We start from the raw sequence: 57078 nt of genomic DNA on the forward strand, positions 1-57078 counted from the left end.
CCGCTTGCGGGAGGCGGCGACGAGCAGCGGGTGGCCGAGGTCGAGCAGGCGGTCGAGGTGGGCGAGGAGGACGAGGTCGTGCTCGGCGTCCTTGGAGAAGCCGAGGCCGGGATCGACGACGATGCGGTCGGGGGCGATGCCGCCGGCCAGTACGGCCTCCACGCGCGCGTGGAGTTCGTCGACGACCTCGGCGACGACGTCGTCGTACCCGCCCTTGACGTTTCCGCCCTGCAGGAAGCCGCGCCAGTGCATGACGACGAAGGGGGCGCCGGCGTCGGCGACGGCCGGGATCATCGCGGGGTCGGCGAGGCCGCCGCTGACGTCGTTGACGAGGGCGGCGCCGGCGGCGAGGGCCTGCTCGGCGACGGAGGCGCGCATGGTGTCGACGGAGACCGTGACGCCCTCGGAGGCCAGGCCGCGGACGACGGGGATGACGCGGCGCAGTTCCTCGTCCTCGTCGACCCGGGTGGCGCCGGGGCGGGTGGACTCGCCGCCGACGTCGACCAGGTCGGCGCCCTCCTCGACGAGGGCGAGGCCGTGCTTGACGGCGGACGTGGTGTCGAACCAGCGGCCGCCGTCGGAGAACGAGTCGGGGGTCACGTTGACGACTCCCATGACCGCGCACCGGTCCCACCCCGGAAGGCCCGCGACGCGCCCGCGTCCGCTCTGCTTGCTCATACGTTCAGCGTAGGCCCAAGCAGGGGTCGTGACGTGCCGCGGCCCGGGCGGAAGCCTTGGGACGGGGGCGGGATCGGCTTCCGCTCGGGCCTGCTTCGGTTTGGTGCGGTTACGGCGCGCGGAACTTTCGTTCCGCGACCTGCTCAGGCCGCGTGGACCCGCCGTTTCACGACCTCGTCAGGCCGCGCGCATCTCGTGTTCCGCCACCTGGTGGGCGCACGGGCGCGGGGCGGTCCGGCGGCGGCGCAGGAAGCGGGGGAGGGGCAGGGCCAGGTTCACGAAGCCTTCGGCCTGCATGGCGGCGAAGCCGAGGCGGGGCAGGTCGCCGGAGGCGCGGTAGACCACGAAGCGGGGCTCCCAGCGGGGCTGGAACTTGGCGTTGAACTTGTACAGCGACTCGATCTGGAACCAGCGCGAGAGGAAGACCAGCAGACCCCGCCAGGCGCGCAGTACCGGGCCCGCGCCGATCTTCTCGCCGCGGGCCAGGGCCGAGCGGAACATGGCGAAGTTGAGGGACACGCGCTCGATGTCGAACTTCGGGGCGGCCTGGAGGGCGGCCACGATGAGGAGTTCGTTCATGCCGGGGTCGGCGGAGCGGTCGCGGCGCATCAGGTCCAGCGAGACACCGTCGGTGCCCCAGGGCACGAAGTGGAGGATCGCCTTGAGGTCGCCGTACGGACCGGGCTCGTCGTCGGCCTTGTGGGCGGTGGCGATGAGGCAGTCGCCGTCGGACGGGTCGCCGACGCGCCCGAGGGCCATCGAGAAGCCGCGCTCGGTGTCGGTGCCGCGCCAGTCCTCGGCGGCCTGCCGGATGCGCTCCAGTTCGGTCTCGCCGAGGTCACGGACACGACGTACGCGGGTCTCGTAACCGGCGCGCTCGATGCGCTTGACCATCTGACGTACGTTGCGCATCGCGCGGCCGGCGAGCGAGAAATCCGGGACGTCCACCACCGCCTCGTCGCCCAGTTCGAGGGCGTCGAGCCCGGTCTCGCGGGTCCACACCTCGGCGCCGGTCTCGGAGCAGCCCATGACGGCCGGGGTCCAGGAGTGGGCCTTGGCCTCGTCCATGAAGCGCTCGATGGCGCCCGGCCAGGCCTCGACGTCGCCGATGGGGTCGCCGCTGGCGAGCATCACGCCGGAGACGACGCGGTAGGTCACCGCCGCCTTGCCGCTGGGCGAGAAGACGACGGCCTTGTCGCGGCGCAGCGCGAAGTGGCCGAGGGAGTCGCGGCGGCCGTGCTTGGCGAGCAGGGCGCGCAGGCGCTCCTCGTCGTCCTCGGTGAGGCGTGCGGCGGGGTGTTCGGGGCGGAAGGCCAGGTAGATCGTGGTGACCGCGGTGATCCAGCCGAGGGCGCCCAGGGAGAAGGCGACCGTCCAGGAGGTGTTGCCCTGGTAGGCGACCGGCCCCTCGAAGCCGAACAGTCCGTAGATGACGTGCGCGATGCGGTCGGCCAGGCTCGGGTCGCCGATCAGCGTCTCCGGGTGGGCGCTGACGATGAGCAGCCCGAGGGCGAGCGAACCGGCACCCATGAGGACGAAGTTGGCCAGCGCGCGCCACCTGCTGCGCGGGTCGGGCAGGGCCGAGAATTGATCACGGTGGCGCAGCAGCGCCGTGAGCAGCACGACCGAGATGAGCACGCCGATGAGGGAGTGGCGGTACATGAACTGCGCCACGGCCCCGGCCGGGAGCAGCACGACGGCGGCGCGCCAGGCCCGCCGCTTGCCGCGCTTGAGGCCGTGCGCGAGCAGCAGCAACAGCACGCCCGCGCTGAGCGACAGCGCGGCCGCGAACGGGCCGAACGAGCCGGGCAGCACCTCGGCGATGGCGTGCATACGGCTGTGCCGGAAGCGCGGGAAGACGCCCGCGGCGATGTCCAGCAGGCCGACCAGGGCGCAGGCCCGACCGACGAGCCCGGGAACGGCTTCGGGGCGCGGGCCGCGCAGCAGGTGCCGAACGCGGCTCTGACCCACCCGGCTCGAAGCCTGGTTCGATTGTTGAGGAACCTTGCCCGACATTTCCACATCTGTCCTGACAGACATCGCATCCCAATAGTTCTGCGAGAGACCTTGGATCCGGTGCCGATTCGGGCATCCGGCGACATTGCGCCCTCTAGGACGGTGTCTTGAGGGGAGAGGTTCACTCAGCTCCCCAAAACCGTTTCAAAGGCCAAGGAAAGTCCGGGGCAAGCCCTCGCGAAGGAGCGGGGGAGGCGAGGCGTGCGCAGGGGCCTGCGCTCGTGATTCGGGCGGAAAGTGCGGACAGGTAACCATCGATGAGTCTCACGAGCGACAAGGTGCTGGCGCTGGCGGTTCTCGCCGCCGTAGGGCTGTTCGTCGGCACGGTGTGGCTGTGGCCACGGCTGGCGCGGCGTCGCTGGCGGGCCGTCGCCGGCCGGGTCGGGCTGCTGCTCTCCACGCAGTTGGCGCTCTTCATGGCGGTCGGGCTCGCCGCCAACCAGGCCTTCGGGTTCTACGCCAGCTGGGCCGACCTGTTCGGGCAGGAGAAGGACCAGGGTGTCGTCGTGGACCACACGGCGGCGAGCGGGCCGCTGCGGGTCGTCGACACCCGGCGGGTGCCGGGGGCGGGGGGTCTGCGGCCGCAGGTGGGCGGTCAGATCCAGAAGGTCGACATCGTGGGCCGTACGACGCACATCGCGACGCCCGCGTTCGTCTATCTGCCGCCCGAGTACTTTCAGCCGGAATACCGCACGCGTACGTTCCCGGCGGCGGTCGTCCTCACCGGGTATCCCGGTACGGCGAAGGCGCTGGTGGACAAGCTGGACTATCCGCGGACGGCCGCGCGGCTCGCCGGTGAGGGCCGTATGCAGCCGATGATCCTGGTGATGATGCGGCCGACCGTGGCGCCGCCGCGGGACACCGAGTGCGTGGACATTCCGCGCGGGCCGCAGACCGAGTCGTTCTTCGCCAAGGACCTGCCCGAAGCCGTGAGCGGGCACTACCGGGTGGGCGGCGGAGCCCGCAGCTGGGGCATCATCGGTGACTCCACCGGCGGGTACTGCGCGTTGAAGCTCGCCATGCACCATCCCGGGGTGTACGCGGTGGGGGTCGGACTTTCCCCGTACTACAAGGCGCCGATCGACGCCACGACGGGCGATCTCTTCCAGGGCGACAAGGAACTGCGCAATCGCGCGAACCTGTGGTGGTACCTCAAGCACATGCCGGCGCCGGACACCTCACTGCTCGTCAGCAGCAGCAAAGTTGGAGAATCCAACTACAAGGACACGCTGAAGTTCATTGACCGTGTGAAGGCCACGAACCGGACGCGGATCTCCTCGATCATCCTCGAAAGCGGGGGACACAACTTCAACACCTGGCGGCGGGAGATTCCGGGGACGCTGGAGTGGGTGAGCGGGCGGTTGAGCGGCAGGTGACGGGGCCTGCGGCGGCGCCTGTGCGGGGCGGGTGACGAGCAAGGCGGGTCTCGCCCGTAGTGCTTTTTGATCTTGGTTCCTGGTTAATTCGAGGCGGGATCTGATTCGTGATGCCGTGTGAACGACTCGCGATGGCTGTCTTTTTACGGGGCGGGGCAACAAGATTCGCCTACGCGCGGTAAGTTTCTGGCCATGCCACGTGGACGTCACCGTCATTCCCCGCCCTTGCACCGGCTGCTGCCCCCGTCGGCGATCGCAGGCGTCTCCGTCGTCTGTGCTTTCGCCCCCTGGGTGTTCTCCGAGGCAATGGTGTTGCGCGGCCTCGCCGCGGCCGCCGCGGCGACGGCGGTCGTCGGCGGGGTCGTCATGCGCCGCTGGGACATACAGGCCGGCAAGAAGGTTGCCGACCTCACGCGCGCGCGTGCGAGCGACGAGTGGCGCTACGAGGAGCGGGTCGCCGAGCTGGAGACCGATCTTGAGGAGTCGCGCGAGCTGCGGGTGAAGCTGGAGCAGCGGCTGCGGGCCAAGCGGGCGGAGCTCGCGGGGCTGCGGAACGAGCATGCGGCGCTGTTGCGGCGGTACGCCACGGCGGAGACCGAGCGGGCGAGTGTGCTTGAGGAGCGGCGGGTTCTGGAGATAGAGGCGGCCGCGCCTGCGCGCGCGTTGCCGCCGGGGCCTGTTGACGGTGCGTCCGCGGGTGCCGCCGGCGCTGCCGCCGCGGCGGAGGGGGCTGTGGCTGCCCCTGCCGAGGCCGAGGGCGCGCAGGTCGAGGCTGCTGACGCCGAGGCTGCCGAGGAGACGGCGGCGGTTGCTGTTCCGGCGGTCTTCTCGCCCGAGGGGTCGCGACTGTTCCTGCGGGCCAAGGCGGCGTTGGCGCGGTTCGACGGGGACGAGGGCGTGGCGGAGAGCGAGTCGTCGGAGGGCGGCGAGTCCTCGGAGGGCGGCGAGCTCTCGACGGACGGTGAGTCCTCGGAGGGTGGCGAGCTCCCTGAGGGCGGCGAACTCTCGGAGGGCGGCGAGTCGCCGCAGGACGAGTCCCCCAAGGGCGAGTCTCCGAACGACGATCCGCCGAAGAACGATCCCCCGAAGGGCGACCGGCCTTCCGGCGACCGGCCTTCCGGCAAGGAGTCCGGCAAGGAAGCCATGACGGACGCCGTGACGCACGGGGCGGGCGCCGTAGACGTGGAGGCGGAGGCCGCCGGTGGGGCCGGGATGGAACCCGCGCTGGAGGACGAAGCGCAGGGGAAGCCCGAGGCGGCCGACGGGCACGAGCACGCGGCCGCCCACACCAAGGCAGACACGGTCGCCAAGGCGCAGCCCGCGGGGCACTTCATCGAGCCGACCGCTGTGGCTGTCGTGCCGGGGACGCCTGCGCGGCGTCCGGCGGTCGAGGGGGGCTTCGACTTCTTCGGTACGAAGGCGGGGGCGGCGGGGCCGTACGCGTTGGAGTCCGTCCAGAACGAGGACCTCGCCGACGTCGTCGGTCAGGAGGCCCTCGCCCTTCACAAGGCCGAGTCCGAGGCGGAGTTCAAGCCGGCGGACGAGGAGTCCCGTGGGATCGGCCAGGTCATCGACCTGACCGCGCACGACGAGACGGAACAGATCGATGTGCAGGGGCTGCGGAGCGCGGTTTCCTGACGGCGGTCGGGCGCGGGTGCCTGCCGCACCCCGCCTCAGGCCATCCAGCGATCCGGCCGGGCATCCCTGCGCCCCGTGCGTGACCGCTCCGCCTGTGCGTGCAGCAGTTCCTGCGCCTCCGCGGTGTCCCGCAGGCGGGCCGTCACCGTCTCGTTCGCTCCCGTGTCCACGTGTACGTCGGCCACGCCCCACAGCCGCTCCCAGGGGCCCTGAGTGAGCCGCACGCTCTGGACCTTCGCGTGGGGGACCAGCGCGAGGCTTCGGCCGAGCAGGCCGGTGTGGGCCGCGAAGACCGCGTCCGTGACCGTCAGGCCGTAGCCGCGCCACCAGAGCGGTACGCACCGGGCCGCGCGGCGTGGAGGGCGGGTCAGGGATGTGCGCGGTGGGACAGTCACTCCGGGCAGTACGCGCGCTATGACCGACTCGGCCACCTCGCGTGGGGCCACCGGGAGCAGGACGGAGTTGGAGGAGCCCGCGACCTTCAGCTCCACGCGTACCCAGCCGCGTCGGCGCCAGAGGAGTGGTTCGACGAGCCGGATGGTCTGGACCCGGCCGGGCGGCACCGTCTCGTGGGCGCGGTCGAGGAGGCCGTGGTCGATGCGGAGTCCGTCGGGGGACTCGGCCAGCGTCCAGTCGTACTCGGTGACGAAACGTCCCACGCTGCTCGCCCCTGCCGCGCCGAAGAGCGGGATCGCGGTCGCCAGGATCGTCCACGCGCTTTCCGTCACCAGCCAGAGGATGGCCGGTACGGCCACGGCGGCGGCCAGCGTTCCCCAGGTCGCGCCGGTGAGGGCAATGGAGGTGGCCAGGACGGTCGGGGGGACCCGGAGGAGTTCCTGGGACGGCGCCTCGCCCACCTCGTGGGCCGTCTCCGGGGCGAAACCGGCGGCTCGTGCGAGGAGTTCCGCGCGGAGTGTGCGTGCCTCCTCCGCGCCCAGGAAGGCCAGTTCGTCCTTCTTGTCGGTGCCTATGACGTCGAGTTTCAGCTTCGCCACGCCCGCCACGCGCGCGAGGAGCGGCTGGGTGACGTCGATGGCCTGGATGCGTTCCAGCCGGATGTGCGCGGTGCGCCGGAACAGCAGGCCGGTGCGGATGCGCAGTTCGGTGTCGGTCACCGCGAAGTGGGTGAACCACCAGGTGAGGAAGCCGTACAGGGCGGCGGCGGGGATCAGTGCGGCCAGCGCGAGGAGGAGGGTGGTCGTGGTGAGTCGGGTGAGCTGGCGTTGGGCCTGGTCCGGGTCGTGTGCCGCCCAACCGATCAGGACCGCCACCGGTGCCCATGCTCGCCTCAGCGGTGTCACGGGATGCAGGCGGCGTTCGGTCAGGGGGCGCTCCTCGCGTACTACGGCGCCGTCGACGCCGGGCGTCGTCACAGGCCCGCCGATCGTGCCTGGCCCAGCTCGGTGAGCCGGTCGCGCAGCCGTTCCGCCTCCGCCGGGTCCAGGCCGGGGATCGTGGCGTCGGTGGCTGCCGCCGCCGTGTGCAGCTGCACGCTGGCCAGGCCGAAGTGGCGCTCCACGGGCCCCGAGGTCACTTCGACCAGCTGCATGCGGCCGTACGGCACGACCGTCTCCTCGCGCCACAGCACACCCCGGCTGATCAGCAGGTCGTCGGCGCGCTCGGCGTAGCGCCAGGACCGCCAGTTGCGGCCCAGCATCACCCAGCCCCATGCCATCAGCGCGAGGGGCAGCACCGCGAAGGCCGCCCAGACCGGGCCGGCGAGCAGCCCCAGCAGCAGGCCCAGGCCGATCGCCAGCAGGCCCAGCCACACCACCAGCAGCAAGCGGCGCATGCGGAGCAGGCCCGGCGGCAGCCCGGTCCACCCCGGGTCGGCCCCTGCCTGCTCGTCCCCCGCCGTGTCCGTGTTCACTTGGCTCCCCGTCTCCATGAGGCCAGCGTACGTAGGAGAGACTGTGTCCATGACTCCCACGACGGAGACCATGGTCGGTATCGGCGGCGCCGCGGAGAGCACCGACATGGTGCTCAACATCGGGCCCCAGCACCCGTCCACGCACGGCGTGCTGCGCCTCAAGCTCGTACTGGACGGCGAGCGCATCATCAGCGCCGAGCCGGTGATCGGGTACATGCACCGCGGCGCGGAGAAGCTCTTCGAGGCCCGCGACTACCGCCAGATCATCATGCTCGCCAACCGCCACGACTGGCTGTCGGCCTTCTCCAACGAGCTGGGCGTCGTCCTCGCCGTCGAGCGCATGCTCGGCATGGAGGTGCCCGAGCGGGCCGTGTGGACGCGGACCCTGCTCGCCGAGCTGAACCGGGTGCTCAACCACCTGATGTTCCTGGGCTCGTACCCGCTGGAGCTGGGCGGGATCACGCCGATCTTCTACGCCTTCACGGAGCGCGAGGAGCTCCAGCATGTGATGGAGGAGGTCTCCGGTGGGCGTATGCACTACATGTTCAACCGGGTCGGAGGCCTGAAGGAGGACCTGCCGGCCGGGTGGACCACGCGCGCGCGTGCCGCCGTCGCCGACGTGCGCTCCCGCATGGACCGGTTCGACGACCTGGTCCTCGGCAACGAGATCTTCCGGGGGCGTACGCGGGGCGTCGGCACGCTCCCGCCGGGCACCGTGCACGCGTACGGCGTCAGCGGGCCGATCGCGCGCGCCTCGGGCGTGGACTTCGATCTGCGGCGCGACGAGCCCTATCTCGCTTACGGCGAGCTGGGCGACGTGCTGAAGGTCGTGACCCGGGACGAGGGCGACTGCCTCGCCCGGTTCGAGTGTCTGCTGGAGCAGACCCACAATGCGCTCGACCTCGCCGACGCCTGCCTCGACCGTCTCGCCGAGCTGTCGCCGGGGCCGATCAACCAGCGGCTTCCCAAGGTGCTGAAGGCCCCCGAGGGCCACACGTACGCGTGGACCGAGAATCCGCTCGGCATCAACGGCTACTACCTCGTCAGCAAGGGCGAGAAGACGCCGTACCGGCTGAAGCTGCGGTCGGCGTCCTACAACAACATCCAGGCGCTGGTCGAGCTGCTGCCGGGGACGCTGGTCGCGGACATGGTGGCGATTCTCGGGTCGATGTTCTTCGTGGTGGGGGACATCGACAAGTAGGTGGTTCGACAGGTGGGCGGCTCGACCAAGGAGACGGCGCGACAAGGAAGCGGCTCGTCACTCCGCCAGTACGTTCGGAATTCCAACCGGCTGCATCAGCCAGCCGAAGTCGCCCAGCCCGCCCGTCGCCGTCAGCTCGGCGGCCTCGCCTGCCGTCGCCAGGGCTCGTACGTACTCCGCCGGGCGGGTCGAGGCCAGCTCCAGCGGGGGGCGTGCGCCCGTGATGCCCAGAGCGTGCAGGGCCTCGCGCTGGGGCAGCAGATGCGCTCCCGGCAGCGCGCACGCGTCCAGCGCCACATGGGCCGTGATGTCGCACGAACCGTCCGGGACCGGTGACGTCTCGCGGCCCTCGCGGAAGCCGGTGAGGGTTCCGAAGGGCGGTCGCGTCGTCGCCGTGTGCGCGTAGTCCACGGCGACCGCCAGACCCCGGTCCAGCGTCGCGACGGCGGCGGCCCAGGCCTCGTCCCTCGGCAGGCCGATCTCGGCCCGCGTGCCTTCGACGGCCAGGGCGCCGGTTGGGGTGCCTTCCACGCCCCCCGCTGCCTCCGCGCGCCCCAGCGGCCACCAGCGCGCCAGCCACTCCGCCTGCGCCCCGGACAGCGGCTCCCCGAGACGTTCGGTGCCGTCCTGTCGTACGAGGACTTTGCGGGGTACGCCGGTGGAGTCCACCTCCGCGATGTCCACGGGGACGTTGTCCAACCACTCGTTGGCGAACAGCAGGCCCGTGATCCCCTTCGGGGGGTGGGGCAGCCACTCGATCCGGTGATCGAGGGTTTCCGGGCGGTCGGCGATCTCCACGGCGTACGCACGCGTGCGTGCCGCCACCTCCGTGGGGAGCGCGGCCAGTACGCGGGTGACCAGCTCGCCCCGCCCGGCCGCCATGTCGACGAAGCCGAGGGGAGCGGGCCGGCCCAGGGCCTCGTCGACCCGGCACAGCAGCCGGGCCACGGCACCTGCGAAGAGAGGCGACGCGTGGACGGACGTACGGAAGTGGCCGGCCGGGCCCTCGGCGCGACGGTAGAAGCCGTCCGGTCCGTAGAGGGCGCATTCCGCCGCCGCACGCCACCCGTGCCATTCGCCCGTCGCCTCTGCTGTCATCGGGCCAGGCTAAGCGCACAGGGGAAGGCAGCCTCCACCTTGCGGAGTACGTGCGCCGGGTGCGGATCGGTCCTCCGGTTGACCCCTGCACGCATCTCACTTCCCTACGCTGGGTTACGTGCAGCGCCTCTATGACTTCATCCGCAGGCACCCGACATGGGTCGACAGCTTCTGGGCCGTCTTCCTCCTCGGGATCTCCGCGGTCACCGTGGCCGTCCGGGGGGAGGGCGGACAGGACCCCTCGGGCACCGACTCCGAGGCGGCCGTCATCCCGGTCGTCCTGCTGTTGTGCCTGGTGATCGCGTTGCGCCGGCGGATGCCGGAGAAGATGCTGCTGCTGGCCGTCGGCGTGGGGCTGGTGCAGCTGACGCTGAACGTGGCGACCACACCCGCCAACTTCGCCTTCCTCGTGATCGTCTACACCGTCGCCGCGACCGGCGCCCGCTGGGCCTCCTGGCTCGCGCTGGGCGCCGGTCTGTGCGCGGCGCCACTGGCACAGCTGCGCTGGCCGGAGCGGGACGCCAGCGCCCTGGGCAACATCGCCCTGATGATCTTCCTGGCGGTGCCGTTCGCGCTCGCCTGGGTGCTCGGCGACTCGATCCGCACCCGTCGCGCCTACTACGAGCAGCTGGAGGAGCGCGCGACCCGGCTCGAAAAGGAGCGTGAGGCGCAGGCCAAGGTCGCGGTCGCCGCCGAACGCGCCCGGATCGCGCGCGAGCTCCACGACGTCGTCGCGCACAACGTCTCCGTGATGGTGGTGCAGGCCGACGGCGCCGCCTACGTCCTCGACGCCGCGCCCGACCAGGCCAAGAAGGCCCTGGAGACCATCTCCTCCACCGGCCGCCAGGCCCTCGCCGAGATGCGCCGCCTGCTGGGCGTCCTGCGCACCGGCGAGCACCAGGAGAGCGGCGAGTACGTCCCGCAGCCCGACGTCGAGCAGATCGACGACCTCATCCAGCAGTGCCGCACCTCCGGCCTGCCGGTCGACTTCAAGGTCGAGGGCACCCCGCGCCCGCTGCCCAGCGGCGTCGAGCTGACGGCGTACCGCATCGTGCAGGAGGCGCTCACCAACACCCGAAAGCACGGCGGGCCCAACGCGGGCGCGAGCGTGCGTCTGGTCTACTTCGACGACGGCCTCGGCCTGCTCGTCGAGGACGACGGCAAGGGCGCCCCGCACGAGCTGTACGAGGAGGGCGGGGCCGACGGCCGGGGGCACGGTCTGATCGGTATGCGCGAGCGGGTCGGCATGGTGGGCGGCACCCTGGACGCGGGGCCGCGTCCGGGCGGAGGATTCCGCATCAGTGCGCTGCTGCCGCTCAAGCCAGCACACTGATGCCTCGGCATGCCCCTTGTTGACACCTGTAACGGCCTTGTAGACGGATACGAAAGACACGGAAGAGGACCCCGATGACGATCCGCGTGATGCTCGTCGACGACCAGGTGCTGCTGCGCACCGGGTTCCGGATGGTGCTCGCGGCCCAGCCGGACATGGAGGTCGTCGCGGAGGCGGGCGACGGCGTCGAGGCCCTCCAGGTGCTGCGCTCGACCCCGGTCGACGTGGTGCTGATGGACGTGCGCATGCCGAAGCTGGACGGTGTGGAGACCACCCGCCGCATCTGCTCGGAGCCCGACGCGCCCAAGGTGCTGATCCTGACCACCTTCGACCTGGACGAGTACGCCTTCTCCGGGCTGAAGGCCGGTGCCTCCGGCTTCATGCTCAAGGACGTGCCGCCCGGCGAGCTCCTCACCGCCATCCGCTCGGTGCACAGCGGCGACGCGGTCGTCGCCCCGTCCACCACCCGGCGCCTGCTGGACCGGTTCGCGCCCATGCTGCCGTCCGGCGGGAAGGAGCCCCAGCACAAGGAGCTGGAGCGGCTCACCGACCGCGAGCGCGAGGTCATGGTGCTGGTCGCCCAGGGGCTGTCCAACGGGGAGATCGCGGCCCGGCTGGTGCTGTCCGAGGCGACCGTGAAGACCCACGTGGGCCGCATCCTGACCAAGCTGGGGCTGCGTGACCGGGTGCAGGTGGTCGTCCTGGCGTACGAGACGGGGCTGGTGCGGGCCGGCGGGCACGGCTGACGCCTCGCGGGGGCGTGATCCCGGCGTGACCGGTGCCCACTAGGGTCTGCGCATGCTCCTGTGGATCAACGGCCCCTTCGGGGGCGGCAAGACACAGACCGCACACGAGATCCGGCGTCGGCTGCGCGGCAGCGTCATCTGCGACCCCGAGCACGCCGGCTTCGGCCTGCGGCGCACGCTCCCGCCCGGACTGCGCGGCGACTTCCAGGACCTGGCCTCCTGGCGGCAGGGCGTCGTCGAGGTCCTCGACCTCGCCCTCACCAAGCACGACGGCGTGGTGATCGCCCCCATGACGGTCACCAACCCGGACTACTTCGCCGAGACGGTTGGCCGGCTGCGCGAACTCGGCCATGACGTACGGCACTTCACCCTTCTCGCCCAGCGCGAGACCGTGCTGAAGCGGCTGCGCGAGCGCGGCTTCGGGCGCCTCCTTCAGTACGTCGCCGGAAAGAACGCCGGTCTGCGCCGGGAGAGTTGGGCCGTACAGCAGCTCGACCACTGTCTGGAGCGGTTGCGCGAGCCGGAGTTCGCCGAGCATCTGTGGACCGACCACTCGACCGTGCCGAAGACGGCGGACCGGATCGCCGTCCTGGCCGGGCTGCGGCTGCGGCCGAACAACGAGGGCGCGCTGCGGACGCGGGTGCGGCAGGTGGGGGTCGGGATCAGGCACATCCGGTTCGACTGAACCGTCGTCCGGCCGGTCCCCACGGTGTGAACGGCCGTCTTCGAACGGCGGTCATCTCAGGAGCGCTTCGAGGAAGTCGCTGCCCAGCCGCGCCACCGCGGTGACGTCCAGCTGGTGCAGGACGTACCGGCCCCGGCGGCGGGTGGTGATCAGGCCCGCCTTCTTGAGGACGCTCAGGTGCCGGGATATCTCGGGCGCGGTCATGCCGTGGATCTGCACGAGTTCGCTGGTGGTGTAGGTGCTGCGGGCGAGGTTGCGGCAGAGCTGCATCCGCACCGGGTGGGACAGGGCGGTCATCCGCAGGGTCAGCTGGTCGACCGAGGGCGGCGCGGCGAGGCCGGGGGAGCCGACCGGGTAGTGCAGCACCGGCTGCCAGGCGTGGCGGTGCAGCACCATCAGATGCGGCCAGCCCAGGCTCGTCGGCACCAGCAGCAGGCTGCTCTCCTTGATGACGGTGTGGCCCTGGCGCAGCTTGTCGATGGTGATCCTTCCGGCGGCCTCGTCGACGCTCACCGCGGGGGACACCGCGGTCAGAGCCTCGGTCAGCCCCTTGTGCCGCAGAAGGTCGGTCTTGTGGCGGGCGTCCGCCGTCAGCTGGTGGCGCAGCCGGGACCAGGCGTCCGCGAAGAACGCCTCGTCGCAGTCCTCCAGGAACTGCCGCAGCCAGGCCCGGATGCGCGGCGGGTCCTCCAGCAGCCGCTGGCCGAACCGCAACTGCTGCGGCCCACGTGCGGCGGCCAGCTCCAGGGCACGCCGCTGCAGCTCCGCGTCGGCCAGTACGTCGGGCGCCGGCGTGGTGTACGGAAGCGCGCAGGTGAACTCCAGTGCGGCGTCCACGAACTGCTCGTCCGTGAGCTTGTCCAGCAGATCCAGATCCTCGGCGAGCGTGGCACCCGGGAGTGTGCAGCCGCCCGGGACGCCGGCGAAGGGCAGGAACAGGTCGGAGAACGTCGTCCGCCACAGGAAGTCGGCCTCGCACATCCGGTCCGCCAGATGCGAGTCCAGCCGGGCCGTCACGCTCGTCACCCAGCCCTGCAGGCCCGGATGGTGCCCCGGCTCCGACAGAGCGTGCAGCGCCATACCGAGCTCGGCCAAGGGGGAGGGCACGACGGCCAGCCTCTCCGGCTGCAGCCCCACGATGTCGATGCTCACGCTCATGCCCACATGGTGCACCCCGCCACTGACAACGCGGCCGCCGATTGACGGCGCCCGTCAAACGACGCGACACGACCGACGTACCGGAGCAACGCTGGATCACCGGGGCAGCCGCGGAGCCCGATCACTCAGCACGTCATGTCTCCTTACGTCCCCAGAAGGCGATCAGCACCATGAGCATCACGCAGTACCACCTCCTCGACACCTACCGCGCCCGGCAGCTCGGCGAGCCCGCGCCGCCCGCGCCCGGCGCCCACGACTGGCAGGTCGTGCGCGAGTGGCGCGACCAGCGGCAGTTCCGGGCCGTCGTCGCCGGGCGTCCGGCCCATGGGCGGCTACGGCAGGTCCTGAGCCGCTGGCTGCATCCGCACCCGCGCTCTACTTGCTGACCTGCTGCTTGCCGACCTCCTCGGTCAGCCGGTCCACGAACCCGGCGACGGCCTCCCGTACGTCGTCGGCGGTCCACTCCAGTCCGGCGGCCCGTACGGAGACCTCGGTGACGGCCACGCCCGGCCCCTTGGCGTCCCAGCCGTAGGCGAACAGGACGGTCCTCGTCTCCTCGGCCTGCCGGATCGCGGCCTCCGCGAGGACGTCGGCGTCGTACGGCAGCCAGACCTGGAACTCATGCGTGTGCGGCGGCTCGGGGTGGATCCGCGTCCACGGCACCCCGGCCGCCGCGAACCCCTCGCGCAGCGCGGCGGCGACCACGCGCGCGTGCGCCACGTACTCGGGCAGCCGGGGCAGCTCCCGCTCCAGGCCGGCGAGGGCCGACAGCACGGTGGGGAACTGCTGGAACAGCGCGCCGCCGTAGCGGTGCCGCCAGGCCTTCGCCTCGTCCACCAGCGTCTTCGGACCGGCGAGGGCGGCGCCGCCGAAGCCGTCGAGGGACTTGTAGAACGACACGTACACGCTGTCCGCCAGGCCCGCGATCTCCTCCAGCGGGCGGCCGAAGTGCACGGTGGACTCCCACAGGCGCGCGCCGTCGAAGTGCACCACCGCGTCACGCTCCCGCGCCGCCTCGACGACCTCCGTGAGCTCCTCCCAGGAGGGCAGTACGAAACCGGCGTCCCTGAGGGGCAGTTCCAGCATCAGCGCCCCGAACGGCTCGTCGAGGTCGCGCACCTCGGCGGCGGTCGGCAGCCGTGGCTCGCTCGTCACGCGGACCGGGCGCAGGCCGCTGACCTGGCTGAACGCATTGCGCTCATGCACTTCGGGGTGGGCCAGCGCATGCAGGGCGACCGTCGGGTTCCCGGTACGGCCCGCCCAGCAGCGCAGGGCCACCTGCTGGGCCATCGTGCCCGTGGGGAAGAACGCGGCGGCCTCCGTGCCGAGCAGCCCGGCGGTCCGGTCCTCCAGGGCCTCGACGATGCCGTCGCCGTAGAGGTCCGACGGCTCGTCCAGGTCGTGCAGCTCCAGCGCACGCGCCTCGTCCAGCAGCGCCAGGCGCTCGCGGAGGGTGCTGAGGAAACCGGGGCGCGCGAGTGCGCGCCGCGCGCCGTGATAGGCGGCATTGCGCCGTTCCCGGCGCCGCTTGCGCCGCTCGTCGTCCGACGACGGCTCGGTCGACAATTGCCGGCCGGGTGCTTGCGCGTCGGGTGTCTGCTCCGCCGTATCGCTCATGCCCCGGATCATCCCGCGCGTCCGCCCGCACGGGCACCCGCATTTCGTACACCCCGTATGCCCGGACCGCCCGGCAGCCGTGCCGGCCGGCATATGCGCGGCGGCGTGTGGATGCCCACAGCCTGTGGACAACCGAACGCCCCTCGAACCAATCGCGTTAACATGACGAGAAATCGTCCGGTACCCAGAGCGGACTGGAACGGGAAGGCCTCCGTCGCGTGAGTACAAGCCAACAGCCAGATCCCAAGGACCGCCCCGCGCGGCTCACTGTCGGTGTCGTCGGCGCCGGCCGCGTGGGCCCCGCGCTCGCCGCGTCCCTCCAGCTCGCCGGACACCGTCCGGTGGCCGTCTCCGGGGTCTCCGACGCCTCCCGGCGACGGGCCGAGCGGATGCTCCCCGACGTGCCGCTCGTGCCGCCCGCCGAAGTCCTCGCGCGCGCGGAGCTGGTGCTGCTGACCGTCCCGGACGACGCGCTGCCCGGCCTGGTCGAGGGCCTCGCCGAGACCGGCGCCGTGCAGCCGGGCCAGCTGCTGGTGCACACCTCCGGGCGGTACGGCGCGAAGGTCCTCGACCCCGCCCTGCGCGCGGGCGCGCTGCCGCTGGCCCTGCACCCGGCGATGACCTTCACCGGCACTCCCGTGGACGTCCAGCGCCTCGCCGGCTGCTCCTTCGGCGTCACCGCGCCCGAGCAGCTGCGGCTGGCCGCCGAGGCACTCGTCATCGAGATGGGCGGCGAGCCGGAATGGATCGCCGAGGAGCGGCGCCCGCTCTACCACGCGGCGCTCGCACTGGGCGCGAACCACCTGGTGACGCTGGTCGCCCAGTCCATGGAGCTGCTGCGTGAAGCGGGCGTCGCGGCCCCCGACCGGATGCTCGGCCCGCTGCTCGGCGCCGCTCTCGACAACGCCCTGCGCTCCGGCGACGCCGCCCTGACCGGCCCCGTCGCGCGCGGGGACGCGGGCACCGTCGCCGCACACGTCACCGAGCTGCGGCGGCACGCCCCGCAGACCGTCGCCGGCTATCTGGCGATGGCCCGCGCGACCGCCGACCGCGCGCTCGCGCACGGGCTGCTGAAGCCGGAGCTCGCCGAGGACCTCCTCGGGGTACTCGCCGACGGGACCGACGGGACCGACCGGACCAACGGCTCCGAGGGAGACGCCCGATGACCATCACCCTGCTGCGCACCGCCGACGAGCTGCACGCACGCACACGTGCCGGCCGCCGCGCCGTGGTGATGACCATGGGCGCCCTGCACGAGGGCCACGCCACCCTCGTCCGCACCGCGCGCGCGATCGCCGGACCGGACGGCGAGGTCGTCGTCACCGTCTTCGTGAACCCCCTCCAGTTCGGCAAGGGCGAGGATCTCGACCGCTACCCGCGCACCCTGGAGGCCGACCTCAAGATCGCCGAAAAGGCGGGCGCGGACGCCGTGTTCGCCCCCGCCGTCGACGAGGTCTACCCGGGCGGCGAGCCGCAGGTCCGCATCAGCGCCGGCCCCATGGGCGCGGGCCTGGAGGGTGCCTCCCGCCCCGGCCACTTCGACGGCATGCTCACCGTCGTCGCCAAGCTGCTGCACCTCACCCGCCCCGACGTCGCCCTGTACGGCCAGAAGGACGCCCAGCAGCTCGCCCTGATCCGCCGGATGGTGCGCGACCTGAACTTCGGCGTCGAGATCGTCGGCGTTCCCACCGTGCGCGAGGAGGACGGTCTCGCGCTCTCCAGCCGCAACCGCTACCTCTCGCCCAAGGAACGGCGCACCGCGCTCGCGCTCTCCCAGTCGCTGTTCGCCGGGCGCGACCGCCACGCGGCGCAGGAGGCGCTGCGCGCGCGGGCCCGCGAAGTGCCCGCCACGCGTGCGCGTGCCGAGGCGCTCAGCGCCATAGGGGAGTCCCGCGCGGCGGCCGACGCACACGCCGTCGCCAAGGCCGTCCCCGGCGCCGCGGCGGCCGTCCGGGCCGCGGCCCGCCTGGTCCTCGACGAGGCCGCCCGTCTCGACCCGCCGCTCGAACTGGACTACCTCGCCCTGGTCGACCCCTCGGACTTCACCGAGATCACCGATCACGAGGACGAATTCACCGGCGAGGCCGTCCTCGCCGTCGCCGCCCGGGTCGGGACGACCCGGCTGATCGACAACATCCCCCTCACCTTCGGAGCCGCCTCGTGACCAGCACAGGCATACGACTGCACGCGCCGGCGCCCGGTTGGTCCATCTCCGCGGACGTCGTGGTCGTCGGCTCCGGCGTCGCCGGCCTCACCGCGGCCCTGCGCTGCGAGGCCGCCGGGCTCAACACGGTCGTCGTCACCAAGGCCCGCCTGGACGACGGCTCCACCCGCTGGGCCCAGGGCGGCATCGCCGCGGCCCTCGGCGAGGGCGACACCCCCGAACAGCACCTGGACGACACCCTGGTGGCGGGCGCGGGCCTGTGCGACGAAGAAGCGGTCCGCATCCTCGTCACCGAGGGCCCCGACGCCGTACGCCGCCTCATCGCGACCGGCGCCCACTTCGACGAGTCCTCCGCAGGCGAGCTGGCCCTCACCCGCGAGGGCGGCCACCACCGCCGCCGTATCGCCCACGCAGGCGGCGACGCGACCGGCGCGGAGATCTCCCGCGCCCTCGTCGAGGCGGTACGCGCGCGTGGCGTGCGCGCGATCGAGAACGCACTCGTCCTGGACCTCCTCACGGACGCCGACGGCCGCACCGCGGGCGTCACCCTGCACGTCATGGGCGAGGGCCAGCACGACGGCGTGGGCGCGGTCCACGCGCCCGCGATCGTGCTCGCGACCGGCGGCATGGGCCAGGTCTACTCGGCGACGACCAACCCGTCCGTGTCGACGGGTGACGGCGTGGCCCTCGCCCTGCGCGCGGGCGCCGAGGTCAGCGATCTCGAATTCGTGCAGTTCCACCCCACGGTCCTGTTCCTCGGCCCGGACGCGGAGGGCCAGCAGCCCCTGGTCTCCGAGGCGGTACGCGGCGAGGGCGCCCACCTGGTCGACGCCGACGGCGTGCGCTTCATGCTGGGCCGGCACGAACTGGCCGAACTCGCCCCCCGGGACATCGTCGCCAAGGGCATCATGCGGCGTATGCAGGAGCAGGACGCCGAGCACATGTTCCTCGACGCCCGCCACTTCGGCGCCGACATGTGGGAGCACCGTTTCCCGACGATCCTCGCCGCCTGCCGTGCGAACGGCATCGACCCGGTCACCACCCCCATCCCGATCGCCCCGGCCGCCCACTACGCCTCCGGCGGCGTCCGCACCGACTCCCAGGGCCGTACGACCGTCCCCGGCCTGTACGCGTGCGGCGAGGTCGCCTGCACGGGCGTGCACGGCGCCAACCGCCTCGCCTCCAACTCGCTCCTCGAAGGCCTGGTCTACGCCGAGCGCATCGCCGAGGACATCGCGGCGTCCCGCGCGGCCAACGGCCTCCACGCGCGCGTGCCGCACCCGGTGCCGTATCCCGACACCCCCGAGCACCCCCTCCTCAAGCCCGAGTCCCGCTTCACGATCCAGCGGATCATGACGGAGGGGGCAGGCGTCCTTCGCTCGGCGAACTCCCTCGCCAAGGCCGCCGACCAGCTCCAGCAGCTGCACACCGACGCCCGCGACGCCCTCGCCGAGAACGGCAAGACCGCCGAACCCGGCGTCGACACCTGGGAGGCCACCAACCTCCTGTGCGTGGCCCGCGTCCTGGTGGCCGCCGCCCATCTCCGTGAGGAGACGCGGGGCTGCCACTGGCGCGAGGACGAGCCCGACCGCGACGACACGGCATGGCGCCGCCACATCGTCGTACGCCTGAACCCGGACCGCACACTGGCCGTGCACACCACAGACACCGCAGACTTCCCCCCGACCCGGCCCCAGGAGCAGTGACAGCAGTGACCACCCCCGACCTTCCCCTCGCCTCGAACGGCGGCTGCGGCGACGACTGCGCCTGCGGTGCCGGCGACGAGGCCGCAGAGTACGCAGAGTGCGGCCTCGACCCCGCACTCGCCGTGCTCCTCACCGAGGCGGGCCTGGACCCCGTCGAGGTCGAGGACATCGCCCACGTGGCCATCCAGGAGGACCTGGCCCACGGCGTCGACGTGACGACGGTCGCGACGATCCCCGAAGAGGCGACCGCCACCGCCGACTTCGTGGCGCGCGAGGCGGGCGTCGTGGCGGGCCTCAGGGTCGCCGAAGCGGTGGTCTCGATCGTCTGCGAGGACGAGTTCGAGGTGGAACGCCACGTGGAGGACGGCGACAAGGTGGAGGCGGGCCAGAAGCTCCTCTCCATCACCACCCGCACCCGAGACCTCCTGACGGCCGAGCGCAGCGCACTGAACGTCCTCTGCCGCCTGTCGGGCATCGCGACGGCCACACGCGCGTGGGCGGACGTACTGGAGGGCACCAGGGCGAGGGTCCGCGACACCCGCAAGACGACGCCGGGCCTGCGCGCGCTGGAGAAGTACGCGGTGCGCTGCGGAGGCGGAGTGAACCACCGCATGTCCCTGTCGGACGCGGCCCTGGTGAAGGACAACCACGTAGTGGCGGCGGGCGGCGTCGCGGAGGCCTTCAAGGCGGTCCGCGAGGCCTTCCCGGACCTCGCCATCGAGGTCGAGGTGGACACCCTCCACCAGCTCCGCGAGGTCGTGGACGCGGGCGCCGACCTGATCCTCCTGGACAACTTCACGCCGGGCGAGTGCGAGGAGGCGGTGGCGATCGTGCACGGCCGAGCAGCCCTCGAAGCATCCGGCCGTCTGACCCTCGCCAACGCCAGGGCGTACGCCGACACGGGCGTCGACTACCTGGCCGTAGGGGCCCTCACCCACTCCTCGCCGATCCTGGACATCGGCCTGGACCTGCGAGCGGCGGAGTAGGAACGGGCATGCTCCTCACGATCGACGTAGGCAACACCCACACCGTCCTCGGCCTCTTCGACGGCGAGGACATCGTCGAGCACTGGCGCATCTCGACGGACGCCCGCCGCACGGCCGACGAACTGGCGGTCCTCCTCCAGGGCCTGATGGGCATGCACCCGCTCCTCGGCGACGAACTGGGCGACGGCATCGACGGAATCGCCATCTGCGCGACCGTCCCCTCGGTCCTCCACGAACTCCGCGAGGTGACCCGCCGCTACTACGGCGACGTCCCTGCCGTCCTCGTCGAGCCGGGCGTGAAGACGGGCGTACCGATCCTCACCGACAACCCGAAGGAGGTGGGCGCCGACCGCATCATCAACGCGGTCGCGGCGGTCGACCTCTACGGCGGCCCGGCGATCGTCGTCGACTTCGGTACGGCGACGACGTTCGACGCGGTGAGCGCCCGCGGTGAGTACATCGGCGGCGTCATCGCCCCCGGCATCGAGATCTCCGTCGAGGCCCTCGGCGTCCGCGGCGCCCAGCTCCGCAAGATCGAGGTGGCCCGCCCGCGCAGCGTCATCGGCAAGAACACCGTAGAGGCCATGCAGTCCGGCATCATCTACGGCTTCGCAGGCCAGGTGGACGGCGTGGTGAACCGCATGGCCCGCGAACTGGCGGACGACCCCGAGGACGTCACGGTCATCGCAACGGGCGGCCTGGCTCCCATGGTCCTCGGCGAATCCTCGGTCATCGACGAACACGAACCGTGGCTGACCCTGATCGGCCTACGCCTGGTCTACGAACGCAACGTCTCCCGCATGTGACTCCGTCGGCCAAGCCGCTCCACCACACACCGCCGCATTTTGAACGCACAGGCGCAGCCGCAGGCCTCCCTGGGAGCCTGCGGCCCCCGGACCCCCGCTCCGGGCGTTGGCCCGGCCCGGGTCCGAACGTTGCCCCCGGCGGTGGCTGAACGGACGTGGGTGCGCACCCCGGCGCGACGGGGTGCCGCCGCGCCCACCCCCACCACCCGAGTGGCTCCCCGCGCCACACCCACCTCCCTATGCCGCGTTTGTCTGATTAGCGCGTATCGTCGCCGCATGCCCACGCCATACGGATCCCGCGGCGGCATGGCGTTCGGCGCGGAGGAGCTGCGTGTGCTCCGCCGCGCTCTCGCCCTCGCCCTCCACCCCGACCCCGCCTCGGCCGAAGACGTCGAGGACTGTCTCCGCCTCGCCGAGTCGCTCGACGAGGCGATCCGCGAGGGCGCCCGGCTGCGTGCGTTCTTGGTGGCCGACCTCGCCCGCTACCGCGCCGCCCTCCCCGGCACCGCAGCCGGCTACCTCACCCTCCTCGAAGAGGCCCTCACCGCCGGGTACCACCCCACCCCCGACGACCTCGCCGCCCTCCGAGCCCTCCGCAGCAGCCCCGCCGCCGCCACCCTCCTGGACCGCTGCCGGCCACTCGCCGACCAGGACACACGAGCCCGTCCCACCATCCCGGCGTCCCGCACCCACCTCACGGCCCTCCCCGGAGGCCTCGCCCTCCCCGCCCAGGGCGCCACCCAGGACGCCGCTCAGGACCCCGCCAGGCAGCCCCGGAAGAAGCCGGCAGAAAAGCCGGCCGCCCCCAAGCCCGGTCCCGGCCCGGCCCCCACCCCCGGCCCCGAGCCCACCCCCGCCGCCCCGAAGCCACCACGCCCCATCCCCACCCCCGGCGAGGTCTTCCCCCGCCGCAAACCGACCCCGCCCCCCTCGAACCCGCCCCAGCAACTGGCCGCAGGCTGACAACAGCCACACGCCGCAAGCTGCACGCCGCACCACAAAGACCATGCGCAGACGCACCCCGGGCAGCCCGGCTGCCCGGCGAGGTGCCCTCCGCCCCCAGGCCCAGCCCGGCTGCCCGGCGAGGTCCCCCTCCGCCCCCAGGCCCAGCCCCCAGCCCCACGTCTCCCGGCCCCCAGCACTCGACGCCCCGCCCCCCTTCGAAGCTCGTGAAGCCCCCCGCCCAGGCCGCCCCCGCCCCCTGGCTACCCTGGATGCATGGACTACGTCTCCGCACTCCTCCCGCCGGCCGTCATGGCCGTGTTCTTCATCGGCGTGATCAGGGTGATCGTGAAGACCCAGGGCGGAGCCAACAAGGCCAAGGAGGACGCCGCGGTCGACGCGGCCCTCGCGCGCACAGAGGGCACCCGCCAGGCCCCCGCGGCCCCGGACGCCTGAGCCGACCCGAGCCCGACCGGCCTGGTCCGAGCCGGTCCGAGCCGCTCCGATCCCCCCTCCCGAACCGCGGACGTTTTCCGAATCCCCGCGCCCTTTTTGCCCCGTTCGCCAAAGAAAGCGCACGTCCGGCACGCCAACACCTAGTTCTCCCACTATTGTGCTGAACTGTGCCTCGCCCATTGGGAGAACTCGAAGACGCGGTCATGACGCGGGTGTGGAAGTGGAACCGCCCGGTGACCGTTCGAGAAGTCCTGGAAGATCTCCAGCAGGAACGGTCCATCGCGTACACCACGGTGATGACCGTTTTGGACAATCTCCATCAGAAGGGCTGGGTACGCCGCGAGGCGGAAGGCCGCGCCTATCGATATGAGGCGGTCTCCACACGAGCCGCCTACGCGGCCGCCCTGATGAACGACGCCTGGTCGCAGAGCGACAACCCCGCCGCCGCACTCGTCGCCTTCTTCGGCATGATGAGCGAGGAACAACGCCTCGCCCTGCGGGACGCCGTACGCATGGTCCAGGGCCCGGAAACACCCGAACCCACAGAACCTCCCGATACACACCGCGTTACGGGCACGGATACGACCGGCACGGATACGACCGGCACCGATACCACCGGCACTCATAGAGCCGGAACCGATACGACCGGCGGTGATACCGCAGGCACCGATACCACCTCCCCCCAAACCCGCAAGCCCGATACCGGCCCAGATACCCACGCGGATACCGCCGCCGAGAACCCCGGCTCCGCACAGGAGCGCCGCGGGCGATAGCGTCCGCTCATGTCAGCAGAGAGCCACTCGGTCGAGAGCTCCTCGGTGGGGAGCCCAGAAGTCACCGCAAAAGCCATCACCGTCCGACGGGCCCGCACCAGCGATGTCCCAGTGGTACGTCGTCTCCTGGACGAGTACGTCCAGCGTCGCATCCTGCTCGACAAAGCCACGGTGACCCTTTACGAGGACATCCAGGAGTTCTGGGTCGCGGAACGCGACGACAACGGCGAGGTCGTCGGCTGCGGCGCCCTGCACGTGATGTGGGAAGACCTGGCGGAAGTCCGCACTCTTGCCGTGAAGCCCGGTCTGAAGGGCGCCGGCGTCGGTCATCAGTTGCTGGAGAAGTTGCTGCACACCGCGCGCTGGCTCGGTGTTCGCCGGGTTTTCTGTCTGACCTTCGAAGTGGACTTCTTCGGCAAGCACGGCTTCGTCGAGATCGGTGAGACGCCGGTTGACACCGATGTCTACGCGGAGCTCCTGCGTTCCTATGACGAGGGCGTGGCGGAGTTCCTCGGTCTCGAACGAGTGAAACCGAACACCTTGGGCAACAGGCGGATGCTTCTGCATCTGTGATCGCCGGCAGCCTTCCTCGGACTTGCGCAAGCTTCCGGAAGACATATTCCGCCCGGACCGGCCGTGCCCAGGTGCCCTATGTCCGAAACGCGCATGTTTCCGGACGGGGGCCGGGGCGGTGGGTCTCTCCCGGGGGTTTGTGTTTTTCCCGCAAAAGCGGTTTGCTTTCCGACGTACTGCAGTACTGCATATAACAGGGGACGGCGAAACGGCGGACGCCGCAGACCCCCGGCCCTCAAGTTATCGATGAAAGGAAATCCGGTGGCACAGAAGGTTCAGGTCCTTCTTGTCGACGACCTCGACGGCGGCGAGGCCGACGAGACCGTGACGTTCGCGCTGGACGGCAAGACGTACGAGATCGATCTCACGACTGCCAATGCGGACAAGCTCCGTGGTCTTCTTGAGCCTTACGTGAAGGGCGGTCGTCGTACCGGAGGCCGCGCTTCGGGTGGTCGCGGAAAGGCGCGCGCCGCTTCCGGTGGCAGCCAGGACACCGCGCAGATCCGCGCATGGGCCAAGGAGAACGGCTACGAGGTCAACGACCGCGGCCGCGTTCCCGCGTCCATTCGTGAGGCATACGAGAAGGCCAACGCCTGATTCCAGGCCGAAGCCTGCTCTACGGACAGGCCGAGGGCTGCACGCCCGCGCGTCGCAGCCGCAGGCGGTGGCAGTGCGTGGCCACCGTGTCCAGCACCCGTACGAGATCGGGGGCGCCCCCACCGCCCCCCAGGGCCGACAGTGTCGGCAGCGAGGCCTCGACCTCGCCCCCAGTCCCGGGGGGCCGCAGCCACACGGCGGCCCCCTGCACTGCAGCCGACCGGCCCAGGGCAAGCGGCCGCATCATGCCGCACCCCGGCAGACCAGGACGTCGTACGGCCCCTCCAGGCCCCGGATCGACGGGCTGCCGTACGGGCGTGACCGGCCCCCACTCGGGTGGCAGGGGCGCCTCCATGAGGTCGCCCTCGCCGAGCGCCGTCAGGTCCAGGGGCAGTGAGCCCCACTCCAGCCAGTCCAGTGCTCCCGGCACCTCCTGCGCGCTGCCCGCGGCGATGAGCAGCCGCATCCGGTCGCCGCGGACGGCCACCGGGGAGTCCGGCGTCAGATGGCGCAGTGCCGCGCGGCCCGCCCCGGCCGGGACGTCCAGGACGTCGAAGCGCGGGCCCACGCAAAGCCACAGCGGGAATCCGGGGGCCCCGGGCACCACCGGCCAGCCCAGTTCGTTCTCGTACCACCGACGGACCTGATCGCTCGGATCGAGCGGCCGACGGGGGAGGGGGATCGTGGCAGGGTCCGTGGTGATCACGGGGCGGGTGCCGACCATGCCAAGTGCAACCGCCGAAAGAGCATGCGGGTTACGCTGGGTGCACTAGTGGATGCGCAGAGTGTCGAAAAGGGGGCGTGCGGGGGGTGTGGGCAGGCGCAAGGTTGTTCGCCCGTAGCGGAGGGAACCGGGGGGCGCGGCATGGAGTGTCAGTCCCAGCGGGTAAGACATCCCTAGTGGGAGGGGGCGACACGCAGGACAGTGAGTCTCACGTTCGCCATCGGCGTACTGATGGTGAGGGTAACCACCTGGCCTGCGGGAACATCGTCTCGCACCATCGGGTTGGAGCAGATGTCGGCGTTCGGGGTCAGGAGGCCATCGACGGTGTCGGCAGTTGGAATGAGCGGTCCCCGCTTGCGGGACTAAGCTGCGGAAGGACAGGGAGGGGAAGTTCCCCCCACTGCCTGACCGCTCTGAGGAGCGATTAACGATGTTCGAGAGGTTCACCGACCGCGCGCGGCGGGTTGTCGTCCTGGCTCAGGAAGAAGCCCGGATGCTCAACCACAACTACATCGGCACCGAGCACATCCTCCTGGGCCTGATCCACGAGGGTGAGGGTGTCGCCGCCAAGGCCCTTGAGAGCCTCGGGATTTCGCTCGAGGCGGTCCGCCAGCAGGTGGAGGAGATCATCGGCCAGGGCCAGCAGGCCCCGTCCGGGCACATCCCCTTCACCCCCCGTGCCAAGAAGGTCCTGGAGCTGTCGCTCCGCGAGGCCCTTCAGCTGGGTCACAACTACATCGGCACGGAGCACATCCTGCTCGGCCTGATCCGTGAGGGCGAGGGCGTCGCCGCCCAGGTCCTGGTCAAGCTGGGCGCAGATCTCAACCGGGTGCGGCAGCAGGTCATCCAGCTGCTCTCCGGCTACCAGGGCAAGGAGACCGCCACCGCCGGCGGGCCTGCCGAGGGCACTCCCTCGACGTCCCTGGTCCTCGACCAGTTCGGCCGGAACCTCACCCAGGCCGCTCGTGAGTCCAAGCTCGACCCGGTCATCGGGCGCGAGAAGGAGATCGAGCGGGTCATGCAGGTGCTGTCCCGCCGTACCAAGAACAACCCGGTCCTGATCGGTGAGCCCGGCGTCGGCAAGACCGCCGTCGTCGAGGGCCTCGCCCAGGCCATCGTCAAGGGCGAGGTGCCCGAGACCCTCAAGGACAAGCACCTCTACACCCTGGACCTCGGCGCGCTGGTCGCCGGCTCCCGCTACCGCGGTGACTTCGAGGAGCGCCTGAAGAAGGTGCTCAAGGAGATCCGCACCCGCGGCGACATCATCCTGTTCATCGACGAGCTCCACACGCTGGTCGGTGCGGGTGCCGCCGAGGGCGCCATCGACGCGGCCTCCATCCTGAAGCCGATGCTGGCCCGCGGTGAGCTGCAGACCATCGGTGCGACGACGCTGGACGAGTACCGCAAGCACCTGGAGAAGGACGCGGCCCTGGAGCGCCGCTTCCAGCCCATCCAGGTCGCCGAGCCGTCCCTGCCGCACACGATCGAGATCCTCAAGGGTCTGCGTGACCGGTACGAGGCCCACCACCGGGTCTCCATCACCGACGAGGCGCTGGTCCAGGCAGCCACCCTGGCCGACCGGTACATCTCGGACCGCTTCCTGCCGGACAAGGCGATCGACCTGATCGACGAGGCCGGTTCCCGGATGCGCATCCGCCGGATGACCGCTCCGCCGGACCTCCGCGAGTTCGACGAGAAGATCGCGGGCGTCCGCCGCGACAAGGAGTCCGCGATCGACTCGCAGGACTTCGAGAAGGCCGCCTCCCTGCGCGACAAGGAGAAGCAGCTCCTGGCCGCCAAGGCCAAGCGGGAGAAGGAGTGGAAGGCCGGCGACATGGACGTCGTCGCCGAGGTCGACGGCGAGCTGATCGCCGAGGTCCTCGCGACCGCCACCGGCATCCCGGTCTTCAAGCTGACCGAGGAGGAGTCCTCGCGTCTGCTGCGCATGGAGGACGAGCTCCACAAGCGGGTCATCGGCCAGGTCGACGCCGTCAAGGCGCTGTCGAAGGCGATCCGCCGTACGCGTGCCGGTCTGAAGGACCCGAAGCGCCCCGGTGGCTCGTTCATCTTCGCCGGCCCGTCCGGTGTCGGTAAGACCGAGCTGTCCAAGGCGCTCGCCGAGTTCCTCTTCGGTGACGAGGACGCGCTGATCTCCCTCGACATGTCGGAGTTCAGCGAGAAGCACACGGTCTCGCGTCTCTTCGGTTCGCCCCCCGGCTACGTGGGCTACGAAGAGGGCGGCCAGCTGACCGAGAAGGTCCGCCGCAAGCCGTTCTCCGTCGTCCTCTTCGACGAGGTCGAGAAGGCTCACCCGGACATCTTCAACTCGCTGCTGCAGATCCTGGAGGACGGTCGGCTGACCGACTCCCAGGGCCGGGTCGTGGACTTCAAGAACACGGTCATCATCATGACGACCAACCTCGGCACCCGGGACATCTCCAAGGGCTTCAACCTGGGCTTCGCGGCCTCGGGTGACACGAAGACCAACTACGAGCGCATGAAGAACAAGGTCCAGGACGAGCTCAAGCAGCACTTCCGGCCCGAGTTCCTCAACCGCGTCGACGACGTGGTCGTCTTCCCGCAGCTGACCCAGGACGACATCCTCGCGATCGTCGACCTGATGATCGGCAAGGTGGACGAGCGCCTGAAGGACCGGGACATGGGCATCGAGCTCTCCCAGTCCGCCAAGGAGCTGCTGTCCAAGAAGGGTTACGACCCGGTGCTGGGCGCGCGGCCGCTGCGCCGCACGATCCAGCGCGAGATCGAGGACAGCCTGTCGGAGAAGATCCTCTTCGGCGAGCTGCGCCCCGGTCACATCGTGGTCGTGGACACGGAGGGCGAGGGCGACACCAAGACCTTCACCTTCCGCGGCGAGGAGAAGGCGGCCCTGCCGGACGTCCCGCCGATCGAGCAGGCGGCGGGCCCGTCGAGCGGCCCGAACCTCAGCAAGGAGGCGTAAGCCTCACCAGCTGAAAGGGGCCGGTGCTTTCGAGCACCGGCCCCTTTGGCATGCCGCCGTACGGCGGCGAGGAATTACGACAACTGCCCGTTGTAGTCAGGCAGCTTGTACGTCTTCTCGGCATGGCCGCCCGACAGGTCGGTGGCGCTGTTGCCGACGTTCGCGATGATCGTGAAGCCCTTCTTCTCGATGTCCACGCGCTGGGCCGTCTTGTAGTCCGCGACGTCCTTGAAGAGGTCGCCGAAGCTGCGCACATAGAGGCCGGAGACCTGGTAGCCGACGTGCTTGAGGTTGTAGTCGGTCACCGGGGCGATGATGCCCGGGCGGGCGGTCACGAAGAACAGGGAGACGCCGTGCTCCTGGGCGTACTTGGCGACGTCCAGGACCGGCTTGTTGGCCGGCTGCGGGTAGCTGAAGCCGAAGTCCGTCTCCAGGGTGGTGTTGTCGATGTCGAAGACGATCGCCTGCTTCTCACCCGGCCTGGTGTTCGCGATGCGCTGCTTCAGCTCGGGGAGCGCCTGGTTCATCACCGCCTGGCAGTCCTTCTGCCAGGTCGCGTAGTCGACATCCGCCGAGGATGCCGTGACTGCCGCAGTGGTGGCGGTGGAGGTGCTCGTCGCGGTCGCCGCTGCTTCGGCGGGGACCGCGAGGGCCACGAGGGCGGCCGCGGAGGCGGTGCTGACCGCGATGCGGTGCGCCCAGGGGCGAAGCGTCATGTGGGGGGTCCTCTCACGTCACGTGCGCTGGGTTGTCGCATGCATGTTCGTGTGCGTGGGTGGCTGGTGGGGAACCAGCTGGTTACCGGACGGTAGCTCACGTTTGACGGCGGCCCCAGAGTCGCGACGGGATCGGTTACGGAAAGGCGAAAGGGGGCGTAGTGCCCGTCACATTCCGGGGTCTTCCGATTGCGCTGGGCGGTGACATGCCGCACAGGCGATTTGTCCGTTACTAGCGGGAATAGTGGAAACGGCGCTGCGGGTAAAACGGGCGTAACGGGATAGAAGTGGCGGCGAGTTTTGGTGTTCGCGCTGGTTTGTCCCTAATGAGGGCTCTGTCAAGATGCAGGGATTTTTGCGGCGGAGTACTAGCTTCCGTCGTAGAAAAGGGGTTTTGGGGTTTGGGGGGACGAGGGTTACCAAGGGATGGCCATCCGGCGAGCGCCTGTGCGTCGGGTGGTTCTCTCTGTCGTCGTCCCGATGAGGTTTCGCATGTCCCCGCGCCTTTCCTTCCGTTCGACCCGTACGTCCACCTTCCGCACCCGTGCCGCTGTGCTGGCCGCCGGCCTGGGGGCCTCGGTCGTATTGGGCGCCGGGGGCGCGGTCGCCGCTGAGATGACCTCCGCCACCGGTGTCTCCACCGCCGTTCAGGCGCAGAGTGCCGCGGTGAAGAAGGCCGCCGTCAAGAAGGCCGCCGCCTCCTGGGTCAGCCCGGTGAAGAAGTACACGAAGAGCGCCAGCTTCGCGCAGGCCGGTGCCAGGTGGCAGTCCACCCATAGCGGGCAGGACTTCGCCGTGCCGAGCGGCACCCAGGTCATGGCCGCGCACGGCGGCACCGTCGTCAAGGCCGGCGGCAACGGCGCCGGTGACGGTCCGGCGTACGGCAACGCCATAGTCGTCAAGCACGGCAACGGGACCTTCACGCAGTACGCCCACCTGTCGCGCATCGACGTGAAGGTCGGCCAGGTCGTCAAGACCGGTCAGCACATAGCCCGGTCCGGCAACACCGGTAACTCCAGCGGGCCGCACCTGCACTTCGAGATCCGTACGACCGCCAGCTACGGCTCCGCTGTCGACCCTGTGGCCTTCCTGCGGGCCAAGGGTCTGAAGATCTGAGTCACCGAGCCGCTCTCAGGCGCCCTGGTGCGCCTGGGTGACCAGATCTGTGGCGACCTCAAGGACAGCCTTGCGCTTGTCCTCGGGGTCGCCTTCGAGGTCCTGCAGCAGGAACATCCCGGCGTGCAGTGTGAACAGGGCACTGATGCAGCGGACCTGGCCGACCAGGTCGGAGTCCGGGTCGATGATGATGTCCCGCATGCCGACCATGCGGTTCTTGAACATCTCGCCGATGCTCAGTTCGCGGACCGTCGCCTGGTTCTCCTGCATGAAGCGGAACAGCGGTGCCGCCTCGGTCAGGGCCTGGCTGTAGCGGCGTACGATCTCCTGCTTCGTGTCGAGTGAGTGCGGCTGTCGCTTGCCCCACTCGATCAGCTCCTCGATCGGCTTCGTCAGATCCTCGAAGAGGCTGACGATGATCTCTTCCTTGGTCTTGAAGTGGTAGTACAGGGCCGCCTTCGTGACGTCCAGGCGCTCGGCGATCTCGCGCAGGGAGGTCTTCTCGTAGCCCTGCTCGGCGAAGAGTTCGAGCGCTACGTCCTGGATGCGCTGGCGGGTGTCCCCGCGGCGCCGCTGCTTGGTGCCGTCCATGGTGCCACCCATCCTCGTACGCCTCGGCTTTCCGGAAAACTTACTTGACGCCCGGCTAGTTACGCATCTACCTTCCCTGAGTGTAGACAACTAGCCGGGCGGCAAGTAAGTAGCGGCGGGAAGCCGGGGGAGTGGGAGTCATGGCGGACACACAGGCAGCTGGTTCGGGAGCGGAGGAGCCTGCTGGGCCACAGCCCAGAAGCGTGCGGGTCGTGCTGCTCGCGCTGATGATCACGATGATGCTGGCCATGCTCGACAACATGATCGTGGGCACCGCGATGCCGACGATCGTGGGTGATCTGGGCGGGCTGGAGCATCTGTCCTGGGTCGTGACGGCGTACACGCTGGCGACCGCCGCCTCCACCCCGCTGTGGGGCAAGCTCGGCGACATGTACGGGCGCAAGGGCGTCTTCATGTCGTCGATCGTGCTGTTCCTGATCGGCTCCGCGCTGAGCGGCATGGCCCAGGACATGGGACAGCTGATCGCGTTCCGGGCCGTGCAGGGACTGGGCGCCGGCGGTCTGATGGTCGGTGTCATGGCGATCATCGGTGATCTGATTCCGCCGCGGGAGCGGGGCAAGTACCAGGGCATGATGGCCGGCGTGATGGCGCTCGCGATGATCGGCGGGCCGCTGGTCGGCGGCACCATCACCGACAACTGGGGCTGGCGCTGGTCCTTCTACATCAACCTGCCGCTCGGTGTCGTCGCGCTCGCCGCGATCAGTGCCGTCCTGCACCTGCCGAAGAAGCGGACGCAGGCGCGGATCGACTATCTGGGGGCTGCGCTGCTGACCGTGGGGATCACCGCGATCGTGCTGGTGACCACGTGGGGCGGCACGGAGTACGCCTGGACGTCCGCGATGATCATGGAGCTCATCGGGATCGGTGTCGCGGCCCTGGTGGGGTTCGTGTTCTGGCAGACCAAGGCTGCCGAGCCGGTGGTCCCGCTGCACATCTTCCGCAGCCGGAACTTCACGCTGATGTCCCTGATCGGGTTCATCACCGGGTTCGTGATGTTCGGCGCGACGCTGTTCCTGCCGCTGTACCAGCAGTCCGTGCAGAAGGCGTCAGCGACCAACTCCGGGCTGCTGCTCCTGCCGATGCTCGGGGCGATGCTCGTGACGTCCATGGCGGCGGGACGGGTGACCACGAACACCGGGCGCTACAAGGCCTTCCCGATCGTCGGCGGTGTGCTGATGGTCGTCGGGCTGTATCTGATGTCGCTGATGGACACCGGGACCAGCAGGTTCACGTCCGGTGTCTACATGGCCGTCGTCGGGCTCGGGATGGGCTGTCTGATGCAGATCACCATGCTGGTTGCGCAGAACAGCGTCGAGATGAAGGACATGGGCGTCGCGTCCTCGTCCACCACGCTGTTCCGGACGCTCGGGTCGTCGTTCGGCGTCGCGATCATGGGTGCCTTGTTCAACAGCCGGGTCCAGGACGTCATGGCCGAGCGCGGCGGGGCGCTGGGGGCCAAGGTGACCGAGCAGTCGGCGCAGCTGGACGCGGCGAGTCTGGAGAAGTTGCCGGAGGCCGTGGCGGGGGCGTATCGGCACGCGGTGTCCGCGGGGACGCACGGGGCGTTTCTCCTGGGGGCCGGGGTCGCCGTGCTGGCGCTGGTGGCGGCCCTGTTCGTGAAGGAGGTGCCGCTCAAGGGGGCGGGGCCCAAGGAGGACGGTGCCGGGGACGGGACCGACGCGGCGGTGAAGACGGCGGTTGTGGAGGCCGTCTGAGGTCGTGCGGTGGGCGGAGGCCCCCGGGTTGCTCTGGGCGACCCGGGGGCCTCCGCGTTTCCGTCGGGCTGTCAGTGGGGCGTGTCACCATCGGCTGCATGGACAGGACGCGCCAGTTGCGGCTGGCCAAGGACGTCATGGATCGGGAGTGGGCCGATCCGGGGCTTGATCTGGGGGCCGTTGCCGGGCGGGCCGGGTACTCGCGGTATCACTTCGTGCGGGTGTTCAAGGCGGCGTACGGCGAGACGCCGGGGCAGTACCTGACGCATCGGCGGATCGAGCGGGCCGAGGAGTATCTGCGGGGCGCCGATCTGACCGTCACCGAGATCTGCCATCTGGTCGGGTTCAGCAGCCTCGGCACCTTCTCGGCGAAGTTCAAGGCGCGGACCGGGCTGACGCCGAGCGAGTACCGGGAGAAGCATGTCGGGCGCGGGGCCGCGCTGATACCGGGGTGCTACGCGATGTTGTGGGCAGGGGGCTTTCGACGGCGGGACGAGCAGGAGAGCAACTCTGGAGAAGCCCCCTGACCCGCCCCCTGCCTAACGTGACGGCAAGGAAGCAGCCGCAGCCGTAGCCGCGAGCCGCAGAGCAGGAAAGCAGGAGAGCAGAGGCATGATCAAGGGCCTGGGCATCACCACCGTATGGACGTTCGACCAGCAGCGCACCAAGGCGTTCTTCACGGAGAAGATCGGCTTCGAGGTGCGGAACGACCTCTCCATGGGCGACATGCGGTGGGTCACCGTGGGCGCCAAGGACCAGCCGGATGTCGAGCTGGCGCTGATGAGCCTGGACGGGCCGGGGCTCGACCCGGAGTCCTCCGAGGCACTGAAGAAGCTCGTCGGGAAGGGAGTCATCGGGGCCGGGGCGTTCCGGACCGACGACTGCCGGAGGGACTACGAGACCTTCAAGGCGCGCGGAGTGGAGTTCGTCCAGGAGCCGCAGGAGCGGCCGTACGGCATCGAGGCGATCTTCCGTGACGACAACGGCAACTGGTACTCGCTGACCGAGCGGAGCGAGGAGCTCGACTTCTCCAAGTCCTTCGGGTGAGTCCCGGACGCCGGTGGCGGTGAGCCGACCGCCCGCCGCTACGGCAGCAACCGCCCGCCGCTACGGCAGCATCGGATAGCTGCCCGTGTTGGTCGGCGCGTGTTCCGGGAGCCAGAGGACGGCCACCGCGCCCTCCGCAGGGACATGGTCCGGGGCGCCCGCCGGGCGGATGTTGCGGAAGGTCAGACGGGCGCCCAGCACCCGGGCCTGACCTGCGGCGATCGTCAGGCCGAGACCGTGGCCGTGGCCCGCGCGGTCACTGCTGCCGGTGCGGAAGCGGCTGGGGCCCTCGGCGAGCAGGTCCTCGGGGAAACCGGGGCCGTGATCGCGGACCCGGATGACCCGGCCCTCGACGGTGACCTCGATCGGCGTTCTGCCGTGCTTCGCGGCGTTGGTCAGCAGGTTGAACAGCACCCGCTCCAGCCGCCGCGGGTCGGTCATGACCTCCGACTCGTGGACGACCCGCACCTCGATGGCGGGGTCCTTCGCCGCGACCCGCCGGCTGACGAACTCGCCCAGCATGATGTCCTGCAACTCGGCCCGCTCCGAGGCGCTGTCCAGCCGGGCCACCTCCAGGACGTCCTCCACCAGCGTGCGCATCGCCTTCGCCCGGTCCAGTACCAGCTCGGTGAGCCGGCCGGGCGGCAGCAGTTCGGCCGCCGTCAGCAGACCGGTCACCGGCGTACGCAGCTCGTGCGCGATGTCCGCCGTGACCCGGCGCTCCGCCTCCAGCCGCTGCTGCAGCGCGTCCGCCATGGCGTCCACCGCGCTCGCGAGGTCGTCGGTCTCGTCCCGTACGACACCCCCGATGGCGTCCCGCACGCGCACATCAGGCTCGCCGCTCGCGACCTGGTTCGCCGCGGCCGCCGCCTTGCGCAGCCGGCGCGACAGCTGCCCTCCGATGAGCACGCCGAGCGCGCTGCCGCCGAGGACGACCGAGATGGAGCCGATGATCATGGCCTGGTCGAGGCGGTTGAGGATGTGCTCGCTGCGGTCGGTCCAGCCGGTGCGCAGCGACAGCACCTGCCCGTTGTTGAGCGGTACGGCCGCCCAGATGTCGGGCGCTCCGCTCGGCGTGTCCGTCACATACGTCCCCCGCCGGCCCTCCTCGACCTTGTCCCGCAGCGCCGGCGGCAGCTCCGGGTCGTTGATCGTGGCGTTGGGGAAGTTCAGCCGCTTGGACTGCTCGAAGCTGCGCTGGGCGATCTGGACGCGCTCGTCCGCGAGGTCGCGGGCGCTGTCCAGCATCGAGACCCGGGCCTGGTTGTGCACGACCAGGCTCAGCACGATCGCCACGAGCGCGCCGACCAGTGCGATCGCCGCGCTCAGCTTCCACCGCAGGCCCGTGCGTATGGCGATACGGCTGTTTCTGTGACGGCTCACCCGCGCTCCTGCACGACCATCCGCACGCTCTCCCGTGCGAGCGCCCATCCGGACACCGACCCCGGGGCCCGCGATCTCCGCCGGGTCCGTGAGTTCGACACTGCCTGCGCCGGACGTCGCCGGGCGTCTGAACATCCCCCGCATGCCCGCCCCGCTCAGGCCTTCAACTTGTAGCCGAAGCCACGGACCGTCTCGATACGGTCCTGGCCGATCTTCTGCCGCAGTCGCTGTACATGGACGTCGACGACCCGGGTGTCCCCGCCCCAGCCGTAGTCCCACACGCGCTCCAGCAGCTTGTCCCGTGACAGCACCGTGCCCGGCGCCGAGGAGAACTCCAGCAGCAGACGCATCTCGGTCGGCGTGAGCGCCACCGGCTGCCCGTCCCTGCGTACCTCCATGCCCTCGGTGTCGACCTCCAGGTCGCCGAAGGTCAGCACCCCGCCGTCGGCGGCCGGGTCGGCCTCCTCCGTCCGGTCGGGGCCGCTCGCGTGCCCGAAGCGGCGCAGCACGGCACGGATCCGCGCGACCAGCACGGCACCGTCGAACGGCTTCGTCACATAGTCGTCCGCGCCCGCCTCCAGGCCCAGCACCACGTCGATCGAGTCGGCGCGCGCCGACAGCATGATCACCGGCACGGTCGACTCGTCACGGATCCGGCGGCACAGACTGACCCCGTCCAGGCCCGGGACCATGACGTCCAGCAGTGCGATGTCCGGCCGGTTCGTCCGGAACGCCTCCAGGCCCGACAGTCCGTCGGGCATGGCGGTGACCGCGAAGCCGTCCCGCTCCAGGGCGAGTTGGGTGGCCTCGCGGATGACGTCGTCGTCCTCGACGAACAGAACGTGGGTCTGGTCTGCCATCCCGGTGCTCTCTGTCCTCGTGTGCCGTGTGTGTTCTTCGGGTTGCGCGTCTGCTGCAAGGATCGTGCGTCGGCGTCTGGCTCTGCGGCTTGTTCTGTTCAAGGGACGTCTGGATCAGGCGCCGCGTTCATTCCTGCCCGGCCGACCCTCAGCCCTCGGTCGCCGACTCGTCACCTCCGCCGAGGTCGCCGTACTCGGTGCGTGTGCGGTCCTTCAGTATGAAGCGGCCGGAGATCCACTTGTATGAGATCACGTTCTCGCTGGACGGGTTCGACAGCGCGTCGTCCTTGGCGTACACCTGCTCGGTCACCACCAGGTACCCGCGGTCGATCTCGGCGTAGACCGGAGGCTCCTCGGCCTTGAACACATTGTGGTACTCGCCGTCCTCCTCCCGGTACACATACGAGGCGACCCCCACCTGATCGCCGCAGGACAGGACGTTGACCACGATGTCCTCCGCGGACGCGCCGGTGAGCTCGCCGTACGACACGTCGACGGGATAGTCGTCGGACACGCACGGCTTCAGCTCGCGCTTGACCTCCGACGAGACCCCGGGATCCGCCTTGACCAGCCGGACGGCCTGCGTCGGGTCCGGGGCGGCCGATGCGGAGGGCGTGGCCGCGGGCGCGAGTGACTTCGCGGCTCCCGCGCCGCCCACGGCGTCGGCGTGCGCCGGTCCCTCGTCGCGCGCGCCGGTGCCGCCGGTGCCGCACGCGGAGACGAAAAGGGCGAGGGCGACGACCACGGCCATCGCCGTGAACGCCGCCTGGAAGTTCCCCCGGACAGGTGCGGTTCCGGGGCGGTCGGATCCGGTCTGCCCGGACGCTCCGATCCGCCCGAGTTCCTCGGTCTCCCCGTCGGTGTCCCTGTCACTCCGGTCCGTGCGCCTGCCGCCTCTGTCCGTGTGCCCGGTGCCGCCCGCTGTCGTGCCTAGGCCGCGCAACGCTCCCGCTCCTCACGCTCCAGCGCGCGTGCGTCCAGATCGCGGCTCTCCAGCTCCTCGCGGAGCCGGGCGAGCGCCCGGTGCAGCGTGCTCTTGACCGTTCCGGCCGACATGCCGAGGGCCGCGGCCGTCTCCTCCGTGGACATCTGCTCCCAGTGTCGCAGCACCACGACGCTGCGCTGCTTGGGAGCCAGCACCTTCATGATGTCCATCAGCAGGGCGCGGTCCGCGTGCTGCTCGGTGGAGTCGTCGACCGAGGCGTCCGGGAGCTGCTCGGTGGGCACTTCCTCCAGCTTGCGCGCCCGCCACCACTCGGTCCGCGTGTTGATCATGACGCGGCGGAGGTAGGCGTCCGCGAGGCGCTTGTCGGCGATGCCGTCCCAGCGGTGGTACGTCCGCACCAGCGCCGTCTGCAGCAGGTCCTGTGCGTCCACCGGGTCCGGGACCAGTCGGCGCGCGCTGCGCAGCAGCGCGTCCTGTCGGGTGCGGACGTACTCCTCGAATTCGAGCACCTCGCCCTGCGCCATGTTGACCGCCTCCGATTCCCCGTCCCGGCCGGCTCGTTCGCCGTCGGTCCACTGCCTGTGGTTCGTAGTCGTCCCCGCCTGTCGGGTACGGAAAAGAAGCTACGGAGGCGTTGTCACGGGGCTGTCCGAAGCAGCCTTCGGCTAGCGCTCGGCTGTCCGTCGGTTGTGTAACGGAAGCAGGAAAGGGATAAAAGGGAGGCGTGTTTAGTGGCGCTTTGGGTCGATTTGTTGGTGCGGCGGCCATGCGAGAGCCGTACGTCTGCTGTGTATCGGATGTTGCAGAGCCGCCGCGGCTGTGATGTGACTGTGCGTCAGATCGGTCAGGTCGACGGCAGCCGGTACGTCCCGCCCGGCAGCGGCTCCACCAGGCCGTCCGCGACCAGACCGTCCAGGGCGCGGGCGCGCTGCACCGGCTCGTGCCAGACCCGGTCCAGGGCCGCCTGCGGGACGGGCGTATGGGCCTCGCGCAGTACGGCGAGCAGCTTGCCCCGCACCTGTCGGTCCGTTCCTGCGTACGTCTGGCCACGCCGCGGCGGACCGTCGTGCTCCGGCTTGCCCGCGAGCCGCCAGGCGCACTGGGCGGCGATCGGGCAGCGGTGGCACGACTCGTTCTTGGCGGTGCAGACCAGCGCGCCGAGCTCCATGGAGGCCGCGGCCCAGCGGGCGGCGGTGCCCTCGTCCTCGGGGAGCAGGGCGCGGGCGAGCTTGCGTTCGGCGGCGGTGGTGGCGTTCGGCGGGTACTGCACACCGGTGACAGCGCGGGCGAGCACCCGGCGGACGTTGGTGTCCAGCACGGGGTGCCGCTGGCCGTACGCGAAGGAGGCCACGGCGGCCGCCGTGTACTCGCCGATGCCGGGCAGCGCGAGGAGCTGGGCGTGGTCGGTCGGTACGTCCCCGCCGTGCCGTTCCGCTATGGCGACGGCGGCGCCGTGCAGCCGCAGCGCGCGGCGCGGGTAGCCGAGCCGGCCCCAGGCGCGTACGGCTTCGCCGGGGGCGTCCTTGGCGAGGTCGGCGGGGCGGGGCCAGCGGGTGAGCCACTGTTCGTAGACGGGCAGGACGCGGTTCACCGGCGTCTGCTGCAGCATGAACTCACTGACCATCACCCCCCAGGGGCCCGCCTCGGGGCGCCGCCAGGGGAGGTCGCGGGCGTTGTCGTCGAACCAGTCGACAACCGGGCTGTGCAGGTCCTCTCCGCGGGGGGAGCCGGAGGGGGCCTTGGCGGGGCTGCTGACGGAGGGTTTCGTGGGCGCAGTCATGGCTTTCCGATCCTGCCATGTTGGGGGCGGCGGGGTGGGTAGGTGGCGGTGGCCGTGCGTTTTGCGACTGCGGAATGGGGCGGTTTCCGGCCCCGGGAGCCTGCCTCGAAGAGCGCACCGCACCTGACGATCGGCAGCAGTGGCGCCCCGTCCCCTGCTTGTAGCGTCGTCCGGATGGAACGTCCTCGCATATGGCGGGCCTGCCTCCTGTGGGCCGTCCTCGTGTCGCCCGCGCTCTCGGCCGACCGGCTCGGGATGAACGAGCCGCGTACCGGGTGGCAGCAGCTGGCCGGGGCGGTCGTGCTCGCGACCGCGGTCGCCGTGTCCCGACGCCGGCCCCTGGCCGCCTTCGCGCTGACCGCCGCACTGGGGCTGGCCGCGGCCCCCGCCCTGTTCACCGTCTCCTACGGCCCCGCGCTCGCCGTCTTCGCGCTGCTGCTAGGGCTGCGTGCGGCGCGGGTGCGCCCGGCGGTGGCCGTCCTCGGGGCCGTCGGCTGTCTCGGTACGGCGAGGATCGCGCTCTTCGGGGTCGATCCGGCACCGGAATGGGTGGTGCTGACGGGCACGCTGCTCTTCGGCTGCGTCTTCCCCTGGTTCGGCGGCCGCTACTGGCGGCAGAGCCGTCAGCTGACCGAGGCCGGCTGGACGCGGGCCGCGCGCCTGGAGGGCGAGCAGCGCATCGCCGAGGAACGCGCCCGGCTGCGCGAGCGGGCCCGGATCGCCCAGGACATGCACGACTCCCTGGGCCATGAACTGAGCCTGATCGCCCTGCGCGCGGGCGCCCTCCAGGTCGCCCCGGACCTCCCGGCCCACCACCGCACCGCAGCCGCCGACCTGCGCGCAGCCGCCGCCGACGCCACCGAACGCCTGCAGCGCATCATCGGCGTACTGCGGGAGGAGAACGAGCCGCCCTCCCTGACCCCGCCGGGAGAGACGATCGAACAACTCGTGGCACGCGCGGCCGAGTCGGGGCTGGCGGTGCGGTGGGAGGGGGTGGAGGACGGGTCGGTGGCTCGGGAGGCGGGCTCGATGTGCGGCGGGTTGGTGGCTCGGGGGACGGGCCAGACGTGCGGCGGGTCGGTGGCTCGTCAGGAGGGTCTGATGTGCGGCGGGTCGGCCGCTCGGGGGGTGGACCTGATGTGTGACGGGGTGGCAGCTCAGCGGACGGACCCGGTGCGCGACGGGGTGGCGGTTCGGCGGACGGACCCGGTGCGTGGCGGGGTGGCGGTTCGGCGGACGGGCCCGGTGCGTGGCGGTATGGCCGGGCAGGTCCCGGTGGGGGAGCCGGGCGGCGTCGCTGAGCGCGTCCTGTACCGGGTGGTCCGTGAGGCCCTGACCAACGCGGCCCGGCATGCCCCGGGCGCCCCGGTCACCGTGGCGGCGGTCAGGGAGGCCGACGGGACGGCGGTCACGGTGACGAGTGGACGGGGACCGGGAGACGACGGCGCAGGGGTCGATGCCTCGGCGGTCGATGGTGCGGGGATTGATGGTGCGGGGGTCGATGCCTCGGCGGTCGATGGTGCGGGGATTGATGGTGCGGGGGTCGATGCCTCGGCGGTCGATGGTGCGGGGATTGATGGCGCAGGGGCCGATGCCCCGGCGGTCGAAGGCGCCTCGGTCGATGGCCCGGAGGGTGACGGCCGGGAAGGCGATGACGAGGCCATCGGCGGTCCGGAGTTCGATGGCGCGGCGGTTTCCGACGGGGCGGGCACGGCCTCCGGCGGTACCGGCCTCCAGGCCCTCCGCGCCGCCGTGACCGCGGTCGGCGGCGGCTTCGAGGCCGGGCCCCACGGAGACGGCTTCCGCGTTCGGGCGTACGTCCCCGAACAGACCGAACCCACCCCACTCACCGAACCCACCCCACTCACCGAACCCACCCCACTGTCGGCCCCCGCCCCGCGCGCCCCCTTCACCCACGCCCGCCGCCGCGTCGCCCTCGCCTTCGTGACCGCCGTCGGCGCGGGTGTCGTACTCGTCGGCGGGGCGTTCGCCTGGTACGCGTACACGGAGACCCACTCGGTGCTGCCGCCCGCGGCCTACGCCGAACTGCGCCTGGGGGCATCCGTCCACGACATCGCCGACGTACTGCCGGAGCGCACCGCGCGGGACGCACCCGTGGAACGCGCGCCCGTGCCACCCCCGAAGGGAAGTGACTGCCGCTACTACCGCGCCGGTGGCGAACTCCTCGTCTCCGTCGACCACTTCAGGCTCTGTTTCGACAGCGAGGGGCGGCTGGTCGCCAAGGACGTGATCCCCAGGGCCGGTCTCTCCGAAGGCACTTCCCGATCCCCCTCACAGTCCCCCTCCCAGCCCTCCTCCTCCCGACACCCTTTCCAACGCCCTTCCACTGACGAGGAGTTCCCACGGTGATCCGCGTACTGCTGGCCGACGACGAGGCGATGGTGCGGGCCGGGGTGCGCGCCATCCTGGCGAGTGGCGGGGAGACCGAGGTCGTCGCGGAGGCGGGCGACGGGCGCGAGGCGGTCGAGCTGGCCCGGGCACACCGGCCCGACGTGGCCCTGCTGGACATCCGTATGCCCCGTCTGGACGGTCTCGCCGCCGCGGAGGAGATCGTACGGACCGTTCCCGGCACGGCCGTCGCAATGCTCACCACCTTCTCCGAACAGGCCTACGTGGCCCGCGCACTCGGCGGCGGCGTCACCGGCTTCCTGCTGAAGTCCGGCGACCCGTACGAACTCATCGCGGGCGTAAGGGCGGTGGCGGGCGGCGCGGCCTTCCTGTCGCCGAAGGTCGCGCGGTACGTCATCGACGGACTGGGCGGCAGCGACGGCCGCCTCGGCCGCGAGGCCGCCGCACGCGCGCGCGTGGCAGAGCTCAGCCCGCGTGAGCGCGAGGTGCTCGGGCTCGTCGGCGCGGGCCTGTCCAACCCGGAGATCGCCGCCCGGCTGCACCTCGTCGAAGGCACGGTGAAGGCGTATGTGAGCGCGGTCCTCGACCGGTTGGGGGTACGCAACCGGGTGCAGGCGGCGATCGTGGCGTACGAGGCGGGGCTGGTGGAGTCATGAGGCTCACTTCATGTCGTATGAGGCGTATGAGTCGTGTGAGTGGTGCGAGGGGACGTGCTCCGGTCGTCCCGGGCCCGTGAACCACCGCACGGCCGGCGCCGGCGACGCCCGCATCGCCTCGGCCAGCCGGGTCGCGGGGTGCGCGGTCAGCCGTACGGCCGTCATCGCGACCAGCGCGCCGAGGACCAGGCCCGCGGCGACGTCGTGCGGGTAGTGGACGCCGACGAAGACGCGGGAGAAGGCCATCAGGAGGGCCAGTGGAGCCGTCAGCCACAGGAGGGCGCGGCCGGTCAGGGCCAGGGCGATGGCCGCGGCGCCCGCGATCGCGGCGTGGTTGCTCGGGAAGGACCAGTCGCCGGGCGGCGGGCAGGTGCTCAGCGCGGCGGTCGCATCCGGCACCGCCCGGCACGGACGCTCCTGCGTGACAACGGACTTGAGCACCTCACTGCAGACATACGCCACAGCCGTGGCCAGAGGTGCAAGGGCCGCGATCGCGAACGCCCGGGTGCTGTCATGCCTCGTCCGCCACCATGCGGTGACGAACAGCGCGGCGAACAGCAGCAGTCCGGCCTCCGTCCATATCTCGGCGGCGTGCTGTACCCACGTTGGGGTGTCGTGGGCGAAGTCGGTGATGTCGCGGTAGAGCTCGGCGTCCTCGAAGTCCATGGTCACGGACCGTAGGCGGTGGGCCGATACCGTCACATCCTGCGATCGGCAGGTGCCGCCCCTGACGGAAGACAGGGGTGCGGCGGCGGCCTCCGGACGGTTTCCGGGATGATGATCCGGAAAAGTTGCGGCTCTGGGCGGCGGGTGGAGCCAGCTAACCCACGGATCTCTCGTACAGTTTGCGCCGTGGGATCTCTGCGCAATCCGGTCGGGCCGCTTCCCTCCTCCATCTACTGGCGACGGAGGGCCGTAATGCTGTCTGTGGTCGCCCTGTTGGCGCTACTGGCCACCTGGGTGCTCGTATCGGGCGGCGGAGGCGGCAAGAACAAGGCGGGCGAGTCCGACGGCAAGAATCCCGCACCCTCGACGATCACGCCGGGTCCGTCCGGCTCCGGGCCGGCGATCAGTCAGGCGCCGGGCGGACGGGACGAGTCGCCCGGCAGCGGTGCCTCCAGCGGTTCGGGCTCCGGCGACGGCTCCGGGGGCGGCAGCGGCTCGGGGGACTCCGACGGCTCGGGCGGCGGCTCCGCGGGCGGCGGCTCGGGCAGCGGTGTCGGCGCGGGTGACACTGTCGCGGCGGACTCCTCACTGCCCGGCTGCGTCGCAGGCCAGGTGAAGGTGGCGGTGAAGAGCCGGAGCAATTCGTACGAGCCCGGCGAGAAGCCCGCCCTGCTGCTGACCGCGACGAACACGTCCACCTACGACTGCAAGGTCGATCTCGGCCCGAAGAACGCGGTGGTGACGGTCACTAAGGCGGGTGCCGAGGACGCCTTCTGGTCCTCCGCGGACTGCCCCGACGTCGCCGCCAGCCTGCCCTTCCGCGTGCCCGCCGGGTCCAGCATCACCTACACGGTGGAGTGGGACCGCAACGCGAGCGCCCCCCAGTGCGCGACGCCCGGCGCGGGAGCGGCCGCGGCAGGCACCTACCTGGTGGAGGCGAAGACCCCGGGCTTCGGCATGGCACAGACGTCGTTCGTCCTGGAGAACGACTGAGGACTGACGGCCAGGGACTGACGGCCAGGGGCTGACGGACAAGGGTCGGGTCTGACGACCAGCGGTCGCCGCAACCCCGAGTACCGCCGGAGCCGGCTCACCGACCAGCCGGAGCCGGCTCACCGACTAGACGTACCGCTCCAGAATCGAGCTCTCCGCCAGCCGCGACAGCCCCTCCCGGACGCTCCGCGCCCGAGCCTCGCCGACGCCGTCCACGGTCTGCAGATCGTCCACGCTGGCGGCGAGCAGCTTCTGCAGCCCCCCGAAGTGCTCCACCAGCCGGTCGATGATCGCCCCCGGCAGCCGCGGCACCTTGGCCAGCAGCCGGAAGCCGCGCGGCGAGACCGCCGAGTCAAGCGCCTCGGGCGAGCCGGTGTAGCCCAACGCCCGTGCCACCGTGGACATTTCGAGGAGCTCGGCGTGGGTGAGGGCGTCCAGCTCGTACAGCGCCTCGTCGACCGTGCGGGACCGCTTGGCCGTCGGCTCGGGGACGTAGTCACGCACCACGAGCTCGCGCTCGGGCTCCACACCGGCGATCAACTCGTCCAGCTGAAGTGCCAGCAGCCGCCCGTCGGTGCCCAGCTCCACCACGTACTCGGCGATCTCGGTGGCGATACGGCGCACCATCTCCAGGCGCTGCGCGACCGCCGAGACGTCCCGGACCGTCACCAGGTCCTCGATCTCCAGCGCTGACAACGTTCCCGCGACCTCGTCGAGGCGGAGCTTGTAGCGCTCCAGGGTCGCCAGGGCCTGGTTGGCGCGGGAGAGGATCGCCGCGGAGTCCTCCAGGACGCGGCGCTGGCCGTCGACGTAGAGCGCGATGAGCCGCATCGACTGGGAGACCGAGACGACCGGGAAGCCGACCTGCTTGCTGACCCGGTCCGCCGTGCGGTGCCGGGTGCCCGTCTCCTCCGTCGGGATCGTCGCATCGGGCACGAACTGCACGCCCGCGCGGAGGATCTTCGACAGGTCGGACGACAGCACGATGCCGCCGTCGAGCTTGCACAGCTCCCGCAGCCGCGTCGCCGTGAACTCGACATCCAGGACGAATCCACCCGTACTCATCGCCTCGACGGTCTTGTCGAAGCCGAGCACGATGAGTCCGCCGGTGTTGCCGCGGAGCACCCGCTCCAGCCCGTCGCGCAGGCCCGTGCCGGGAGCCACGGCACTCAGTGAGGCGCGCATCAGGCCATCGGAACCGGCACTCCCACCGGACTTTCCGGGAGCTGCTACCCGGTCGTTGGCTGCCACTGCACTCCTCCGGTCGCAGGTTCTGGGGCGCTCCCGTTTCGCACATTCTGTTCGTACGGACGGGCGAGACCAGGGCAAAGTCTACCGGCGGTCCTCCTCGTCCCGCGGGGCCTCTCGGCGACGCGAGCGCGGAAGGACCCGGAGGGCGTCTCCTATGTCGGCCACTTCCAGCACCTTCATACCGGGAGGGATCTTGCCCGGGTCGCCCGGCACGAGCGCGTGCGTGAAGCCCAGCCGGTGCGCCTCGGCCAGCCTGCGCTGCACTCCCGTGACCCGTCTGACCTCGCCCGCGAGGCCCACCTCGCCGATCGCGACGAGGTTCTTGGGGAGAGGTGTGTCACTGGCGGCGGAGGCCAGCGCGAGGGCGACGGCGAGGTCGGCGGCGGGCTCCGAGAGCTTCACTCCGCCGACCGTCGCGGAGTAGATGTCCCGCTTGCCGAGTGCGCTGATCCGGCCGCGCTGCTCCAGGACGGCCAGCATCATCGAGACGCGCGAGGTCTCCAGACCGGACGTCGTACGGCGGGGCGAGGGGATCTGCGAGTCGACGGTGAGCGCCTGGACCTCGGCGACCAGGGGGCGGCGGCCCTCCAGGGTGACCGTCAGACAGGTGCCCGGGACCGGTTCGGCACGGCGGGTCAGGAAGAGTCCGCTCGGGTCGGCGAGGCCCGTGATGCCCTCGTCGTGCAGTTCGAAGCAGCCGACCTCGTCCGTGGCGCCGTAGCGGTTCTTGACGCCCCGTACGAGACGCAGGCGCGCGTGCCGGTCGCCCTCGAAGCTGAGCACCACGTCCACGAGGTGCTCCAGGAGGCGGGGCCCGGCGATGGCGCCGTCCTTCGTGACGTGTCCCACGAGGAGCGTGGACATCCCGCGCTCCTTGGACGCCCGGATCAGGGCGCCGGCCACCTCCCGGACCTGGGCCATGCCGCCGGGCGCCCCGTCGATCTCCGGCGAGGCCACCGTCTGTACCGAGTCGAGGATCAGCAGCGAGGGCTTCACCGCGTCCAAGTGGCCCAGCACGGCGGCCAGGTCGGTCTCGGCGGCGAGGTAGAGGTGGTCGTCGAGGGCGCCGATGCGGTCGGCGCGCAGGCGGACCTGGCTGGCCGACTCCTCACCGGTCACGTACAACGTGCGGTGCTCGTCGCTCGCCGACTTGGCCGCCACGTCGAGCAGGAGGGTGGACTTGCCCACGCCGGGCTCGCCCGCGAGGAGCACCACCGCGCCCGGCACCAGCCCGCCGCCCAGCACCCGGTCCAGCTCGGGCACGCCGGTGGACCGCGCGGTCGCCTGCCGCCCGTCGACCTGCCCGATGGGCACCGCGGAATTGGTCACCCGCCCCGGCGCCGTCGTACGGACCGCGGGTGCGCCGTACTCCTCGACCGTCCCCCACGCCTGGCACTCGGGGCAGCGGCCGAGCCACTTGGCCGTCTGCCAGCCGCACTCCGTGCAGCGGTAGGACGGGCGGTCCTTCGTGGTCTTGGTACGGGCAGCCATGCGAAGAACCGTAACGGAGCCCACTGACAACGCCGTACGGCATGCGGTCTCGTCATGCACAAGCCACGGAATTCGGGGTTCCCGCCCCCGATTGAGGGATCGTTTCACCCGTATGGATTAAAACTGCTCAAGCTGGAAGAAGGCGCCACGCCAGGCCCCCTACGGTCCACGAATGATGAGCAGCAGTCCGGAAATCTCGGCCCGCACCACCGGCGCCCATCGAGCGCACCGGGAGGCGCGTGATCGTGCGGCGGCGCGGACGGTGGCGCAGCGGCCGCCGGCGCGCTACGAGCCGTATCTGGACGGGCTGTTCACCTACTGTCTGTCCGTCCTGTGCGACCACGACGACGCGACCGCCGCCCTCGGCGACGCCCTCGCGCTCGCCGAGCGACGCGGGCAGCGGGTGCCGGAGGCCGCCGCGGACCGGCGTCCCTGGCTGTACGCGCTGGCCCGCTGGGCGTGTCTGCGCAAGCTGGCCGAGGCCAAGCAGAAACGTCAGGGCAGCCACGCGGCGAGCCGGCACGGCACCCATCGGCAGACGGGCCCGCGGGCCGAGGGGCCGTCCGTCGCCGAGGAGGTCCAGGAGCAGCGGCGCCGCGAACTCGCCCTGCTCGCCTGGCCGGAGGCCGCAGGCACCACCCCGGAACAGCGCGAGGCCCTCGAACTCGCCGTACGCCACCATCTCGCCGCCCACGAGGTCGCCGCCGTCCTCGGCATGGAGTCGGCCGCCGCCCGCGAACTGCTCGCCTCCGCCGCCTGCGAGGTGGAGCGCACGCGCGCGGCCCTCGCCGTCGTCGAGACCGGCGGCTGCCCGAGCGTCGCCCGGCTCACCGGCGACAACCAGCTCGTGATCGGCACCGCCCTGCGCCGCGAGCTCGTCCGGCACGTCGACGACTGCCCGCGCTGCCGCCGCACCGCCGAGCGCGCCGTTCCCGGCCGCTGGCCCGGCGCGACCGTCACCCCCGCCGAGCTGCCCGTCCTGGAGGCCCCGCGTCCGGCCGTGCAGCAGGCCCTGGCGCATCACTCGCGCGCGCGTGGCGCCGCCGTGCCGCGCTTCGACCGGCGTGGCTTCCCGATGGACCCGAAGGATCGTGCCGCCCGCAGGGACCGGCTACGCGCGCGTGCCGTCACCACGACCGTCGTCGCCACTGTCGTCGCCGCCCCGGTCCTCGCCCTGTGGGCCGCCTACCGGGGCGCCCCGACCGGCGAGGGCGTCGACGGGCACTCGGCCGGCGCGAGCCAGGCCCAGGGCCCCGGCAGCCTCGACGGAGCGGCGGCGGGCAGTGGCTACGAGAACGCGGGCAACGCGAGCCCGGAACAGGGGGACCGTTTCGGCAGTCGCGACAAACCAGGTGTCTCCGTCGAGGTCATCGGCGTCAGCGGCGCGGCCGGGAAGGGGGCCGGCCTCCTGGAGGTGTCGGCCGGGAACAGCGGCGACACCACGCTCGTCACCCTGACCGCGACGGGGCGCACGCCGGTGCGCTGGTCCGCGACCACCGGCGCGCACTGGCTGTATCTGAGCCGGTCGGCGGGAACGCTGGCGCCCGGCGAGTCGTTGACGATCAAGGTCCACGTCGACCATCTGCGCGAGCCGTCCGGGCGCTGGAGCGCGCGCGTGGCGATCTCACCCGCCGGCGCCGTCGTCTCCATCGAGGGCTACGGCACGGCCCCCGGCCCGTCCGGCCCGGGGCATGGCCCGGACCCCACCGACCCGTACCCCACCGACCCCACGCATCCCGGCGAGCCCACGGATCCCACCGACCCGGGGAGCCCCAGCGGTCCGCCGCCCTCGTCCTCCGAGCCCGATCCGACGCCGCCGACGACTCCGGCCCCGACCGATCCCATGCCCAGCGAGCCGCCGCCGTCGTCGCCCGATCCGTCCCCCACGGCCGGTGACCCGTCAGCGCCCGGCCCGTCCGGCCCGTCCGATCCGGGGGGTTCGCCGCCGTCCGGCGGCAGCGGTGAACCCAGCCCGTCGACGTTCTAGACCATGGGGCCGGCCGATCCAGGCCCGGCCTTCCAGGCCCTGCTAGTCCACCGGATCCGCCGGATGCGGTGCCAGCAACGGCAGCTGCGACGCCAGCCGCTCCTCGCACAGCTCGACCAGACGGTCGTAGCCCGCCTTGCCCATCAGCTCGGTCAGCTCCGCGCGGTAGGACACGTACACCGGGTCGCCCGCGCCGTGCGCCGAGGTCGCCGAGGTGCACCACCAGTGCAGGTCGTGGCCGCCCGGGCCCCAGCCGCGCCGGTCGTACTCACCGATCGACACCTGGAGCACCCGGGTGTCGTCGGGCCGGTCGATCCAGTCGTACGTCCGCCGGACCGGCAGCTGCCAGCAGACGTCCGGCTTGGTCTCCAGCGGCTCGCGGCCCTCCTTCAGGGCGAGGATGTGCAGCGAGCAGCCCGCGCCGCCCGCGAAGCCGGGGCGGTTCTGGAAGATGCACGAGCCGTTGAAGGGGCGGGTCTGGCGGTCGCCGTCCTCGTCCTCCGAGATCCAGCCGTGCTCCATGCCCTCGTCATGGTGCTGCCAGATCTCCGGCGTGAGCCTCGCCACATGCTCGGCGACCCGCTTCTCGTCGTCCTCGTCCGAGAAGTGCGCGCCCAGCGTGCAGCAGCCGTCGTCCGCGCGGCCCGCCTGGATGCCCTGGCAGCCGCTGCCGAAAATGCAGTTCCAACGGGAGGTCAGCCATGTCAGATCGCAGCGGAAGATCTGCTCGTCGTCCGCCGGATCAGGGAACTCCACCCATGCGCGGGCGAAGTCGAGCCCCTTCTCGTCCGGCTCCGGGGAGCCCTTCTTGGGCTTCTTCGACTTCGTGGCTGCCTTTGCCTGCGAAGAACCCGTGGCGGATTTGGCCGTCTTGTCGTTCTTCGCCTTTTTCGTCTTTGGCACGGGTCCAGAGTACGGCGTCCGTACCTGCGACTTCGAGGACGGAGGACCGGCCAGGTGGCAGTAGCGTTCCGTACATGAGACTCGGTGTCCTCGACGTGGGATCGAACACGGTGCATCTGCTGGTGGTGGATGCGCATCCTGGCGCGCGCCCGCTGCCCGCGCACTCACACAAGGCGGAGCTGCGCCTTGCCCAACTCCTCGACGACAGCGGGGCCATCGGCCCCGACGGGATCGACAGGCTGATCGGCGTCGTTCATGAGGCGCTGCAGGCCGCCGAGGACAAGGGTGTCGAGGAAGTCCTGCCGTTCGCGACGTCCGCGGTGCGGGAGGCCAGCAACGCCGATGACGTCCTCGCGCGCGTGAAGGAGGAAACCGGCGTTGAGCTGCAGGTTCTCACCGGTGCGGAGGAAGCCCGGCTGACCTTCCTCGCCGTCCGCCGCTGGTTCGGCTGGTCGGCCGGGAAGCTGCTGGTGCTGGACATCGGTGGCGGTTCCCTGGAGATCGCGTTCGGCATCGACGAGGAGCCGGACGCGGCCGTGTCGCTGCCGCTGGGGGCGGGGCGGCTCACAGCCGCGTGGCTGCCGGGAGATCCGCCGGACTCCGAGGACATACGAGCACTGCGGCGGCATGTGCGGGCGCAGATCGCACGCACGGTCGGCGAATTCAGCCGGTTCGGGGCGCCCGATCACGTCGTCGCCACGTCCAAGACCTTCAAGCAGCTGGCCCGCATCGCCGGTGCCGCGCGCTCCGCGGAGGGTGTGTACACCCAGCGCGAGCTGAAGCGGGAGTCCCTGGAGGCGTGGGTTCCGCGGCTCGCCGGGATGACCGCGGCGCAGCGTGCGGAACTGCCGGGTGTCTCGGAGGGGCGCGCGGGGCAGCTGCTCGCGGGGGCGTTGGTGGCCGAGGGGGCGATGGACCTGTTCGGCGTGGAGACGCTGGAGGTCTGCCCTTGGGCGCTGCGGGAGGGTGTGATCCTGCGGAAGCTGGATCATCTGTCGGTGACGTGACGTCTGCCTCCGGCGGTCGGGCCCGGGATGCGGGTGGTGGGGGTGCGCGTCCATGCCTGCGGCGGCCTGTTGATGTTCGGTGGGGGTTCGTGTAGCGCCTGCGGGTGTGTTGTGGGTCGGGGCCGTGCCGGGGGGTGTCCGTCCTCGGACCGGCGGCTGGACCTGGCCTGGAGGTTCTGTTTCTTGACGCCGGCCACTGCGGGCGGACACCCCCCGGCACGTCCCCTTCCCGCCGTACGCGGCTGCGGGCCCGTCGGGGAGGCGGTCGTGAACCCTGCCACACCGCCGGTTCGCGGGCCGGCTGCTGCGTCCCCGGCATATGCCCAGTTCGCACCTCTGAGCGCTGCTATGCGCCGTGGCGGGCCCGCATCCATCCGTGCCCCGGGGGCCTGTGCCGCCCCGTACTCTGTCCCTCGTGGCAGAACCAGTGGTGCGCATCCCGGATGCGAAGGTCGCCCTGTCGACGGCCTCGGTCTATCCGGAGTCGACGGCGACGGCCTTCGAGATCGCCGCGCGCCTCGGGTACGACGGTGTCGAGGTCATGGTGTGGACCGACCCGGTCAGCCAGGACATCGAGGCGCTGCGACGGCTGAGTGACTACCACCGGATTCCGATCCTGGCCGTGCACGCCCCGTGTCTGTTGATCACCCAGCGCGTGTGGTCGACCGATCCCTGGACCAAGCTCCAGCGCGCCCAGGCCGCCGCCGAGAAGCTGGGGGCCGGCACGGTCGTCGTGCACCCGCCGTTCCGCTGGCAGCGGCAGTACGCCCGGGACTTCGTCGCCGGTGTCTGGCGGATGGCGAACGAGACGGACGTGCGGTTCGCCGTGGAGAACATGTACCCCTGGCGCTATCGCGACCGCGAGATGCTGGCGTACGCCCCGGACTGGGACGTGACGAAGGACGACTACCGGCACTTCACGATCGATCTCAGCCATACCTCGACCGCCCGGACCGATGCGCTGCAGATGATCGACCGGATGGGGAGTCGGCTGGGGCATGTGCATCTCGCGGACGGCAGAGGGTCGGCCAAGGACGAGCACCTGGTGCCCGGCCGTGGTAACCAGCCCTGCGCCGCGGTGCTGGAGCGGCTCGCACTGACCGGCTTCGACGGTCATGTCGTCATCGAGGTCAACACCCGCCGCGCGATGTCCGGCGCCGAACGCGAGGCCGACCTCGCCGAGGCCCTCGCCTTCACGCGGCTGCATCTGGCCTCCGCGGTGAAGGTGCCCCGGCCGTGACCGACGCCACCTCGGGCCGGGGCGGGGTCGGCTCCCGACGCCGTGGCCGCCCCCCTCGTACGGAATCCGCCGACACGCGCGACCGCATCCTGGACGCGGCCCGCGAGGAGTTCTCCGAGCGCGGCTACGACAAGACGTCCGTGCGCGGCATCGCCAAGTCGGCCGGTGTGGACTCCGCCCTCGTGCACCACTACTTCGGCACCAAGGAGCAGGTCTTCGAGGCGGCCGTGGAGGTCGCCTTCGCGCCCGCCCTGAAGGTGCGGGACGCGGTGCTGGAGGGGCCGCTCGACGACGTCGGGGAGCGGATGACCCGCACCATCTTCGGGCTCTGGGAGAACCCGGTGACCCGCAAGCCGCTGCTCGCGATCGTGCGGTCGGCGGTCAACAACGACGCCGCGGCATCCGTCTTCCGGCGGCTGGTCACCGCCCAGCTGATGCGCCGTATCGCCGGCGAGATCGACGCTCCGGACGCCGAACTGCGCGCCGAGCTGGCCGCCGCGCAGCTCGTGGGCGTCGCGATGATGCGGTACGTCATCAAGATCGAGCCGATCGCGTCGGCCGACGCGGAGCAGATCATCGCGCGGGTGGCGCCGGTGGTGCAGGGGCATCTCACCGGGCGGTGACCCCTCCGGGCGGCTGATCGTGGCTCTTCGTGGCTTCTCGTGGCTGTTCTGCGAGACATACGTCCCGTATTGCGGACACCTCGTCCCGCCCACTGGATGACCGGCGTACGCTCGTTAGCAGTCAGAAGTCTCTGATCGCATTCTCTGCAGTCCCTGAAGGAGCGAGCGACGATGCCCGAGCTGAGGTCCCGCACAGTCACCCACGGCCGCAACATGGCGGGCGCCCGCGCCCTTATGCGCGCCTCCGGTGTACCCGGTGCGGACATCGGCCGGAAGCCGATCATCGCGGTGGCGAACTCCTTCACCGAGTTCGTGCCCGGCCACACCCACCTCCAGCCCGTCGGCCGAATCGTCAGCGAGGCGATCGTCGAGGCCGGCGGCATCCCGCGCGAGTTCAACACGATCGCCGTGGACGACGGCATCGCGATGGGCCACGGCGGCATGCTGTACTCCCTGCCGTCCCGCGACCTCATCGCGGACAGCGTGGAGTACATGGTCGAGGCGCACTGCGCCGACGCCCTGATCTGCATCTCCAACTGCGACAAGATCACCCCGGGCATGCTGAACGCCGCCCTGCGGCTCAACATCCCCACGGTCTTCGTCTCCGGCGGCCCGATGGAGTCCGGCCGCGCGACGCTGGTGGACGGCACGGTCCGCACCCTCGACCTGGTCGACGCGATCTCCGACGCCGTGAACGACAAGATCTCGGACGAGGACATCCTCCGTATCGAGGAGAACGCCTGTCCGACCTGCGGCTCCTGCTCCGGCATGTTCACCGCCAACTCGATGAACTGCCTGACCGAGGCCATCGGCCTCTCCCTGCCCGGCAACGGCTCGGTTCTCGCCACGCACACGGCCCGCAAGGCCCTGTACGAGGACGCGGCCCGCACGGTCATGGACATCACCCGCCGCTACTACGAGCAGGACGACGACACCGTCCTGCCGCGCAACGTCGCCACCTTCGCGGCCTTCGAGAACGCCATGGCCCTCGACATCGCGATGGGCGGCTCCACCAACACGATCCTGCACCTGCTGGCCGCCGCCCAGGAGGCGGGCGTGCCGTTCGGGCTTGAGCAGATCGACGCGGTCAGCCGCCGTGTGCCGTGCCTTGCGAAGGTCGCGCCCAACGTCGCCAAGGACCGCACGTACTACATGGAGGACGTGCACCGCGCCGGCGGCATCCCGGCCCTGCTGGGCGAGCTGCACCGCGCCGGACTGCTCAACGAGGACGTGCACGCCGTCCACAGCCCGTCCCTGTCGGACTGGCTGAAGACCTGGGACGTGCGCGGCGGATCCCCCTCGCCGAAGGCCGTCGAGCTGTGGCACGCAGCCCCGGGCTGTGTCCGCTCCGCCGAGGCCTTCTCCCAGTCCGAGCGCTGGGAGGCGCTCGACGAGGACGCCGAGGGCGGCTGCATCCGCAGCGCCGAGCACGCCTACTCCAAGGACGGCGGCCTCGCGGTCCTCAAGGGCAACCTCGCCGTCGACGGCTGCGTGGTGAAGACCGCGGGCGTGGACGAGTCCATCTGGACCTTCGAGGGCCCGGCGGTGGTCTGCGAGTCGCAGGAAGAGGCCGTCGAGAAGATCCTCAACAAGCAGGTGAAGGACGGCGACGTCGTCGTCATCCGCTACGAGGGCCCCAAGGGCGGCCCCGGCATGCAGGAGATGCTCTACCCGACCTCCTTCCTCAAGGGCCGGGGCCTCGGCAAGACCTGCGCCCTGATCACCGACGGCCGCTTCTCCGGCGGCACGTCCGGACTGTCCATCGGGCACGCCTCCCCGGAGGCCGCGTCCGGCGGCACGATCGCCTTCGTCGAGGACGGGGACCGGATCCGCATCGACATCCCCAATCGCACGATCGAGTTGCTCGTCGACGATGCGGAACTCGCCCGCCGCGAGCAGGCGTTGAACGGCGCGTACGCCCCGAAGAACCGCGAGCGCAAGGTGTCCGCGGCCCTGCGCGCCTACGCCGCGATGGCGACCAGTGCGGACAAGGGCGCGGTGCGGGATGTGAGCAAGCTGGGCTGATACCTGGTGCGGGGTGTGAGCAAGCTGGGCTGATGCCTGGTGCGGGACGTGACCAAGCTGGGCTGAGCCCGGTGCTGTGCCGACCGGGCCGGGTGATGACGCCCGGATCGCAAGGGGCCGTCTCTTCGGGAGGCGGCCCCTTCGCGTGTCACCAGGCCGACGGGTCCCGTCCGTCGACCGCGAACACCGTGCCGTCGGGTGCGGAGGCGTAGACCCGGCCGTCGGCGAGCACAGGTTCCGGCAGGTCGGACGCCACCCGGTCCGACTCCGTGCCGAGCCGGGTCGGTGTCTGGCCCAGCAGCCGCCCGCTGCGGGCGTCCACGGCGAGCAGCCGGCCGTCCGGCGTGCTGACGTACACATGCCGTCCGTCCGTGACCGGCGACGACGTGCGGAGCACCGCTGTCTCCAGGGTCCAGAGCTGCTCGCGCGCCGCCATGTCGACGGCGACCAGCGAACCGGTGTCGCCCACGAGATAGACGACGTTCCCGCGCACGGTGCCGTGCGCCGTCTGCAGCCGACGGGACAGCGACACGCGCCGCGAGGTCCGGTCGGCGGGGGAGTAGCGGACGACGGCATTCGTGGCGCTGTAGATCCGGTCGACGGAGAGGAGGAAGACCGATCCGTCCGACGTGCCGACCGGCTTCAGCGTCCCCTTCAGTCGGGCGTCCCAGCGCACGTCACCCGTGGCCGGATCGATCGCGGTGACCCGCGTGCTCGACCCGCTCGATCCGCTCGATCCGCTCGACCCACTCGCTCCGTCGTCCGATGTGCTCGTCGCGTACGCCAGCGGATCCCCGGCGAAGGAGACGAAGTACGGCGCCTTGTGCCCCGGCACCGGGCGGCTCCACTTCGTCTCGCCCGAAGCGCCGTCCACACCGGTGACCGTGCCGTCGGCGCCGCTGAGCAGCACCATGCCGCCGACGGCCTCCTGCCCGTAGTACGCGGGCACGCTCCGCTGCCAACGTGCCTTGCCCGTAGCCGGATCGAGCGCCTCCAGCCGACGGCCCTGCCCTGACCACGGGTGCACGAGGCCGCCCGCCGCGGCAGGCGGTGCCTTCACTCCCAAGGTGCCCGCGTTCGACGTGTTCACCGGGTGCCGCCAGAGCTGCCGGCCGTCCAGCGGGTCGAGTGCGAAGACGAGCGCGCCCTGGGCACACAGCACCTTGCCCGCCCCGTACGAGCACATGGGCATGCCCTTCTTGGGCGCCGGCGCCGCAGCCCACCCGTCGAACCCGGCCGACGTGGTCCGAGGGCTCGTGCCCGTCGGCGCCGGCTCCCCGCCGAGAAGCTGCACGGAGGCCAACGCGACGACGGCAGCGAGTCCGACGGCACCGGCCCCGAGGGCCAGCAGCCTGCGCCGACGCCTCCCGGCCGCCGCTCGTTCGGCCGCACCTCCGACGCCGGGCTCCACCCCCGACCCAGATCTCGCCCCCGCCCCCGGATCCGGCTCTGGCTTGGGCGGTCTCTCACTCGCCCGCTGCGCCGGAATGAACGCCTGCGTGTCGTACGACGCCGCAACCGACCGCAGCTCCCGCATCAACTCGTCGGGCGTGGGCCGGTCCTCGGGCTCCTTGGCGAGGCACCGCAGCACGAACGGCGCGAGATTCGCCGGTACGCCCGTCAGGTCCGGCTCGTCATGCACGACCTGGTAGGCGACGACGTAAGGACTGTCGGAGTCGAACGGACCCCGCCCCGTCGACGCGTGCACCAGCACGGACCCGAGCGCGAAGATGTCGGCGGCCGGCCCGACCTCGCGAGGACGCCGGAACTGCTCGGGCGCCATGAAAGGCGGCGTACCGATCAACTTCCCGGTCTCGGTACGCAGTTCGCTGTCCTTTGGCCGAGAAATACCGAAGTCGATGACCTTCGGCCCGTCATCGGCGAGCAGCACATTGCTCGGCTTCAGATCCCGGTGCACCACGCCGACCCGGTGTATGTCGCGCAGCGCCTCCGCCAGTCCGGCCATCAGCCGCCGCAGCTGCGCCGGTTCCATCGGCCCGTTCCGCTTCACATGGTCGGAGAGCGTCGGCCCGGGGATGAACAGCGTCGCCATCCAGGGCCGTTCGGCCTCGGGATCAGCGTCCACGACAGGCGCGGTGAAGGCCCCGCTCACCTTGCGCGCAGCGCCGACCTCCTGCCGGAAACGCCCTCTGAACTCGGGATCGCTCGCGAACTCGGCATGTACGACCTTCACCGCGAGCTGCATGCCCGAGGTGCTCCGCGCCAGATGTACGACGCCCATGCCGCCGGACCCCAGACGTGACTCCAGGCGGTAGTGACCGGCGTATTCGGGAAGTTCCGCTTCCGCGCCCGCTCCGGCGTTCTGCTGTGGCGCCATGGGACCACCCCCGTGCTGTTCGTCCGCGCGCGCGACGCACGGAGCCTAGTCGATGACTCGTACGAGACAGAGGCGGCTTGCTAGCCTCCATGTTCCAAACGCGCACATGTGTGCTTGGCGTGATTTGGGGGAATCAACGGGACCCCATGGGAGTCATGGGGATCAACGGGGGAGGTTTTTCATGTCCATGGACCGTGCTGGAGAGATCGAGAGAGCCGACGGGGCCGAGGGCGGCGGCGAGGCCACGGTCGTCACGACACTGGCGGCCAAGGCGGCTACGACCACGGCACTGAGCTCGTACCCGGTCGCGCCGGGCGTCCGCCTGAACGTCCGCCGGGGCCCCGGCACCCAGTACCCGGTCGTCCGCGTCCTCTCCGAGGGCGCCAGAGTCACGATCTACTGCCAGACACCGGGCACGAGCGTCACCGGTCCCTACGGCACCACGAACATCTGGGACAACATCGACCAGGGCGAGTTCGTCTCGGACGCCTACGTGAACACAGGCAGCGACGGCTACGTCCGCCCACGCTGCTCTTGAGGGCGGCGGTGGCTGGCGGGGCGGGCTGATCCTGGCGGCCAACTCGCTCCCGGCTGAACCGGGCGGGGCTCGACTGTTGTCGGCGGGGTTCGGCTGATCCGGCAGACCCCGCTGACCTTGGCGGCGCCAGGTTGCTCCCGGCGGATCCGGGCGGGATCGGTCGATCCGGCAGGGCTCGGCTGAACCCTGCGAGGCCTGTCCGATCCTGGCGGGGCCAGTTGCTCATGGCTGGCCCGGCTGGTCCGGCAGGGCCCGGCTGATCCCGGCGGGGCTTGGGTATCCGGTGAGGCCTGGCCGGTCTCGGTCGAGCCCGGCCGGTCTGGGTCGAACCTGCCTGGTCTCGGCTGATCCCGGTCGAACCCGCCTGGTCTCGGCTGATCCCGCATCATCGGGACTCCGGTTCGTCGGAACCCGCACAGAGCCCGCGGCAGTACCGGAGCCATAATCGACGCGTGAGCGAGAAGAACGGCACCCCGGCCACCCCCGCGGGCTCCACGGGCCCCCGCCCCGAGCCCCTCCGCTTCTTCGGCACGACCTGGGTCGACCACGGCAACGGCTACACCGCCCGCCGCATCGCCGTGGCTGTCGGCTCCCTCGCCACCGCGGCCGCCTCCTGTCTGGTCCTGCGCTTCGCCTACGAGGGCATCCAGATCGCCGCCATCGGCAGCTTCGTCACCGTCCTGGTGGTGGTGATGTTCGCGGTGTGCAGCGCC

At 71.1% G+C, this 57078-nt stretch carries 52 protein-coding genes (1 of these 52 only partly in view); 32 read left to right on the plus strand and 20 right to left on the minus strand.

Translation table 11 applies throughout. From position 1 onward, the window contains the following. Together folP and POF73_RS38865 are read right to left on the minus strand one after the other, a co-directional pair. Positions 1–678 (minus strand): dihydropteroate synthase (gene folP / locus POF73_RS38860; RefSeq protein WP_272124055.1); only part of this gene is annotated, 678 nt, incomplete at its 3' end. 177 nt (positions 679–855) lie between these two features. Further along, positions 856–2694 (minus strand): phosphatidylglycerol lysyltransferase domain-containing protein, encoded by a 1839-nt coding sequence (locus POF73_RS38865; RefSeq protein ID WP_272124056.1) that lies wholly within the window; start codon positions 2692–2694, stop codon positions 856–858. A 257-nt stretch (positions 2695–2951) separates the two neighbouring features. On the opposite strand from POF73_RS38865, the gene POF73_RS38870 reads away from it, so the two are divergent. Together POF73_RS38870 and POF73_RS38875 are read left to right on the plus strand one after the other, a co-directional pair. After that, on the plus strand, positions 2952–4070 hold the full coding sequence (locus POF73_RS38870) for an alpha/beta hydrolase (RefSeq protein WP_272124057.1): 1119 nt from the start codon (positions 2952–2954) through the stop codon (positions 4068–4070). Positions 4071–4262: 192 nt separating this feature from the next. After that, on the plus strand, positions 4263–5708 hold the full coding sequence (locus POF73_RS38875; RefSeq protein WP_272124058.1) for a hypothetical protein: 1446 nt from the start codon (positions 4263–4265) through the stop codon (positions 5706–5708). Positions 5709–5743: 35 nt separating this feature from the next. Here POF73_RS38875 and POF73_RS38880 read toward each other — a convergent pair whose 3' ends face one another. Both POF73_RS38880 and POF73_RS38885 read right to left on the minus strand, forming a co-directional pair. Beyond that, the gene (locus POF73_RS38880) at positions 5744–7081 is read right to left on the minus strand and encodes a PH domain-containing protein (RefSeq protein ID WP_272124059.1); all 1338 of its coding nucleotides are present in this window, start codon (positions 7079–7081) and stop codon (positions 5744–5746) included. Further along, positions 7078–7596 carry a PH domain-containing protein gene (locus POF73_RS38885; protein WP_272124060.1) on the minus strand — a complete coding sequence of 173 codons (519 nt, stop codon included), beginning with the start codon at positions 7594–7596 and terminating at the stop codon, positions 7078–7080. The genes POF73_RS38880 and POF73_RS38885 overlap by 4 nt, the downstream gene beginning before the upstream one ends. Before the next feature lie 31 nt (positions 7597–7627). Here POF73_RS38885 and POF73_RS38890 point away from each other — a divergent pair, with 31 nt between their 5' ends. Further along, positions 7628–8779: an NADH-quinone oxidoreductase subunit D gene (locus POF73_RS38890; protein ID WP_272124061.1), complete on the plus strand. Its 1152-nt coding sequence runs from the start codon at positions 7628–7630 to the stop codon at positions 8777–8779. A 57-nt stretch (positions 8780–8836) separates the two neighbouring features. Here POF73_RS38890 and POF73_RS38895 read toward each other — a convergent pair whose 3' ends face one another. After that, positions 8837–9877, minus strand: coding sequence for an SAM-dependent methyltransferase (locus POF73_RS38895; protein ID WP_272124062.1), 1041 nt, complete (start codon positions 9875–9877; stop codon positions 8837–8839). 118 nt (positions 9878–9995) lie between these two features. Between POF73_RS38895 and POF73_RS38900 the strand changes: the two genes are divergently transcribed. The 3 genes from POF73_RS38900 (at position 9996) to POF73_RS38910 (ending at position 12641) form a co-directional block, all read left to right on the plus strand. Further along, a complete protein-coding gene (locus POF73_RS38900; protein ID WP_272124063.1) occupies positions 9996–11210 on the plus strand; it encodes a sensor histidine kinase in 1215 nt (404 codons plus the stop codon). A gap of 74 nt (positions 11211–11284) precedes the next feature. Further along, positions 11285–11956 (plus strand): response regulator transcription factor, encoded by a 672-nt coding sequence (locus POF73_RS38905; RefSeq protein ID WP_272124064.1) that lies wholly within the window; start codon positions 11285–11287, stop codon positions 11954–11956. A 52-nt stretch (positions 11957–12008) separates the two neighbouring features. Next, complete coding sequence (locus POF73_RS38910) at positions 12009–12641, plus strand: AAA family ATPase (protein ID WP_272124065.1); 633 nt, start codon at positions 12009–12011, stop codon at positions 12639–12641. Positions 12642–12692: 51 nt separating this feature from the next. Here the strand turns inward: POF73_RS38910 and POF73_RS38915 are convergent, their stop codons facing one another. Beyond that, positions 12693–13799, minus strand: a complete 1107-nt coding sequence (locus tag POF73_RS38915) for a DUF5937 family protein (RefSeq protein WP_272124066.1) — start codon at positions 13797–13799, stop codon at positions 12693–12695. Between the two features lie 170 nt (positions 13800–13969). On the opposite strand from POF73_RS38915, the gene POF73_RS38920 reads away from it, so the two are divergent. Continuing rightward, positions 13970–14185, plus strand: a complete 216-nt coding sequence (locus POF73_RS38920; RefSeq protein WP_272124067.1) for a hypothetical protein — start codon at positions 13970–13972, stop codon at positions 14183–14185. On the opposite strand, the gene POF73_RS38925 is transcribed toward POF73_RS38920, so the two are convergent. Further along, a complete protein-coding gene (locus tag POF73_RS38925; protein WP_272124068.1) occupies positions 14175–15416 on the minus strand; it encodes a threonine aldolase family protein in 1242 nt (413 codons plus the stop codon). The genes POF73_RS38920 and POF73_RS38925 overlap by 11 nt on opposite strands. 218 nt (positions 15417–15634) lie before the next feature. On the opposite strand from POF73_RS38925, the gene POF73_RS38930 reads away from it, so the two are divergent. The 10 genes from POF73_RS38930 (at position 15635) to POF73_RS38975 (ending at position 24419) form a co-directional block, all read left to right on the plus strand. Next, positions 15635–16582 carry a Rossmann-like and DUF2520 domain-containing protein gene (locus POF73_RS38930; RefSeq protein ID WP_272124069.1) on the plus strand — a complete coding sequence of 316 codons (948 nt, stop codon included), beginning with the start codon at positions 15635–15637 and terminating at the stop codon, positions 16580–16582. Continuing rightward, positions 16579–17580, plus strand: coding sequence for a pantoate--beta-alanine ligase (panC, locus tag POF73_RS38935; RefSeq protein ID WP_272124070.1), 1002 nt, complete (start codon positions 16579–16581; stop codon positions 17578–17580). Before POF73_RS38930 ends, panC begins: the two co-directional genes overlap by 4 nt. Next, a complete protein-coding gene (locus tag POF73_RS38940) occupies positions 17577–19286 on the plus strand; it encodes an L-aspartate oxidase (protein ID WP_272124071.1) in 1710 nt (569 codons plus the stop codon). The genes panC and POF73_RS38940 overlap by 4 nt, the downstream gene beginning before the upstream one ends. Positions 19287–19291: 5 nt before the next feature. Further along, a complete protein-coding gene (gene nadC, locus POF73_RS38945) occupies positions 19292–20272 on the plus strand; it encodes a carboxylating nicotinate-nucleotide diphosphorylase (RefSeq protein WP_272124072.1) in 981 nt (326 codons plus the stop codon). Positions 20273–20280: 8 nt separating this feature from the next. Next, on the plus strand, positions 20281–21078 hold the full coding sequence (locus POF73_RS38950; protein WP_272124073.1) for a type III pantothenate kinase: 798 nt from the start codon (positions 20281–20283) through the stop codon (positions 21076–21078). Positions 21079–21384: 306 nt separating this feature from the next. Beyond that, positions 21385–22041 carry a hypothetical protein gene (locus tag POF73_RS38955; RefSeq protein WP_272124111.1) on the plus strand — a complete coding sequence of 219 codons (657 nt, stop codon included), beginning with the start codon at positions 21385–21387 and terminating at the stop codon, positions 22039–22041. A 255-nt stretch (positions 22042–22296) separates the two neighbouring features. Continuing rightward, positions 22297–22476 carry a hypothetical protein gene (locus POF73_RS38960; RefSeq protein ID WP_272124074.1) on the plus strand — a complete coding sequence of 60 codons (180 nt, stop codon included), beginning with the start codon at positions 22297–22299 and terminating at the stop codon, positions 22474–22476. A 203-nt stretch (positions 22477–22679) separates the two neighbouring features. Further along, positions 22680–23249, plus strand: a complete 570-nt coding sequence (locus POF73_RS38965) for a BlaI/MecI/CopY family transcriptional regulator (RefSeq protein ID WP_443049716.1) — start codon at positions 22680–22682, stop codon at positions 23247–23249. A 9-nt stretch (positions 23250–23258) separates the two neighbouring features. Beyond that, complete coding sequence (locus POF73_RS38970; protein WP_272124076.1) at positions 23259–23822, plus strand: amino-acid N-acetyltransferase; 564 nt, start codon at positions 23259–23261, stop codon at positions 23820–23822. Between the two features lie 261 nt (positions 23823–24083). Then, a complete protein-coding gene (locus tag POF73_RS38975) occupies positions 24084–24419 on the plus strand; it encodes a histone-like nucleoid-structuring protein Lsr2 (RefSeq protein WP_007498879.1) in 336 nt (111 codons plus the stop codon). A gap of 19 nt (positions 24420–24438) precedes the next feature. On the opposite strand, the gene POF73_RS38980 is transcribed toward POF73_RS38975, so the two are convergent. Beyond that, the gene (locus POF73_RS38980; protein ID WP_272124077.1) at positions 24439–25143 is read right to left on the minus strand and encodes an SCO3374 family protein; all 705 of its coding nucleotides are present in this window, start codon (positions 25141–25143) and stop codon (positions 24439–24441) included. 430 nt (positions 25144–25573) lie between these two features. On the opposite strand from POF73_RS38980, the gene POF73_RS38985 reads away from it, so the two are divergent. Next, on the plus strand, positions 25574–28102 hold the full coding sequence (locus POF73_RS38985) for an ATP-dependent Clp protease ATP-binding subunit (protein ID WP_272124078.1): 2529 nt from the start codon (positions 25574–25576) through the stop codon (positions 28100–28102). A gap of 74 nt (positions 28103–28176) precedes the next feature. Here the strand turns inward: POF73_RS38985 and POF73_RS38990 are convergent, their stop codons facing one another. Then, on the minus strand, positions 28177–28818 hold the full coding sequence (locus POF73_RS38990) for an HAD family acid phosphatase (protein WP_272124079.1): 642 nt from the start codon (positions 28816–28818) through the stop codon (positions 28177–28179). 492 nt (positions 28819–29310) lie between these two features. Here POF73_RS38990 and POF73_RS38995 point away from each other — a divergent pair, with 492 nt between their 5' ends. Continuing rightward, a complete protein-coding gene (locus tag POF73_RS38995) occupies positions 29311–29934 on the plus strand; it encodes a M23 family metallopeptidase (protein WP_272124080.1) in 624 nt (207 codons plus the stop codon). Positions 29935–29949: 15 nt separating this feature from the next. Here the strand turns inward: POF73_RS38995 and POF73_RS39000 are convergent, their stop codons facing one another. After that, positions 29950–30537 carry a TetR/AcrR family transcriptional regulator gene (locus POF73_RS39000; protein ID WP_272124081.1) on the minus strand — a complete coding sequence of 196 codons (588 nt, stop codon included), beginning with the start codon at positions 30535–30537 and terminating at the stop codon, positions 29950–29952. A gap of 128 nt (positions 30538–30665) precedes the next feature. Between POF73_RS39000 and POF73_RS39005 the strand changes: the two genes are divergently transcribed. The 3 genes from POF73_RS39005 (at position 30666) to POF73_RS39015 (ending at position 33308) form a co-directional block, all read left to right on the plus strand. Next, the gene (locus tag POF73_RS39005) at positions 30666–32261 is read left to right on the plus strand and encodes an MDR family MFS transporter (protein ID WP_272124082.1); all 1596 of its coding nucleotides are present in this window, start codon (positions 30666–30668) and stop codon (positions 32259–32261) included. A 98-nt stretch (positions 32262–32359) separates the two neighbouring features. After that, the gene (locus POF73_RS39010; RefSeq protein ID WP_272124083.1) at positions 32360–32788 is read left to right on the plus strand and encodes a helix-turn-helix transcriptional regulator; all 429 of its coding nucleotides are present in this window, start codon (positions 32360–32362) and stop codon (positions 32786–32788) included. Positions 32789–32873: 85 nt separating this feature from the next. Further along, positions 32874–33308, plus strand: a complete 435-nt coding sequence (locus tag POF73_RS39015) for a VOC family protein (protein WP_272124084.1) — start codon at positions 32874–32876, stop codon at positions 33306–33308. 60 nt (positions 33309–33368) lie between these two features. Here POF73_RS39015 and cseC read toward each other — a convergent pair whose 3' ends face one another. The 5 genes from cseC to POF73_RS39040 all read right to left on the minus strand — a co-directional run bounded on the left by cseC (position 33369) and on the right by POF73_RS39040 (position 38277). Beyond that, a complete protein-coding gene (gene cseC / locus POF73_RS39020; RefSeq protein WP_272124086.1) occupies positions 33369–34835 on the minus strand; it encodes a two-component system sensor histidine kinase CseC in 1467 nt (488 codons plus the stop codon). 11 nt (positions 34836–34846) lie between these two features. Beyond that, the gene (cseB, locus tag POF73_RS39025) at positions 34847–35551 is read right to left on the minus strand and encodes a two-component system response regulator CseB (RefSeq protein WP_272124087.1); all 705 of its coding nucleotides are present in this window, start codon (positions 35549–35551) and stop codon (positions 34847–34849) included. 148 nt (positions 35552–35699) lie between these two features. Beyond that, positions 35700–36383 (minus strand): hypothetical protein, encoded by a 684-nt coding sequence (locus POF73_RS39030; protein ID WP_334313653.1) that lies wholly within the window; start codon positions 36381–36383, stop codon positions 35700–35702. A 98-nt stretch (positions 36384–36481) separates the two neighbouring features. Beyond that, complete coding sequence (locus POF73_RS39035) at positions 36482–37021, minus strand: SigE family RNA polymerase sigma factor (RefSeq protein WP_003999062.1); 540 nt, start codon at positions 37019–37021, stop codon at positions 36482–36484. A gap of 320 nt (positions 37022–37341) precedes the next feature. Next, the gene (locus tag POF73_RS39040; protein ID WP_272124088.1) at positions 37342–38277 is read right to left on the minus strand and encodes an A/G-specific adenine glycosylase; all 936 of its coding nucleotides are present in this window, start codon (positions 38275–38277) and stop codon (positions 37342–37344) included. A gap of 174 nt (positions 38278–38451) precedes the next feature. Here POF73_RS39040 and POF73_RS39045 point away from each other — a divergent pair, with 174 nt between their 5' ends. Further along, positions 38452–40647 (plus strand): histidine kinase, encoded by a 2196-nt coding sequence (locus tag POF73_RS39045; RefSeq protein WP_272124089.1) that lies wholly within the window; start codon positions 38452–38454, stop codon positions 40645–40647. Beyond that, complete coding sequence (locus POF73_RS39050) at positions 40644–41303, plus strand: response regulator transcription factor (RefSeq protein ID WP_272124090.1); 660 nt, start codon at positions 40644–40646, stop codon at positions 41301–41303. The genes POF73_RS39045 and POF73_RS39050 overlap by 4 nt, the downstream gene beginning before the upstream one ends. Before the next feature lie 3 nt (positions 41304–41306). On the opposite strand, the gene POF73_RS39055 is transcribed toward POF73_RS39050, so the two are convergent. Further along, the gene (locus POF73_RS39055; protein ID WP_272124091.1) at positions 41307–41969 is read right to left on the minus strand and encodes a phosphatase PAP2 family protein; all 663 of its coding nucleotides are present in this window, start codon (positions 41967–41969) and stop codon (positions 41307–41309) included. A gap of 186 nt (positions 41970–42155) precedes the next feature. Here POF73_RS39055 and POF73_RS39060 point away from each other — a divergent pair, with 186 nt between their 5' ends. Continuing rightward, entirely contained in the window at positions 42156–42962 is an 807-nt protein-coding gene (locus POF73_RS39060) for a hypothetical protein (protein WP_272124092.1), read from the plus strand. A 126-nt stretch (positions 42963–43088) separates the two neighbouring features. On the opposite strand, the gene disA is transcribed toward POF73_RS39060, so the two are convergent. Next, positions 43089–44213 (minus strand): DNA integrity scanning diadenylate cyclase DisA, encoded by a 1125-nt coding sequence (disA, locus tag POF73_RS39065; RefSeq protein ID WP_272124093.1) that lies wholly within the window; start codon positions 44211–44213, stop codon positions 43089–43091. 81 nt (positions 44214–44294) lie between these two features. Then, positions 44295–45704 (minus strand): DNA repair protein RadA, encoded by a 1410-nt coding sequence (radA, locus tag POF73_RS39070; protein WP_272124094.1) that lies wholly within the window; start codon positions 45702–45704, stop codon positions 44295–44297. Between the two features lie 172 nt (positions 45705–45876). On the opposite strand from radA, the gene POF73_RS39075 reads away from it, so the two are divergent. Continuing rightward, entirely contained in the window at positions 45877–47691 is a 1815-nt protein-coding gene (locus POF73_RS39075) for a BACON domain-containing protein (RefSeq protein ID WP_272124095.1), read from the plus strand. A 42-nt stretch (positions 47692–47733) separates the two neighbouring features. Here the strand turns inward: POF73_RS39075 and POF73_RS39080 are convergent, their stop codons facing one another. Further along, entirely contained in the window at positions 47734–48594 is an 861-nt protein-coding gene (locus POF73_RS39080; RefSeq protein ID WP_272124096.1) for a hypothetical protein, read from the minus strand. A gap of 74 nt (positions 48595–48668) precedes the next feature. Here POF73_RS39080 and POF73_RS39085 point away from each other — a divergent pair, with 74 nt between their 5' ends. From POF73_RS39085 to ilvD, 4 genes are all read left to right on the plus strand, one after another. Next, the gene (locus POF73_RS39085) at positions 48669–49601 is read left to right on the plus strand and encodes a Ppx/GppA phosphatase family protein (RefSeq protein ID WP_272124098.1); all 933 of its coding nucleotides are present in this window, start codon (positions 48669–48671) and stop codon (positions 49599–49601) included. Between the two features lie 415 nt (positions 49602–50016). Further along, complete coding sequence (locus POF73_RS39090; RefSeq protein ID WP_272124100.1) at positions 50017–50841, plus strand: sugar phosphate isomerase/epimerase family protein; 825 nt, start codon at positions 50017–50019, stop codon at positions 50839–50841. Further along, positions 50838–51464 carry a TetR/AcrR family transcriptional regulator gene (locus POF73_RS39095; protein WP_272124101.1) on the plus strand — a complete coding sequence of 209 codons (627 nt, stop codon included), beginning with the start codon at positions 50838–50840 and terminating at the stop codon, positions 51462–51464. Before POF73_RS39090 ends, POF73_RS39095 begins: the two co-directional genes overlap by 4 nt. A gap of 171 nt (positions 51465–51635) precedes the next feature. Beyond that, positions 51636–53489 carry a dihydroxy-acid dehydratase gene (ilvD, locus tag POF73_RS39100; protein ID WP_272124102.1) on the plus strand — a complete coding sequence of 618 codons (1854 nt, stop codon included), beginning with the start codon at positions 51636–51638 and terminating at the stop codon, positions 53487–53489. Between the two features lie 148 nt (positions 53490–53637). Here the strand turns inward: ilvD and POF73_RS39105 are convergent, their stop codons facing one another. Next, positions 53638–55827: a serine/threonine-protein kinase gene (locus POF73_RS39105; RefSeq protein WP_272124103.1), complete on the minus strand. Its 2190-nt coding sequence runs from the start codon at positions 55825–55827 to the stop codon at positions 53638–53640. Between the two features lie 181 nt (positions 55828–56008). Here POF73_RS39105 and POF73_RS39110 point away from each other — a divergent pair, with 181 nt between their 5' ends. Next, positions 56009–56365 (plus strand): SH3 domain-containing protein, encoded by a 357-nt coding sequence (locus POF73_RS39110; RefSeq protein ID WP_272124104.1) that lies wholly within the window; start codon positions 56009–56011, stop codon positions 56363–56365. A gap of 452 nt (positions 56366–56817) precedes the next feature. Further along, on the plus strand, positions 56818–57078 hold the 5' portion of the coding sequence (locus POF73_RS39115; RefSeq protein ID WP_272124105.1) for an EamA/RhaT family transporter. Its footprint extends 243 nt past the window's final position; only the first 261 of its 504 coding nucleotides appear in the window; the start codon lies at positions 56818–56820; its stop codon lies beyond the right edge, outside the window.

The organism is Streptomyces sp. HD (assembly GCF_028369295.1).
GTDB lineage: Bacteria > Actinomycetota > Actinomycetes > Streptomycetales > Streptomycetaceae > Streptomyces.

Coding starts and splice junctions, on each gene's coding strand:
- POF73_RS39110 (WP_272124104.1), top strand. CDS start 56,009: ATGTCCATGGACCGTGCTGGAGAGATCGAGAGAGCCGACGGGGCCGAG.
- POF73_RS39075 (WP_272124095.1), top strand. CDS start 45,877: ATGATGAGCAGCAGTCCGGAAATCTCGGCCCGCACCACCGGCGCCCAT.
- POF73_RS38885 (WP_272124060.1), bottom strand. CDS start 7,596: ATGGAGACGGGGAGCCAAGTGAACACGGACACGGCGGGGGACGAGCAG.
- POF73_RS38965 (WP_443049716.1), top strand. CDS start 22,680: ATGACGCGGGTGTGGAAGTGGAACCGCCCGGTGACCGTTCGAGAAGTC.
- POF73_RS38985 (WP_272124078.1), top strand. CDS start 25,574: ATGTTCGAGAGGTTCACCGACCGCGCGCGGCGGGTTGTCGTCCTGGCT.
- POF73_RS39085 (WP_272124098.1), top strand. CDS start 48,669: ATGAGACTCGGTGTCCTCGACGTGGGATCGAACACGGTGCATCTGCTG.
- POF73_RS39010 (WP_272124083.1), top strand. CDS start 32,360: ATGGACAGGACGCGCCAGTTGCGGCTGGCCAAGGACGTCATGGATCGG.
- POF73_RS38995 (WP_272124080.1), top strand. CDS start 29,311: ATGTCCCCGCGCCTTTCCTTCCGTTCGACCCGTACGTCCACCTTCCGC.
- POF73_RS38925 (WP_272124068.1), bottom strand. CDS start 15,416: ATGAGCGATACGGCGGAGCAGACACCCGACGCGCAAGCACCCGGCCGG.
- panC (WP_272124070.1), top strand. CDS start 16,579: ATGACCATCACCCTGCTGCGCACCGCCGACGAGCTGCACGCACGCACA.
- POF73_RS38895 (WP_272124062.1), bottom strand. CDS start 9,877: ATGACAGCAGAGGCGACGGGCGAATGGCACGGGTGGCGTGCGGCGGCG.
- POF73_RS38870 (WP_272124057.1), top strand. CDS start 2,952: ATGAGTCTCACGAGCGACAAGGTGCTGGCGCTGGCGGTTCTCGCCGCC.
- POF73_RS39005 (WP_272124082.1), top strand. CDS start 30,666: ATGGCGGACACACAGGCAGCTGGTTCGGGAGCGGAGGAGCCTGCTGGG.
- POF73_RS39105 (WP_272124103.1), bottom strand. CDS start 55,827: ATGGCGCCACAGCAGAACGCCGGAGCGGGCGCGGAAGCGGAACTTCCC.
- cseC (WP_272124086.1), bottom strand. CDS start 34,835: ATGCGGGGGATGTTCAGACGCCCGGCGACGTCCGGCGCAGGCAGTGTC.
- POF73_RS39055 (WP_272124091.1), bottom strand. CDS start 41,969: ATGGACTTCGAGGACGCCGAGCTCTACCGCGACATCACCGACTTCGCC.
- POF73_RS38955 (WP_272124111.1), top strand. CDS start 21,385: ATGGCGTTCGGCGCGGAGGAGCTGCGTGTGCTCCGCCGCGCTCTCGCC.
- POF73_RS38950 (WP_272124073.1), top strand. CDS start 20,281: ATGCTCCTCACGATCGACGTAGGCAACACCCACACCGTCCTCGGCCTC.
- radA (WP_272124094.1), bottom strand. CDS start 45,704: ATGGCTGCCCGTACCAAGACCACGAAGGACCGCCCGTCCTACCGCTGC.
- POF73_RS39045 (WP_272124089.1), top strand. CDS start 38,452: ATGGAACGTCCTCGCATATGGCGGGCCTGCCTCCTGTGGGCCGTCCTC.
- POF73_RS38905 (WP_272124064.1), top strand. CDS start 11,285: ATGACGATCCGCGTGATGCTCGTCGACGACCAGGTGCTGCTGCGCACC.
- POF73_RS38960 (WP_272124074.1), top strand. CDS start 22,297: ATGGACTACGTCTCCGCACTCCTCCCGCCGGCCGTCATGGCCGTGTTC.
- POF73_RS39015 (WP_272124084.1), top strand. CDS start 32,874: ATGATCAAGGGCCTGGGCATCACCACCGTATGGACGTTCGACCAGCAG.
- POF73_RS38865 (WP_272124056.1), bottom strand. CDS start 2,694: ATGTCGGGCAAGGTTCCTCAACAATCGAACCAGGCTTCGAGCCGGGTG.
- cseB (WP_272124087.1), bottom strand. CDS start 35,551: ATGGCAGACCAGACCCACGTTCTGTTCGTCGAGGACGACGACGTCATC.
- POF73_RS38910 (WP_272124065.1), top strand. CDS start 12,009: ATGCTCCTGTGGATCAACGGCCCCTTCGGGGGCGGCAAGACACAGACC.
- POF73_RS38980 (WP_272124077.1), bottom strand. CDS start 25,143: ATGGTCGGCACCCGCCCCGTGATCACCACGGACCCTGCCACGATCCCC.
- POF73_RS39040 (WP_272124088.1), bottom strand. CDS start 38,277: ATGACTGCGCCCACGAAACCCTCCGTCAGCAGCCCCGCCAAGGCCCCC.
- POF73_RS38970 (WP_272124076.1), top strand. CDS start 23,259: ATGTCAGCAGAGAGCCACTCGGTCGAGAGCTCCTCGGTGGGGAGCCCA.
- POF73_RS38915 (WP_272124066.1), bottom strand. CDS start 13,799: ATGAGCGTGAGCATCGACATCGTGGGGCTGCAGCCGGAGAGGCTGGCC.
- POF73_RS38890 (WP_272124061.1), top strand. CDS start 7,628: ATGACTCCCACGACGGAGACCATGGTCGGTATCGGCGGCGCCGCGGAG.
- POF73_RS39000 (WP_272124081.1), bottom strand. CDS start 30,537: ATGGGTGGCACCATGGACGGCACCAAGCAGCGGCGCCGCGGGGACACC.
- POF73_RS39035 (WP_003999062.1), bottom strand. CDS start 37,021: ATGGCGCAGGGCGAGGTGCTCGAATTCGAGGAGTACGTCCGCACCCGA.
- POF73_RS38920 (WP_272124067.1), top strand. CDS start 13,970: ATGAGCATCACGCAGTACCACCTCCTCGACACCTACCGCGCCCGGCAG.
- POF73_RS38875 (WP_272124058.1), top strand. CDS start 4,263: ATGCCACGTGGACGTCACCGTCATTCCCCGCCCTTGCACCGGCTGCTG.
- POF73_RS38990 (WP_272124079.1), bottom strand. CDS start 28,818: ATGACGCTTCGCCCCTGGGCGCACCGCATCGCGGTCAGCACCGCCTCC.
- ilvD (WP_272124102.1), top strand. CDS start 51,636: ATGCCCGAGCTGAGGTCCCGCACAGTCACCCACGGCCGCAACATGGCG.